Genomic DNA, 56,702 nt, shown 5'->3' on the forward strand with positions numbered 1-56,702 from the left:
CTCCCCCACAAGGGGGGAGATTGGCTGTCATCACCGCTTTCGCCAATCTCCGACGTAGATGCTGTACCTATAACCTCCCCGGTAATTGAAATGCATCTGCTGCCGGCCTAGTCATGCGCTCATGACAGCAACCCAGACTTCCGCCGGCAGCCTCATTCGCGAATGGCGCATGCGCCGGCGCATGAGCCAGCTCGATCTCGCCATGGAAGCCGAAATCTCGCAGCGGCATCTGAGTTTCGTGGAAAGCGGCCGCGCGGCACCCTCGCGCGACATGGTGCTGCATCTGGCCGAGCAGCTGTCGATCCCGCTGAGGCAGCGCAACCAGCTCCTGCTGGCCGCGGGCTTTGCCCCCAGCTTCAGCGAGCGTCCGCTCACCGATGCCTCGCTGGCGCCGGCAATGGCGGCGGTCGAGATCGTGCTCAAGGGGCACGAACCCTTCCCGGCGCTCGCTGTCGACCGGCACTGGAACCTGGTGTCGGCGAACGCCGCCATCGGCCCGCTCTTGGCCAACGTCGCCGAGCCTTCCTTGCTGAATCCGCCGGTCAACGTGCTGCGGCTCAGCCTGCACCCGGGTGGCGTGGCGCCGCGCATCGTCAACCTGACCGAATGGCGCGCGCATCTTCTCGACCGGCTGAAACGCCAGAACGACGCCACTGGCGACCCGGTTCTGGTCGAACTGGAGCGCGAGCTTCGGACCTATCCATCCGGCCTGAACGGCGCACGGCCGGTGCCGGTCGAGCCGAACGCGATCGTGCACCCGCTGCGGCTTGCGCATGGCGATGCTGTGCTGTCGTTCATCAGCACCATCACCGTGTTCGGCACGCCGCTCGACGTGACGCTGTCGGAACTGGCGATCGAATCCTTTTTCCCCGCAGATGAGCAGACAAGGACCGTGCTGGTGCGATTGGCGAACGAGCGGGCCGAGCCGTAATGATCACCCTTGCGGTGGGGTCGCCTGGCGGGTGCGGGCACGTTCGAGGCCAAGCTGGCGCTCGCGCCAGATGATGAAGATGCCCGCGGCAACGACGATCACGCCGCCGATGAGCATATGAACCGTCGGGACGTCGCCAAAGGCGAGATAGCCGACAACGATGCCAAGCAGCATCGACGTGTATTCGAAAGGCGCCACGACCGAGGCCTCGGCATGGCGATAGGCGGCCGTCATCAGAATCTGAGCGAGCCCGCCGCAAAAGCCTGCAGCAATGAGCAGGCCCGCCTGCGCCGGTGTCAGCGCCTGCCAGCCGAACGGCAGCGACAGCAACGCCAGGAGGCTCGCCGTCACCGAAAACCACAGCACGATGGTTGCCGTCGGTTCGCTCTGGACGAGGTTGCGCACCAGCAGCATGGCGACGGCAGAGATCGCTGCCGCGAGCAATGCGGCGATGACGCCGAGCACCTCCTGATCGCCGAGTGCTGCGCCAGAACCCAGCAGCGTCAGTTCCGGCCATGAGATGACCAACACCCCGACCAGTCCGACCGCAACCGCGCTCCAGCGATAGATGCGGATCGCTTCGCCGAGGAAGATCGAACTGAACACCACCACCAGCAGCGGCTGTGCGTAGTTCAGCGCGATCGCTTCCGGCAGCGGCAGCCGTATCAGCGCGAAGAAGCCGAGCCCCATAGCGCAGACGCCGACAACGCCGCGCGCAATGTGGTTGAGCGGGCGCTTGGTCGAAAACGCGGTGCCAAGTTTTCCCTGGAAGGCCAGGAAGACGACGATCGGGAAGATGGCAAAGAACGAGCGGAAGAAGACGATCTGGCCGGCCGGCACCGTGCCCGCCGCCTTGATGCAGGACGACATGGCGACGAACACCGCCACCGACACGATCTTGAGCATGATCCCGGTCAGCGTGTTGTGCCCGCCGGGATGGTCCGTCGGGTTCACTTGGCAGCTGCTTCCTGGATCGCCGCCCAAATGCGCGCCGGCGTTGCCGGCATATCGATGTGCCTGATGCCGTAGGCGCGATAGAGCGCATCCGTCACCGCGTTGAGCGCGGCCGGCGTCGCTCCGATCGTGCCCGCCTCGCCTGCCCCCTTGATGCCGAGCGCATTGGTGGTCGAGGGCACGTTGCGGGTCTCGAAATGGAAGAACGGCAAATCGTCGGCGCGCGGCATGGCATAGTCCATGAAGCTTGCCGTCAACAGCTGCCCGTCCTCGTCATAGACCGTGTTCTCGGTCAGCGCCTGGCCGATGCCCTGGACGACGCCGCCATGCACCTGGCCGGCCAGCAGGATAGGGTTCACGGTGACGCCGAAATCGTCGACGATCGTATAGCGGACAATCTCCGTCACGCCGGTGTCGGGATCGATCTCGACCTCGCAGATGTGGGTGCCGTTCGGATACGTGCATTCGTCCTGCACGAACTCACCAAAGCCCTTGAGATCGTCCGGGTTCTTGGCGGCCTTGGCGATGCTCGAAAAATCGATCGTGCGGTCGGTGCCGACGATGCGGGCAACGCCGTTGGACAATTCGATGTCGTCGGCCGAGGCTTCCAGCTCATCGGCGGCGATGCGCCTGATCTTGATGGCCAGATCCTCGCCGGCGCGAGAAGCTGATACACCGCCAAGCGGAATGGAGCGCGAGCCGCCGGTGCCGCCGCCGGCCTTCAGCTCGTCGGTGTCGCCCTGGCGGACATGAATCTTGCCGATGTCGAGATGAAGCTTTTCCGAGAGGAACTGCGCATAGGCGGTCGCATGCCCCTGCCCGTTGGTCTGGGTGCCGATCTTCAGCGTCACCGTGCCGTCGCCGTTCAATTCGACAAAGGCCGGTTCAGAGCCGGGAAAGGCACAGGCCTCGATATAGGTCGCCATGCCGATGCCGCGGATTTTGCCGGCCGCCTTCGACTGCGCCAGCCGCTCCGGAAACGCCTGCCACTCCGCTTGTTCGATGGCGCGGTCCATATGGCCTGCGAATTCGCCGGTATCATAGAGGCGGTCGGTCTGCGTGCGGTAAGGGAACTGCTCGGGCCTGATGAAATTGCGCCGGCGGATCTCTTCGACTGGCAAGCCCAGGTCGTGGGCGCAGGCGTCGACGAGCTTTTCCAGCAGGAATGCCGCTTCCGGACGGCCGGCGCCGCGGTAGGCATCGACCGGGCAAGTGTTGGTGTAGAGGCCGGTCACCGAAACGTCGAGCGCCTGGATGTCGTAGACGCCGGTCGACATGCTGACGCCGATATAGGGGATGAACGGGCCGTATTGCGAGATATAGGCGCCGATATTGGCGAGGAGATCGACCTTCATGCCGAGAAAGCGGCCGTCCTTGTCCATCGCCATCTCGGCGGTCACGACATTGTCGCGGCCTTGCGCATCGGTGAGGAAATGCTCGGTGCGGTCGCCGGCCCATTTCACCGGGCGGCCAAGGCGCCTGGCGGCCTCCAGCACCAGCGGATGCTCGCGATAGACGAAGCTTTTCGGCCCGAAGCCGCCGCCGACATCCGGCGTGATGACGCGCAGCTGGTTCTTCTTGATCTTGAATATGTCGGCCAGGATGTACTGCATCGAATGCACGCCCTGCGAGCCTGTGGTCAGCACGAAGCGGTTTTCTTGCGTGTTCCACTCGCCGATCGCAGAGCGCGGCTCCATGTAGTTGCAGACCAGCCGGTTGTTGATGAATTCGATGCGGGTGACATGCGCCGCCCTGGCGAATGCCGCCGCGGTCTTCGCCTTGTCGCCGATGTGGTAGCTGAAGGCGCGGTTGGAGCCGAGTTCCGGCCACACCAGCGGCGTGCCTTCGTCAAGCGCCGTGGCAGTGCCGGACGCGGCATCCTCGCCCTCATAATCGACCTCGATCAGTTCGGCCGCGTCCTGTGCCAGCGCGCGGTTGTCGGCTACGACGAAGGCGACGGCGTCGCCGACATAATTGACCCGGTCGTGGCAAAGGACCGGAATATCGCGGGTCGGCGCCTTGGTGCCGTCCGGCTGCCTCTGCATGACGCCGGATTTCAGCTTGCCGAGATGAGCAAGATCCGCACCGGTCAGCACCAGATGGACGCCAGATGCCGCCTTGGCCGCCTCGGTCGAACCGACGGTGAAGCTTGCTTTGGCCACCGGCGAGCGCAGGACATAGCCGTGCAGGAGGCCAGCCGGTTGGATGTCGTCCGTATAGCGACCGAGACCCTTGATGAAGGCCTGGTCCTCGCGACGCAGCACAGAGGCGCCCATGCCGAATTTCGGTGTGACGACTGTCATGGATACCTCGCGACGATGATTGGAAAACGAGTGCCTGAAATAGGCGCTGCGCCAGTTTTGTCGAGTGACGGTTTCGTGTAAAGAGCGCGTGCTTCACATTTCTTCGACCAGCGGACCCCACCTGCCGCTGCGGGAATCGACAGGAAAACCAACGGAATGCGCACGGACACCGGCCAGGTCTTCAAGCTCGAAGACTATCGCCCCACCGACTATCTCATTCCGGCAACCGGCCTGACTTTCCGCCTGTCGCCGGAAGCCACGCGCGTCACCGCCGTGCTGACGGTCGAGCGCCGCGACGGCATCGCGGCGTCAGTGCCGCTGGTGCTGGACGGCGATGGCCTGAAGCTTAGCCGCATCGCAATCGACGGCCAGACACTTGCGCCCACCGATTTTTTTGCCACGCCCGATCAGCTGACGATCACCACGCCGCCCGCAGCGGCCCGTTTCCAGCTCCTGATCGAAACCGAGCTGGCGCCGGCGCACAACGAAGCCCTGATGGGCCTCTATCGCTCCAGCAACGTCTATTGCACGCAATGCGAGGCCGAGGGCTTTCGGCGCATCACCTATTTTCTCGACCGTCCCGATATCCTGTCGGTCTATACGGTGCGCATCGAGGCGCCGCACCACGAGGCGCCACTGCTTCTTTCCAACGGCAACCCGGCTGGCAGCGGCGACCTTGCCGACGGCTGGCACTATGCAGTCTGGCACGACCCCTTCCCCAAGCCGTCCTATCTGTTCGCGCTGGTGGCGGGCGCTCTCGGCAAGGTCGCGGACAGCTTCGTCACTTTGTCCGGCCGCGAGGTCGAGCTCGGCATCTTTGTCGAGCCGGGCAAGGAGCGGCTCGCTGGCTACGCCATGGACGCCCTAAAACGGTCGATGAGATGGGACGAAGAGGCGTTCGGCCGCGAATACGACCTCGACGTCTTCAACATCGTCGCCGTGTCCGACTTCAACATGGGCGCGATGGAGAACAAGGGCCTCAACATCTTCAACGACAAGTATGTGCTGGCCGACCAGGAGACCGCAACGGACGCCGATTTCGCCAATATCGAGGCGATCATCGCGCATGAGTATTTCCACAATTGGACTGGCAACAGAATCACTTGCCGCGACTGGTTCCAGCTTTGCCTGAAGGAAGGGCTGACGGTTTTCCGCGATCACGAATTCTCCGCCGACCAGCGATCGCGAGCGGTGAAACGCATTGCCGAAGTGCGCACGCTCAAGGCACATCAGTTTCCCGAAGACCAGGGACCGCTGGCGCATCCGGTGCGACCGCGCCGCTACCGCGAGATCAACAATTTCTACACGGCGACAGTCTACGAAAAGGGCTCGGAAGTGGTGCGCATGATCCGCACCATTCTCGGCGCCGAGACATTCCGGGCCGGCATGGATCTCTATTTCGAGCGCCATGACGGCGAGGCTGCGACGATCGAGGACTTCATCAAGGTGTTCGAGGATGTGTCCGGGCGCGACCTCTCGCAATTTTCGCTGTGGTACCATCAGGCCGGCACGCCCAATCTGACCATCAGTTCGACGCACAACGCGGCGGCCCAGGAATTCACGCTCGAGATCGAGCAGTCGGTGCCGCCAACGCCGTCCGAAAGCCGCAAGCGGCTGATGCATATTCCGCTGGCCTTCAGCCTGGTCGGCACCGACGGCAAAGCGATAGAATATAGCGGCGTCGAGGGCGCCAGCGTCGAAGACGGCGTCATCCATATCCGCAAGCGCCGGCACATGGTGCGCTTCTCGGGCGTCGCCGAGCGCCCGGCGATGTCGCTCAACCGCGGCTTCTCGGCGCCGGTGACGCTTTCTGTCGAGCAGAGGGCCGACGATCAGTTCTTCCTTGCCGGCCATGACAACGATACCTTCTCGCGCTGGCAGGCGTTCAACACGCTTTTAAGCGAGGCGCTGATATCCGCCTTCCGCCAGGTCCTTGACGGCAAGCAGCCCGGTTTCGCATCGCGGTTGATCGAGCTTGCCGGCAAAATAGCCGGCGACGAGACACTCGAACCGGCCTATCGGGCGCTGGCTCTGGCGCTTCCGAGCGAAGCCGATATCGCCCGTGACATCGGCAAGAACATCGACCCCGATGCCGTTTTCTCGGCCCGCGAGGCGCTGACGGTCGCGATCGCCGAGTCGGATCGCGAGATATTCTCCGACCTCTACGGTCGACTGACCGACAAGGACGCTTTCAGGCCGGATGCGGCAAGCGCCGGTCGCCGGGCGTTGCGCAACACCTTGCTCGACTATCTTTCGCTGCTGCAGGGAGGTGCGGCGCTTGCGGCCCGGCATTTCCAGTCCGCGACCAACATGACCGACCGCGCCGCCGCACTGACCGTGCTTGCGCTCCGCCATGGCGGTTCGCCCGAGACGGTCAAGGCGCTGGCGGACTTCGAAGCGAAATATGCGACCGATCCGCTGGTGATGGACAAATGGTTCCATATCCAGGCCAGCGTGCCCGGCCCGCAAACCATTCATGCAGTGCGCGCCCTGACCGGCCACCCGGCCTTCTCGATGGCCAACCCGAACCGGGTGCGCTCGCTCGTCGGCACGTTTTCCAGCGCCAACCAGACCGGCTTCCATCGCGCCGACGGCGAAGGCTACCGATTTTTCGTCGAAACGGTCCTGCAGGTCGAAAAGCGCAACCCGCAGTTGGCCGCCAGGCTGGCGACGGCACTCAGATCATGGCGCTCACTCGAACCTGCCCGGCAGGGCAAGGCAAGGGAAGCGCTGCTTTCGATTGCCAATACCGAGAACCTGTCGGCCGATTTGCGGGACATCGTTGAGCGCACGCTGGCGTAAGGTGTGTTGATACTCAGGTGATGCCGGCCTGCGAACGGCGGTTTCCTGCGCTTCCGGTGCTCACGTACAAAAAAGTACGCTCCGCTCCGGTTCTCGGAATCCACCGTTCTCGGCGCGGCCTGACCTGAATCTCAACACACCTTAGAAGGTTGCCGCCCGGCATCATCGGGCGGAAAGCCATTATTTTAGTCGATTTTTAATCTTTTTTCGCTGCGCCTATGGACAAGCCGAATCACCTTTGATTCTTTAGCTGAAGATTCGGAAGTGCGGCGTCACCGGATCGTCAAGCAGATTTAAATCGGGGAGAGCCATTTATGGCGAAGGCGGACGCGTGGGGCGCGCCCGGAGGGACGGGTTTTGAGCGGCGTGAGGCGAGAAGCGACGGTCTTGCCGGCAATGCGCGGCTGATCGCCGAACCCGCCTACCGACGACTTTTGGCAGCCGAGCCATTGTTGCGCCGATCGATACCGGCCCTAATCATCATTTTCCTGCTTGTCATCGCGGCGCTGCGGTTCCTGTCGCTGATGCACGAGCGCGATGACGTGGAACGCGACGCCAAGGCGATCCTCTCGCTCGCGGCGGGCCAGCTGGCCAGTTCGATTAGCGTTGATGCGAGGATGGCTTCGACGCCTGGCGCGACGCAGGACCTGTTGGAGGGCATCAGCCGTCAGGGCGCAATGGGTCGAAGCCACGTGCTTGCGGTCACCGACAGCGCGTTCAAAATCGTTGCCGTGACACCGCAATCGACGGGCTGGGAAGGGCGGTCGCTCGACGCCATCGCCCAGGGCGGTCAACCGCTGTTCATGTTCGGCGACCGCGCCGGGGTGATGGAGGTCAGCATCGGCGGCCAGGACTGGTATGCCGCGGTGAGCCTGGCAAATGACAGGAATGGTGCTGCCGCAGCGCTCGTTCCGCAGGATGCGGTCTTCGACACGTGGCGCAAAACCGTTTCGCTCAACGTCACGCTGTTCGTGCTGACGGCCGGCGTGCTGATCATCGTCCTCTATGCCTATTTCGGCCAGGCGGCGCGCGCCCAGACCGCCGACCGCATCTATCTCGAAGCGCACCAGCGCATCGACATGGCGCTGGTGCGCGGCCGCTGCGGCCTGTGGGACTGGGACATGGTGCGCGGCAAGATGTACTGGTCGCGTTCGATGTACGACATGCTGGGCTATGAGCCCTGCGACACGATGCTGTCGTTCGGCGAGGTCGACGGGATCATCCATCCCGAGGACGGCGACCTGTTCCAGCTCGCCAACAGGATCGTCGCACGCGAGATCGACCACATCGACCAGGTGTTCCGGATGCGCCACGCCGACGGACAATGGGTGTGGATGCGCGCAAGGGCGCAGGTGATCGACCCGGAAGCGCCGGAGATCCAGTTGATCGGCATCGCCGTCGACGTCACCGAGCAGCGGCACCTGGCGCTGCGCTCCGAGGCCGCGGATCTGCGCCTGCGAACGGCCATCGAAAACATCAACGAATCCTTCGTGCTCTGGGATTCGGCCCAGCGCCTGATCATGTGCAATTCCAAGTACCAGCAGGACAACGGCCTGTCGGATCGCGACGTGATGCCGGGCGCCTCGCGCGCCGTTCTTGAAGATCGCATGCTTGCCTTCGCCTCGGAGCGCCGGCTTGCCAACACCAACGGGCAGCAAGGCGGCGTGACCTTCGAGCGGCAGCTTGCCGATGGCCGCTGGCTGCAGGTGAACGAGCTGCGGACCAGGGACGGCGGCACCGTCTCGGTCGGCTCCGACATCACCCAGATCAAGCTGCACCAGGAGAAGCTGGTCGACAGCGAGCGCCGGCTGATGGCGACGATCCATGACCTCAGCCTTGCCCGCCGGGCAGAGGAAGAACGGTCGCGCGAACTGGTCGAGCTCAATCACAAATACATGAAGGAAACCGAGCGCGCCGAGGCCGCGAACCGGGCCAAATCCGAGTTCCTGGCCAACATGTCGCATGAATTGCGCACGCCGCTCAACGCGATCATCGGCTTCTCCGAGCTGATGGAACGGGCGCTGTTCGGGCCCTTGGGTTCGCCGCGCTACGAGGAATATGCCACCGACATCAACGGCAGCGGCAAATATCTTTTGGGCGTCATCAACGACATCCTCGACATGTCGAAGATCGAGGCCGGCCAGTTCTCGATGGATCAGGAGGAAATCGACCTCTGCCCGCTGATGCGGGAAACGGTGCGCGTCATTTCGCTGCAGGCGGCGGAAAAGTCGATCACGGTCGAAACACGCATCCCCGATTCGCTGACGCTGTTCGCCGACCGCCGGGCGATCAAGCAGATCATCATCAACCTGCTGTCGAATGCGGTGAAATTCACCGGCCAGGGCGGTCGCATTGCGGTAAGGGCCCGCAACACGTCCAGTGCTCTGGTCCTGACGATCGAAGACAATGGCTGCGGCATCCCGAAGGAGGCGCTGAGCAAGCTCGGGCGGCCGTTCGAGCAGGTGCAGAACCAGTTTTCCAAGAGCCATGCCGGTTCCGGCCTTGGCCTTGCCATCTCACGCTCGTTGGCCGAGCTTCAGGGCGGCGCCTTGAAAATCCGCTCCACCGAAGGCACCGGCACGATCGTGTCGGTGCGCATTCCGACCAGGAAGCCGACGCAGCCGGTCAGGGCCGCCGCCTGACCCTCTGTTGTCGTGAAGCGGTTGCAACTTTCGGACACGCCCGAGGGACAGGACCCCGACGCTATTCGAAACTGCCGATCGGCGTTGCGCCGTCATGGTCGTTTCGCACGAAGCAAAAAGCCGAAATCCTTCCTGACCTGTTGCGACGTCTCCTTGAGGTGCGCTTCCAGCACGCCGAAATCCGGCAGGTCGGTGACCGCCAGAAGCAGATCCGAAAGCCCCGGCGGAACGTCGTCGCGTTCGAATACGCCGGTGAGACAGAGGCGCGTCATCTGGGTCAGCGCCAGATAGAGGGCATAGGCATCGCAAAGCTCCTGCCTGATCTGCGCCTCGGCGAAATCCGGCGTCAGCCTCGACAGCACGTCCGCTGTCCCGGTGGCCCGGCGGCCGGCTTCGACCTTTCCCGTGATCACCGCCACCTGCGCGATGAATTCGAGATCGATGAGACCACCCGGGATCAGCTTGATGTCCCAGAGATCGCGCGGCGGTTTTTCCTTCTCGATCATCGCGCGCATCTCGAATGCTTCGGCCATCACCTTGGCGCTGTCGCACGGCAAGGCAAGCACCGCCGACACCTCGGCTTCGACCTCGGTGCACAGTGCTTGATCGCCACCGATCGCGCGGGCCCTTGACAGCGCCATATGCTCCCATGTCCAGGCGTCCTTGCGCTGGTACTTCTTGAAGGCATCGACATGGGTGGCCACCGGCCCCTTGTTGCCGGACGGCCGCAAGCGAAGGTCGAGCTCGTAGAGAACGCCCTCGGCGGTCGGCGCGGACACCGCAGCGATCAGCCGCTGCGTCATCCTGGCGTAATAGTGAGACGGGGCGAGCGGCTTGTCGCCATGGGATTCTTCGGCATCGGCGTCGTGATCATAAAGCAGGATGAGGTCGACGTCCGAGCCGGCCGTCAATTCGCGGCTGCCGAGCTTGCCCATGCCGAGCAGCGCAACCGTGCCGCCGGCAATGCGACCGTGGCGTAGCGCGAACTCGGCGATGACCGCCCGCAGCGCCGCATCGATGGTGAGATCGGCCAGATCGGAAAAGGCACGGCCGGCGCGGGCCGGATCGATCGAGCCGGCAAGCAGCCTGACGCCAATCAGGAATTTTTGCTCGGACGCAAAGATGCGCAAGCGGTCGAGCACGTCCTCATAGGCCCTGTCGCCTTCGAGGAACGCGGCGAGACGGCCGGACAGATAGGCGCGGTCCGGCAGTTCGGTCAAAAGGGCCGGATCAAGCAGGCCGTCAAACACGTGCGGCCGACGCGTGATGATGGCGGCCAGCCGGGGCGCCGCGCCCATGATGGTCGCCAGCAACTTCAGCAGAGCTGGATTGGAGTGGAGCAGCGAGAAGAGCTGAATGCCGGCGGGCAGACCGGCAAGGAATTCGTCGAAGCGTATCAACGCCTCGTCCGCGCGGCGCGTCTGGCCGAAGGATTGCAGCAGCGCCGGCGTCAGTTCGGTCAACCGCTCGCGCGCCTCGGCCGACTGCGTGACGCGATAGCGGCCGAAATGCCAGCCGCGAATGACGCGGCAGATGTCGCTCGCCCGCTGGAATCCCAATCTCTGCAGGGTCTGCAATGTATCAGGGTCATCGACATCGCCGGTAAAGACCAGATTGCCGATGCCCGCCGAAAGCTCGGGCGCGGTCTCGAAAAGCGCTGCGTAGTGGCGTTCGACCTGATGGAGTGCGGCACGGAACGCCTCGGCAAAGGTCGCCGCATCGGCAAAACCGAGCAGGCGGGCAATGCGTTCGAGCCCTTCGTCATCGTCCGGCAGTATATGGAGCTGCTCGTCGGCGACCATCTGGACGGCGTGCTCGACGCGGCGCAGGAGCCAGTACTGCCTTGTGAGCGTATCGCGCGCATCGGCGGTGATCCAGCCGCGTGCCGCAAGCTGGCCAAGCATCGGCACCGTCTCGCGGCCGCGCAGTTCGGGGAAGCGGCCGCCGGCGATGAGCTGCTGGGTCTGAACGAAGAACTCGATCTCGCGGATGCCGCCGCGGCCGAGCTTGACGTTGTGGCCCTTCACCGCGATCTCGCCAAGACCCTTGTGGGCGTGGATCTGGCGCTTGATCGAATGAACGTCGGCGATCGCTGCATAGTCCATGTATTTGCGCCAGATGTAGGGCTGGAGGTCCTTCAGGAACGCAGTGCCGGCGGCGACATCGCCGGCCACCGGACGCGCCTTGATCATTGCGGCCCTCTCCCAGTTCTGGCCCCGCGCTTCGTAGTAGCGCAGCGCCGCCTCGACCGGGATCGCCAGCGGCGTCGAACCGGGGTCGGGACGAAGCCTGAGGTCGGTGCGGAAAACATAGCCGTGTTCGGTGCGGTCCTGGAGAATGCGGACCAGCCGGCGCGTCAGGCGCGAAAACAGCTCCGTCGCATCGAGCGGATCGACGACTGCTGGCGCTTGCGGGTCGAAGAAAACGACGAGGTCGATGTCGGAAGAGAAGTTCAGCTCATGCGCGCCAAGCTTGCCCATGCCGAGCAGGATCCAGCCCGACCGGCGCGCCGGATCCTCGAGGTCCGGCAGTTTGAGCTTGCCTTGTCCGTGCGCGTCGCGAAGCAGGAAGTCGACTGCAGCGCGGGTGCAGGCGTCGGCAAGATCGCTCAGCCGCCGTACTGTGACTGCTGTTTCGGCCTCGCCTGCAAGATCGGCCAGCGCGATCAGGACATGCGCTTCCGCTTTCCATTGCCGCAGCTCCATCATCAGGCTGTTTTCAGAGATGGCTTCCGCCCGCGCGGCCTTGTCGATGGCGGCGCCGATCGACGCCAGCCGCGCCTCGACGGTCTCATCGAAAAGCGCATCCAGGATCTGCGGGCGGCGGCGCACCGTGTCGCGCAGGAACGGCGACAGGTCTAGAACTGCCGCGAGGAACTCCTGGACGGCGTCCTTGCCGGCCAGGAATTTCGCCAACCCGGCAAGCCCCTCTTCCTGCGCAGCGGAAGCGATCTCCGACAATTCCCGCCGGGCTCGGTTCTGATCCAGAGGCACGAGCTTTGCCGCCGGCTTCAGAAGCCAGTTGGTGTGTTCCGCAGCCGCCTTCACCGCCATCAGCGATCCTTCCGTTCGGGAAAACTCATGACGACGGATAATCCAGGATTGCCGGCCAGGAGATCAAGCCGTCCGTTGTGGAATGTCATGATCGCCTTGGCGAGGCTTAGGCCGAGACCGGAACCCGGCTGCGAGCGGCTCTTCTCCAGCCGCACGAAGCGCTCGGTGGCCCTGGCGCGATCGGCATCGTCGGGAATGCCCTGGCCGTTGTCTGTGACGGAAAGCCTGATTTCGCTGCCGACGCGATCGAGCGCCACGCGAACAGTCGGCTTGGCTGTCGAGTCGGTTGAATATTTGATCGCGTTGTCGACGATGTTCGATAGCGCCTGGCCGATCAGCTCGCGATTGCCTTCAACGGCGAAGCCATCCTGCACCGAGGTCTCGAGTGTCACTCCCGCGTCCTCCGCCACCGGCTCGTAAAGCTCGACGACATCGCGCACGGAAGCAGCCAGATCGACCCGGCTGGTGCTTTCTGAGGAATAGCCCGCCTCCAGCCTGGAGATCATCAGGATGGCGTTGAAGGTCTTTATCAGCTGGTCGGACTCGGCGATGGTAGCTTCCAGCGCCTGCCGGTAGTCGGCGGGACTGTGCTTGCCGGAGAGCGTCGCCTCGGCGCGGTTGCGCAGCCGGGTCAGCGGTGTCTTCAGATCGTGGGCGATGTTGTCTGAGACCTGCTTCAGCCCTTCATTCAGCGTGGCGATCCTGGCCAGCATGGAATTGAGATTTTCGGAGAGCCGATCGAACTCGTCGCCGGCCCCGGTGACCGGCAGCCGGCCGGAAAGGTCGCCGCCCATGATGCGGCGGCTGGCCTGCGACACCGAGTCGATGCGCTTCAGCGCAGCGCGGCCGACGAAGAACCAGATCAAAATTCCACCAAGAGCCATCATGCCGAGCGCCAACGTCAAGGCGCGGCGGATGACGGCGCGGAACCGCTCAGGCTCGCCGAGATCGCGACCGACCAGCATGATCATCTGGTTCGGCAGGCGCAGCACCAAGGCAATGGCGTTGTGGCCCTTCTCGCCTTCGACCTGGACTTCGCTCTGGCTGGGTTCGTTCGGGGCGGCGATCGGGTTGCGTTGCCGCTCGAGTTCGCCCTCGCCAAAGCGCCGGTAGGAAAACGGCTCCGTCGTCCAGCCCTCGGCCTCGAGGACGCCGGGCTCCAGGCTCTGCACGTTGCCGGTCAGGATCTGGCCGTTGGCGTCGGCGATCAAATAGAGATTGGCGCCGGGCTGGCGGGAGCGCTGCTCGACCACGCGCACCAGCAGCGGCAAGCCGCCGCGCTGATAGACCCGGGCGAGGCCGAGCACCTCGTCGTTGATGGTCTCCTGCGTCTGGCCGGTCAGCATGCGCGCCGACAGCGAGGTCATGTAGAAGACGAGCAGCACCGCACAGATAGCGAACAGCAGGAGATAGAGCGCCGAAAGCCGCGCTGCCGTCGTCTTCATGATGGCCGGCATGGAAAGGGCCATGCTAGCCGCTCTTGAGCATATAGCCGGCGCCACGAACCGTGTGCAGGATCGGCTTGTCGAAGCCCTTCTCGATCTTGCCGCGCAGCCGCGAGACGTGAACGTCGATGACGTTGGTCTGCGGATCGAAATGATAGTCCCAGACATTTTCCAGCAGCATGGTGCGCGTCACCACCTGGCCGGCATGGCGCATCAGATATTCGAGCAGGCGGAATTCGCGCGGCTGCAGCGTAATCTCGCGGGCCGCGCGCCGCACCGAATGCGACAGCCTGTCGAGTTCGAGATCGCCGACCCGGTAGACGGTTTCGGCCTCCCTGGCGCTGGCGCGGCGGTTCAGCACCTCGACCCGGGCCAGAAGCTCGGAAAAGGCATAGGGCTTGGTCAGATAGTCGTCGCCGCCGGCGCGCAAGCCGGTGACCCGGTCGTCGACTTCGCCGAGCGCCGACAGGATCAGCACCGGCGTAGTCTTGCCTCGGGATCTCAGACCGGCGATGACCGACAGGCCGTCGCGGCGCGGCAACATGCGGTCGACGACCATCACGTCATAGTCGCCGGAGTCAGCGAGCGCGAAGCCGGTTTCGCCGTCGCCGGCGACATGGGCGGTATGTCCGGCCTCGGAAAAGGCTTTCTGGAGGTAATCGGCCGCTTCGCGATCGTCTTCTATGACGAGAATCTTCATGGGACCGTTATACTCGATTTCGCTGGAAGATTGAGTGGCCGGCATAGGCATCATGGCCTCGAAGTGCATCGCCAACAAAGTGATTCAAGAATGAGAAGTAAGTCTTTGTTTTGGAATGTTGTTGACCCCGAGCCGCGGCATCCTCGGATTTGGGCGAGATGCTTTATGTTTGAGCATATCGTCATGCTATGTTGGAGCGGCAGCGGGCGATGGGAGCCCGCTGCCGCTGGGGCGGAACACGATGACTGACTAACGTGTTCAAGCCCCCGTGCTTTCCCCATGCGACGGCTCGGGGTGTTTGAAACCGCCGCATCGGAAAAGTCTGGAACGTCAGCCCTTGGCGACAGGCAGCGCGACGAAGCGGTTGCTGTCGTCGCGGGTGATCTGCATCAGCACCGCCTTGCGGCCCGACTTCACCGCGTCGGCCATGGCCTTGGCGACGTCGTCGGTGCCATTGACCTCCGTCGAATTGACCGAGGTGATGACGTCGCCGGGCTGGATGCCGCGATCGGCAGCATCGCTGTCGGGATCGACATCGGTCACCACAAGCCCGTTGCCATCGTCGGACCTGGTGACGGTGAGACCGAGGTCGGCCAGCGTATCGGCCTTTGGCGGAGCGGAAGGCTGCTGGTCGGCCGAAGCCTGCTTGTCACTCGAAGGCAGCGTGCCGAGGTCGACCTTGACCGTTTCACTCTTGCCGTCACGCCACCGCGTGACGTCGACCGGCTTGCCGGGCGGGTAGGCGCCGACCAGACGGGCGAGTTCCTTCGGCGAAGCGACTTCCTTGCCGTCCACCTGAGTGATGACGTCACCAGCCGATATGCCGGCCTCCTTGCCGGGACCATCGTCCTGGGCGCTGGAAACGAGCGCGCCCTTGTCGGACTTCAACCCGAGCGATTCGGCGATTTCGGAGGTGACCGGCTGGATCTCGACGCCAAGCCAGCCGCGCTGGACGGTGCCGTCCTTCATCAGATCCTGCACGACCTGTTTGGCGGTCGAGGCGGGAATGTCGAAGGCAATGCCGACGCTGCCGCCGGACGGCGAGAAGATCGCGGTGTTGATGCCGACGACCTGGCCGTTGAGGTTGAAGGTCGGGCCGCCCGAATTGCCGCGGTTCACCGAGGCATCGATCTGGATGAAATCATCATAAGGACCGGCGCCGATGTCGCGACCACGGGCCGAGACAATGCCGGCGGTGACCGTGCCGCCGAGGCCGAACGGATTGCCGACGGCCACAACCCAGTCGCCGACGCGAACCTTTGAATCATCGGCGAAGTCGACATAGGTGAACTTGCCGTCGCCTTCGACCTTGAGCACTGCGAGATCGGTGCGCGGATCTGTGCCGACCAACTTGGCGTCGAGTTCCTTGCCGTCATGCATCACCACCGTGAAGGACGAGCCGTCTCCGACGACATGGTTGTTGGTGACGAGGTAGCCGTCCTCAGAGATGAAGAAGCCGGACCCTTGAGCGACCGGCCGCGGCTCGCGGTCACCGCGTCCGAAACGTCGCATTCCATCCCGGCCATCCTGATCGCCAAAGCCACGGAACTCCCTGAAGAAGCGGCGCAATTGCGGATCGTCGGGGAGATTGCCGAAGGCGTCGGGCAGGTCGGAGCCGTCGTCGGCGGTCGATTCTATCTTGGCTTTGACGCGGACACTGACAACCGCCGGCGAAACGCGCTCGACCACGTCGGCGAAGCTCGGGACTTGAGGCGCCTCGACACGCACGGCCTCGGCCAGGACGGGGGCTGTCCCGGTGGCAACCGCGCCGAAGCCGATCGCGCCGGCAATGGCCACTGATGCGGCGGCAGCCATCAGGCGCTTGCGAGTGCGGGAATGTGAATTGGGGGCAATATTCATGGGTCTCGTATCCTCTTTCAAGGGATGCGCTTCGGTCGGCATCCTCGGCCAAGAGAAATAGAGGCGCGCACATTACGGCGCCATTTCCAGTGCATGAAACTTTGGTAATGTTTGCGGACACAAACACTTTGGTTCATTCGTGACACGGCCGCGGTCTTGGCGACGGGGCGGCCGGGCCGGGTTAGTCACCCAGCACCTTGTCCAACGCTGCCTTCTCCTCGGCGGTGAGCATGGCCGCAGGCGTCGAACGGCGCGACCGGGCGGTCAGCACGATAAAAATCCCGCCGGCAAGCAGCAGAAGGACCGGCGTGCCCCACAACAGCGCATTGCGCAGGCTGAAGCGCGGCTTCAACAGCACGAACTCGCCATAGCGGGAAACGATGTAATCGATCACCTGCCGGTCGGTATCGCCGGCGACCAGGCGCTGGCGCACCAGCACGCGCAGGTCGCGGGCAAGGTCGGCATCGGATTCGTCGATCGACTGGTTCTGGCAAACCATGCAGCGCAGCTCTTCCGAAAGCGTCCGCGCCCGCGCCTCGAGCGCCGGGTCGGCCAGAATCTCGTCCGGCTTCACCGCAAGTGCGGCGCCGGCAAACAACAGCGTCAGCAGCAGGATCAGGGAGGCCAGTGAAAATCTTGTGGTCATGGCAGGCTCGCGGAAGGCACGGCGCCTGCCGACTTGCGGCGGCGCGACGGTGCGCCGACGCGCAGCCGCCGGTCCATCAGCGACATCGCAGCACCTGCCATCATGACAAGACCGCCGCCCCAGATCAGCGTCACCAGCGGCTTCCACCACAGCCGCACCACGACGGAGCCGTCGGTCGCCTCGTCGCCAAGCGAGAGGTAGAGCTGGCTGAACCCGATCGTCTTGATACCGGACTCGGTCGTCGTCATCTGCCGGACCGGATAGGAGCGCTTGGACGAGGTGATCTCGGCGGTGGTGCTTCCATCAGCGCCGAGCAGGGCGAAGCGGCCGCGATCCTCGCTGTAGTTAGGCCCCTGGGCCGGATAGAGCCCTTCGAAACGCAGCGTGTGGCCGGACAGTTGCACGGTCTCGCCCGCATGCATCGACAGTACCTTCTCGGTGCCGAAGCAAAGCGTGCCGACAATCCCCAGCGTCGTCAGCCCAAGACCGAGATGGGCGAGCGCGGTGCCGAAGACCGAACGCGGCAGGCCGGCGCAGCGCCTGAGCATGATGCCGGGCGCGACACTGCCAAGGCCGGACTTGACGGCAATATCGGTGAGCGCGCCGCAGATCAGCCAGAAGGCCAGGCCGACGCCAAGTGCTGCGAACACCGACGCGCCGTCGATGAACAAGGCCGTCACCAGCACGGCCAGAAGCGCTGCCGCGAAGGCCGCCATCAGCCGCTGGGCGACGGCGAAAATGTCGCCGCGCTTCCAGGCCAGAAGCGGCCCGAACGGAACCGCGACCAGGAGCGGCACCATCAGCGGGCCGAATGTCAGGTTGAAGAATGGCGCGCCGACCGAAATCTTGTCGGCTGAAACGGCCTCAACGACCAGCGGGTACAGCGTGCCGATCAGCACGGTGGCGGTGGCCGTGGTCAGGAACAGATTGTTGAGGACCAGCGCCCCTTCGCGCGAGATCGGATGAAACAGGCCGCCGGCCGTCAAGCTCGAGGCGCGAAAGGCGAACAACGCCAGTGATCCGCCGATGAACAGTGTCAGGATGCAGAGAATAAACACGCCGCGCGTCGGATCGGTGGCGAAGGCGTGGACGGAGGTGAGCACGCCGGAGCGCACCAGGAAGGTGCCGAGCAGCGACAGCGAGAAGGTGAGGATCGCCAGCAACAGCGTCCAGATCTTCAGGGCCGAGCGCTTTTCCATGACGATCGCCGAATGGAGCAGCGCCGTGCCGGCCAGCCAAGGCATGAACGAGGCGTTCTCGACCGGATCCCAGAACCAGAAACCGCCCCAGCCAAGTTCGTAGTAGGCCCAGTAGGAGCCCATGGCGATGCCGCCGGTCAGGAACATCCAGGCGACCAGCGTCCATGGCCGCACCCAGCGCGCCCAGGACGCGTCGATGCGGCCTTCGATGAGGGCGGCGACCGAGAAGGAAAAGCAGATCGAGAAACCGACATAGCCGAGATAGAGCAGCGGCGGATGGATGGCGAGGCCGAGATCCTGCAGGATCGGGTTGAGATCGCGGCCCTCGATCGGCGCCGGATTGAGCCTGGCGAACGGGTTGGACGTCGCCAGGATGAACAGCAAGAAGGTGGCGCCGATCGCGCCTTGCACGGCCAGCACGGTGGCTCGAAGGGTCGCTGGAAGATTGCTGCCGAAAGCAGCGACGAGCGCCCCGAAGAAGCTCAGGATCAGCACCCAGAGCAGCATCGAACCCTCGTGATTGCCCCAGGTGCCGGTGATCTTGTAGATCAGCGGCTGCAGCGAATGCGAGTTGTCCCAGACGTTGGCCACCGAAAAGTCGGACGTCGCATAGGCCGTCGCCAGCGCCGCGAAGGAGAGAGCGGTCAAGGCAAAGCCGGTCACCGCGACCGGACCGCCGACGGCCATCATCTTCTGGCTGTTGATACGCGCGCCGAACAGCGGCACCAGCGCCTGCACCAAAGACAGCGCGAACGCCAGGACCAGCGCGAAATGTCCGGTTTCAACCATTGTGGCCAAGCCCGCCAGGTTTTTGTTTTGCCGCAGGGTCTTGCCGCAAAACCGTGGAAACCCTCGGGTCAAGCCCGAGGGCAGGCTTTTGCGGAACCTGCCTAGTCACTTTTGCTCTCCTGCCACACGCCCTTGGACTTGAGGCCGTCGGCCACCTCCTTGGGCATGTAGTTCTCGTCGTGCTTGGCCAGCACGCTGTCGGCGACGAAGACGCCGTCCGGACGAAACGTGCCTTCAGTGATGACGCCCTGCTCCTCGCGGAAAAGGTCGGGAAGAATGCCGGTGTAGGTGACCTTGACCTGCTTCTGGTTGTCGGTCACCGAAAAAGCGACGGCGGTCCCCTGACCGCGCTCGATCGTGCCTTTTTCGACGAGGCCACCGAGTCTGATACGCTGCCCGGGCTGCAGGCTGGCGGTGGTCAGATCGGCGGGCATGTAGAAGTAGGAGGCCTTCTGGCCGAGCGCGTAGAAGGTCAGGCCGGTGGCGGCACCGAGGAAGGCCAACCCTCCGGCGATCACCGACAGTCGTTTCTGCTTGCGCGTCATTTTTTACTCCGTCGCCGTCAGGCCAAGCGACACGGCAAAGGCGGTGAATTTCTTCGCTTCGTCACTATCGGAGCCAAAAACGGCGATACCGCGATTGAGCGCGTCGCGCGCCTGATCGGCCTTGCCCAGCACGACATAGGAACGAATAAGCTGCATCCATCCTTCCGCATCGCGCGGGTTTTGCCGCAGTTTTTCATCAAGCCCCGCAACCATGGTGTTGATCATCGCTTCCCTATCCTGCGGCGACATCGACGAGGCGGCGTCGACATCCCCGGCGTTCGGGCCTTTTGCAGGCACTCCCGAAGCGACGCTGCGCCTGGCGGATTCGGCCAGCGCCTGCTCAACGGCGCCGCGCCAGGGCGAGTCCTGCGGCAAGGCCGCGAGCATTTTCTGCCAGCCGGCCGTCGCCTCCTCAATGCGGCCTTCCTGCGCCATGCCCATCGCCAGATAAAAGCTGGCCTTCGGATTTGCAGGATCGAGCTTCAGCGCCGCCTCGAAGGCGGCCTGAGCGTCGGCCGAGACAATGCCGCCCGCTGCGCTGGCGATCGCCTCGCCGAGGCCGGCCTGGCGGGCTGCGCTGTCGCCGTCGAGGCGAATGGCGTTGCGGTACGCCGTCACCGCGTCGGAGAACCGCTGCATGCGCAGATAGATTGGCGCCAGGACGTCCCAACCCCTGCCATCGGACGGGTTGGCGGCAAGGTGGGCCTCGGCGCGTGCCACCAGTTCGTCGACCGAACTGTCGGCGGGATTCTTGGCCAGTCGCTCGCTGAGCGGCTGCGACGGCAGATCGGGCGAGCCGAGTTGGCTGTACAAGCCCCAACTGACCAGCGGAACCGCCAGGACAGCGGCCGTCGCAACCAGCCTGGTCGCCATCGACGGCTGCCGCGCCGTTGCCTTGTCGGCGGCATTGTCCAGGCGAAGGATGCGGCGGGCGATCTCCGCACGCGCCTCTTCGGCCTCCGCCGGCTGGATCAGGCCACGCGCCACGTCGCGGTCAAGCTCGGACAGCTGGTCGCGATAGACTTCAAGGTCATGATCGCTGCTCGCCGAACCACCCTTCGGGCCGCCGGCCAGCGGCAGCAGAACCGCCAGGCTTGCACCCAGAGTGAGAATGGCAGCTATGACCCAGAACAGCATGCTTCTTCCAATAACGGCAGAGCCCTGCCCTGCCAACACAGGCTTCCTGCGACGCTTTGACGGCAGATACGTCGCATGTCCTTGATTGATGTCAACCGGACCTAAAGCGCGTCGCGTTCGACCGGCGTCATGCGACGCACTTTAGGTTGTTGTTTCATGCATGTCGTCATTGCAAACCGCTGCACACCCTCGGGTCAGGCCCTGGGTCAGGCCCGAGGGCATGCTTTTGCGCGAATTCTTGTTTTTATGCATGTCGTTATCGCAAAACCGCTGCACACTTTTGTCCGGCCGGTCGTTACGTCAGCGGCGTCCAGCTGCCATCGGCGTTGCGGCAAGCGGTTCCGCGCGCGGTGGCGCCGGCGGCGCCGGTAAACACCGTATGGGTGTATTGTCGGCAGTCCTGCGAGCCGACACGATAGGGCTGGGCGGGCACGACTTCACCATAATGCGCCGACCGATCGCTCTTCCACGTCACCTTCTGGCTGCTCGCCGTGTACTCGAGCGCCCTGTATTCCGCCTCCAGCGCCTTGCGCTTTTCGGGATCGCTCAAGCCGGTACCGATCGATCCGCTTACGAGGCCGCCGCCCATGGCGGAAATGACCGTCGTCGCGATCTTGCCGCCACTTGGCGGGGTTGCGGCCGGCTGCGGCGCCACCGTGGGGCCAGGGCTCCTGCCCAGCGTCGTGCAGCCGGAAACGGCCAGCAGTGCGGAGACGAGCGCGACGCGAATCTTCATGCCAAAAACCGGTCTCTTGAGTTAAAGCTGGGGGCCGCGCCATCGGGGGAAGTCGGCGTGGCCATAGTGTCAATGTTTGTCGGAAATTTGGCCGCGGCCGACGGCTCCGGGACCAGTCGACATGCCGCAATATCACGCACCGTCGATCAATGTCGACTGGCCCAGCAAAAAGCATAGGCCTAGTGAAGGCTCCGCAATCGAACCACCGCCTTCAACCCGCCCATGCTGGACCGTTCCAGAGCCAGAACGCCTCCGTATTCGTTGACGAGGTCGGCGACAATGGCAAGTCCAAGCCCGGTGCCCGGCTTTGTCTCGTCGAGACGCCGTCCGCGCTTCAGCGCCTCGCGTGCCTTGTCTTCTGGAATGCCCGGGCCGTCATCCTCGATGCTGATCTCGAACAGATTGACAGCACCCTCCTTGCCGGAGCCACTCTTATTGCCGGAGCCACTCTTCTTGCCGGAGATTGGCGCCACCGATACCGCGACCGCGTTCTTTGCCCATTTCATGGCGTTGTCGAGCAAATTGCCAAGCAATTCTTCCAGATCCTCGCGTTCGCCGGCAAAGACGATATCGACTGCGGGCAGCGAAAGCGAGAGAGCGGTCTGCGGGTTGAGTTTTTGCAGCACGCGCACCATGCGCTGGACCAGCGGCGTCACCGGCGTGCGGTAGACGACGCTGTCGCGTTGCGCCGCGACGCGGGCGCGCTGCAGATAATGGTCAACCTGCTTCTGCATCGAGGCGGCCTGTTCGGCTATGAGCTGGCCCTTGGCGCCACCGAGCGCCCGTCCCTCGTTGATCAGCACCGCCAGCGGCGTCTTCAGCGAATGGGCGAGGTTGCCGACCTGCGTTCGCGAGCGCTCGACGATGCGCTTGTTGTTTTCGATCAACGCGTTGGTCTCGTCGGCGAGCGGCTCGATCTCGGCAGGGAAGCGACCGTCGAGCTTTTGCGCGGTTCCTTCGCGCACCATGGCGAGAGCGTCCCTGACCCGGCGCAATGGCTGCAGGCCCAGCAGGATCGCGATGGCGTTGATGGCAATCATGCCAACGCCGAACAGGGAAAGATAGGTCAGCAGGCGACGCTGAAAGGCGCCTATCTCCTGCTCGAGCTCGGTCTTGTTGCCCATGACGCGGAAGCGCGCTGCGCGATTTTTCGCGTCGAGAACGAATTCGCTCTCGAACACTTCCAGTTCCTCGCCATCGATGCCTTCTGTCGTATAGCTGCGCTGGAAGCTGGCATTGAAGGGAACGTCGGCGACGCTTGGCGACAGGATCGCCTTCGTCATCGAGGAGGAGTGCAGCTCACCGCTCACGCCTTCCGATGCAGGCTCGACCGACCAGTACCAGCCGGAATTCGGCTCCGAGAACCGAAGGTCGCCCAGGTCGGGAGCGCCGGTCAGCGAACCGCCTTCGGACACGCCGACCGAGCCGATCAGATTGAACAGATGCGCCGACAACAGGCTGTCGAAACCGCGCTCGCTCGCCTGGCGATAAAGGGTGGTGATCAGCGTGAAGATGACAATCAGGGTGAGTATCGCCCAGACCGTGGAAAAGGCGATCACCCGGAACGCCAGCGAACGCGGCCCGAACCGCAGTGAAAGCGGCGTCCTTGCAGTCTGTTTGAGCGGTTCCGCCTTACGCCTCCGGCTCACGCATTCGATAGCCCATGCCGCGAACGGTTTCTATCATGTCGATGCCCATCTTCTTGCGAAGCCGCCCGACAAAGACCTCGATTGTGTTGGAATCGCGGTCGAAATCCTGATCGTAAAGGTGCTCGACCAACTCGGTTCGGGACACGACCTCGCCCATATGGTGCATCAGATAGGCAAGCAGGCGAAATTCGTGCGACGTCAGCTTCAACGGCACGCCGTCGACATCGGCCTTGGAGGCTTTGGTGTCGAGCCGCAGCGGCCCGCAGGTCAGCTCGGACGACGCATGGCCGGCCGCGCGCCGGATGAGCGCTCGGACCCTGGCCAGCACCTCTTCGATGTGGAACGGCTTGGTGACATAATCGTCGGCGCCGGCGTCGATGCCGGATACCTTGTCGCTCCAGCGATCGCGCGCCGTCAGAATCAGGACCGGCATCTTGCGGCCGCCGCGCCGCCAGCGTTCGACCACGCTGATGCCGTCCATCTGCGGCAAGCCGATGTCGAGCACCACGGCGTCATAGGGCTCGGTGTCGCCGAGAAAATGCCCTTCCTCACCGTCGAAAGCCCGGTCGACAACATAGCCGGCATCGACCAGCGCGTCCGATATCTGCCGGTTCAAATCCTTGTCATCTTCGACGACGAGCACGCGCATGCGGGGATCATACCTGTTGAAGAATTGGCCTGTTGAGGAATCAGCCTGTTGAGGAGCTGGACGTCAGATATAGGCCGATTCCAGCGCCTGGGATACGGCAGGCATCAGTTCAGCGGAACGACGATCTCCGTGCGGCGTGGACGCTGCCCATCCTTGCCCGGAACCAGCACGACGATGACGCAGACCGGCTGGCCACCGCGCGTCGACTGCGACGCCTTGGCCAGCGTGCCGCCATTCTGCTCGGCGACCTGCTGACCGATCGCGTAGCAGTCGGAGGCGGCCAGGACGATCGGCCGGTTGTGCTCGGGCACGACGACCGGCAGCGCCGTCGCCTGCGACGCAAACAGACCGGCAGCGCAGAGCGCAAGTGTCGCGGTTGGGAAGTGGGAGCGAAGCGTTTTCATGATCAGCGTCCTAACGCATCGGTGCTGAACGTGATATGAACATTGCCTGCAACACATGCCTGTCTCACCCCCTGAAATGCAAGACAACCGACCTTGTGATTTTCGCCGCCCCAATCCGGCAAATCCAAGCGCCAGTCTAGACTGTGTTGCAGCCATATTGAAAGCGCGTCAGGCGTTTTCTTCCGTCACGGCGCGAAAGCGCAGCAGCCCGTGACAGGCTGAAAGATCCTCGTCGTAACGGACCTCAGTGAATTCGAGCCTGAGATTGACGCGGTGATGCTCGTCGAGCGCCAGCGCCGCATCCTGAAGGCGGGCGCTGACCATGTCCATCACGTCGAGCATTTCTTTCCTGGCCTCGGATTTCGACCAGAAATGCAGAGTGAAAAGCTGCTCGGCGTCGTTCTCCCTTCCGGTTACCCAGTCATAGACGCTGGTCCGGCCGAACGTCACATAGGGAAACGGGATGTTTTCCGGGGCATGGTCGAATAGTTTTGCGCCGCCCAATGCCGCTGACAGGGAACCGTCAGCGTCCAGCGCTTGGAACAAGGCCTTCTGCAACGCGGCAGCCGGCGCGGTCATTGTTTTCTCCCTCGCCCGTCACGGCTAAACAGGCCTTTACGCCGTCAGCGATTCCTGCTTGCAGCGTAGCCGCGTTGACGTTCTGGCGCCAGATCACGGCATCTCCATGCCGCGGCCTCCTCGCGTCAGGAATGTCGGGTGGCCAACCCGCGCCTTCTCATTCGGCATGCAAGGCGTTTGAAAAACGGTGTTATGGAGGTGTTTGTTGCTCCGGACATTCGAGGTCGTTTCGTGCGCGAGCCATCGCTGCTGCCTGTCTTTGGAAAGCTCGGAATCAAGCCGCCAGTCGTAATTGCGGCGGCGCCGACCATGTCGAAGAGCATGGGGAGCATAGCGACCCGCATGCGGGAGGTTCTGTCTTCACACGGTGGCCTGGCCTTGAAGCTGTCCGTCGTTGTGTGGACGGTTGATATACTGGCGATGGTGCTCTTCATTACGCAGGCCTAACCAATCGACATTCGATCGGGGTGGAAACGAAAAGGATGCCGGCCTGCCTCAGGCGGCATTTGCGCCTAGGTTGGAATCTGGCGTATTGGCCCCGATAGCGCAGCCGCTCGGGATTTAGCGAAAATCGGCCGCGGTCAGCACATATATGCTCTTGCGAGTGCGGGCATAGGCATTTCTGGCGATTTCATGGATGGAACTGGAGGCGGTGTCGAACGCCGCCAGATAGGTGGCTTCAGCAGTTGGTGCCTCTGATGGTGCCTTCGAGATGGCATCAGTGGCGACAGAGAAGGAAATCTGGAACATGCCGTCATGGCCGACGAAGCGGATGCGTTTGCCCGCCTCGTCGTAGCTGCGGCTTCGATTGGGAAATGTCAGGCTCATGACTTGACCTCCGTTGATGCAACGTCTGCTTTCTTGACCGCCCGCGACGCCCGCTTTTTCTTGGGGGCGACGGGATTGAGGGCCTCCGCGGCGCGGTCGGCCTCTTCCTTGGCCAGCCGCAACGCCCGCAATCTTGCCGTCTTAATGGTCCTGGCCTTGGCCTCGGAAACATATTCGGCCGTTGCCTGGTTGCGTTCCGCGGTTTTCTTCTGCTTCTCCATGAAGCGCGCTTCAGCTTTTTCCATGATGTTCTGGCTAACTTCCGCCATCGATAAAATCTCCTTTTGACTGAGATTATGAAAGTGAATTTCCCATCTAAAATAGGAACTCGGAACAAAAAATTCAACTTCCAGATTATTTTGAATTGGTCGAAATTCTGAAAATGAAACAGCAAAAAAATACTATTCAATAGTTTCCGACAGGCATGAATATTTTTTGGCACTCCTATCAATCGAGTGCCAACGGGCCTATAGAAGGGAGCGGCCGCCTAAGCCGGCCCCAGAAAGAGTTCCCATGAAATTCCGGCCCCTCCACGATCGCGTCGTCATTCGGCGCGCCGAAAGCGACACCAAATCCAAGGGCGGCATCATCATTCCCGACAATGCCAAGGAAAAGCCGCAGGAAGGCGAAGTGATCGCCGTCGGGCCGGGCGCGCGTGACGAAAGCGGCGCGCTGATCGCGCTCGACGTCAAGGCCGGCGACCTCATCCTGTTTGGCAAATGGTCGGGAACCGAGGTCAAGATAGATGGCGAGGACCTTCTGATCATGAAGGAGGCCGACATCATGGGCATCATCGAGAAGACCATCGCTGCCAAGAAGGCCGCCTGATTGGAGCGCCGCGCGTCCTCTTGGACGCGCAAAGGACGCTCCAAGTTTTTGAATCTACGCATCGTGCTTTTCCGAAAATCGATTCCGATTTTCGAGCCGATGCTTCAGGCGGAATGCCGAAGTCTTTCTGGTTCCAAAGCGAACGGCTTACTCCACACACAAACGGGATGAAAAATCATGTCTGCCAAGGAAATCAAATTCTCCACCGATGCGCGTGACCGCATGCTGCGCGGTGTCGAAATCCTCAACAACGCCGTCAAGGTGACGCTCGGCCCCAAGGGCCGCAACGTCGTCATCGACAAGGCCTATGGCGCACCGCGCATCACCAAGGACGGGGTGGCGGTAGCCAAGGAAATCGAGCTTGCCGACAAGTTCGAGAACATGGGCGCGCAGATGGTGCGCGAAGTGGCGTCGAAGACCAACGACCTTGCCGGCGACGGTACCACCACCGCCACGGTGCTTGCCGCTTCCATCTTGCGCGAGGGCGCCAAATTCGTTGCCGCCGGCATGAACCCGATGGACCTCAAGCGCGGCATCGACCTTGCCGTTACCGCTGTCGTCAAGGAAATCCAGGCACGCGCCAAGAAGGTCAAATCTTCCGGTGAAATCGCGCAGGTCGGCACCATTGCCGCCAATGGCGACACCACCGTCGGCGCCATGATCGCCAAGGCGATGGACAAGGTCGGCAATGACGGCGTCATCACCGTCGAGGAAGCCAAGACCGCCGACACCGAACTCGACGTCGTCGAGGGCATGCAGTTCGACCGCGGCTATCTCTCGCCCTATTTCGTCACCAATGCCGAGAAGATGCGCGCCGAGCTGGAGGACCCTTACGTCCTCATCCATGAAAAGAAGCTCGGCAATCTGCAGGCGATGCTTCCGATCCTCGAAGCCGTGGTGCAAAGCGGCAAGCCGCTGCTGATCATCTCCGAGGACGTCGAAGGCGAAGCGCTGGCGACGCTGGTCGTCAACAAATTGCGCGGCGGCCTCAAGGTTGCGGCCGTCAAGGCGCCGGGCTTCGGTGACCGCCGCAAGGCGATGCTGGAAGACATCGCGGTGCTCACCGCCGGCCAGATGATTTCGGAGGACCTCGGCATCAAACTCGAAAACATCACCATCGACATGCTAGGCCGCGCCAAGCGCGTGCTGATCGAGAAGGACACGACGACGATCATCGACGGCGCCGGCGAGAAGGCCACGATCCAGGCGCGTGTCCAGCAGATCAAGGGGCAGATCGAGGAAACCACCTCCGACTACGACAAGGAGAAGCTGCAGGAGCGGCTGGCTAAGCTCGCCGGCGGCGTCGCGGTCATTCGCGTCGGCGGCGCGACCGAGTCCGAGGTCAAGGAAAAGAAGGACCGCATCGACGATGCGCTGAACGCCACGCGCGCGGCAGTGGAAGAAGGCATCGTTCCCGGCGGCGGTGTCGCGCTGCTGCGCGCCAAGGCCGTACTGAACGGGCTGACCGGAGCCAATGCCGATGTGACGGCGGGCATTTCGATCGTGTCGAGAGCGCTCGAAGCGCCGATCCGCCAGATCGCCGAGAACTCCGGCGTCGAAGGTTCGATCGTTGTCGGCAGGCTCACGGACAGCAAGGATCACAATCAGGGCTTCGACGCCCAGAACGAGACCTATGTCGACATGATCAAGGCCGGCATCGTCGATCCCGCAAAGGTGGTGCGGACCGCGTTGCAGGATGCCGGGTCGATCGCGGCGCTGCTGATCACCGCGGAAGCCATGATCACCGACATTCCAGCAAAAGACGCTGCGCCTTCGGCCGGCATGGGCGGCTACTGACCACCCGCTCCCGTAAATGGGCCCTGCAAGGCCTGGCCTCAGCAAGGCCGGGCGACCGATCCCAACATCAACCAGGAAGGAACTGTCCGTGGCCACACAAAGCAGCAAGCCATCTCTCGCGCGTCGATGGGAAGATTACCAGCCGGCCAAATCCACGCTTTTGTGGGCATGCGCTGCAACCTTCGTCGCCACGCTGATCATCGGTTTCAACTGGGGCGGCTGGGTGACCGGCGGCACCTCACGCGCGCTGGCGGCCACCGCCGGCGATACGGCGCGCAGCGAACTGGCCTCGGCGGTCTGCGTCGATCGCTTCAATACGGCGCCCGACGCGGCCGCCAAACTTGTCGAGTTCAAGGCCATAACCGACAGCTACAAGAAGTGGCAGTTCATCGAGACGGGCGGCTGGGCGACCATGCCCGGAAAAACCTCGCCCGACAGGCTGGGTGCGCAAAGCTGCGCGGTCGCTCTCGCCACCTAACATCTTCGACCTCTCGGAGAGAACGTGCTCTTGACGAGAGCCTGAAAGACAGCCGCCGGGGCATCCCTCGGCGCGCAGCCGTCGGCAAGGAGATCGATCCAATGATTGCATTCGTCCCGAAGCCAAATGCTGTAGTAAAGACCAAAGTGGCCGAGGAAAGCCGCTTCGATCGCATTCGCAGACTCGCCGCCGACAAGCACAGGAAAGCCGATGCCGGCACGATCCGCCGCGACCCGCAGAAGGCAGGCGACAAGCGCCCCATGTAACGCGCGCTCGCTGAACTACATCACGAAACCGGTGCTGCGCCACCCTCTTCCGTGCGCCGCGCAATGAATTCGTCGAGAACCCCTGATGTGGCAGCGGCGCAAGCCGGCGGCCGAAAATCGGCCAGCAGCCGTTTCCAGATGCCGGTGGCGCGCTCGGTGGCGGTTCTTGACCCAGCCTCAGTCCAGTTGCCGAAATTCGACCAATCGGCGACCAGCGGTTCGTAGAAAGCGGTGCGGTAGCGCGCCATTGTGTGTCCGGCCGAGAAGAAATGCCCGCCCGGCTGCACTTCGGCGATAGCCTCGAAGCCGATCGCGGCCTCGTCGCCGGGCGTCGCCGCGCAGAGTTCCGCGATGGTCTGCAGCGCCTCGATATCGGTGATCAGCTTCTCGAACGAGACGCTCAACCCGCCTTCGAGCCAGCCCGCAGCATGGATGCAGACCGTCGCGCCGGCGAGCACCGAACCCCACAGCGCGAACTGCGTTTCGTGGGCTGCCTGCGCGTCCGAAATGTTGGCAGCACTGCCACCGCCGGACCGCCAGGGAAGACCGGTGAAGCGTGCAAGCTGACCGGCGCCCAGCGTCGCCTTGACGTGCTCCGGCGTGCCGAAGGCCGGCGCCCCGGACTTCATGTCGACATTGGAGGAGAAGGAGCCATAGACGACCGGCGCGCCCGGCCGCACGATCTGGGCCAGCGTCAGCCCGGCCAGCGCTTCGGCGTGCTGCAGCGTCAGCGCGCCGGCCACGGTAATCGGCGCCATGGCGCCGGCCAGGCAGAAGGGCGTGATGACCAGCACCTGCCCCGCCTTGGCAAAGTCGATGATGCCTTGTGCCATCGGAACATCGAGCTGACGCGGCGAGTTGGTGTTGATGACGGTGTAGCAATGAGCGCCCGAACGGAATTCGTCCTCGGACAAGCCGCGCGCCAGCCGCAGCATCTCGAAGCCGTCCTCGACCTGCGGCGTGCCGCGCGCGAAGACGAACGGCAGCTTGTCCGACAGCGTCAACTGCGCGCGGTTGACGGCGTAATGGCGGAAGCGGTTGTCGATGTCCTGCGGCTCGATGCAAGGTCCCAGCATGTGCAGCACGTCGAAATGCTGCACCAGCCGGATGAGATCCTCGAAAGCGGCAAGCGTTCCCGGCCGCCGGCCGTGCTCTAGATCGGTGACGTTCGGCGCCCCGGATCCGGCCAGGAACGCCATCGAGCCGAGCTCGAGCGTCAGGTCGCGGGCACGGTCGCCGGCATGGACGCGGATCGATTTCGGCGCCGAGGCCAGCGCCGCCGCGACAATGTCGCGGCCGATGCGCACCATCTGGCTGTCCTCGTCGACCAAAGCGCCGGCACGGGCAAGAATGGCGCGCGCCTCTGGCAGCAGCACCTTGGCGCCGAGTTGCTCGAGCACGCGCAGCGCCGTGTCGTGGATCGCGGCGACCTGGTCGGCCGAAAAGATCGGCTGTGGCAGGAACGGGTTCTTCAGCGAACGATAGTCCGGCCGGCGGCTGGTCTCGCTGCCGGCCTCGCCGGTTCGTCCGCGCCTGCGTTCGCGCCTGAGGTTGCGTGCGGCGTCATCGACCATGGCGGATACTCCTCATTGCCGTATTGCCCTGCCCTGGGGATCGTAGGGAGAAGCCGCGATGACGCGCGTCGGCCGCTCGGCCTAGTTCGAGACAGGATACTTGCACTGGACACATGTGTCTAGTACGGTTGTATGCAGTTCGCCCTCATGCCTATTGTGCGGCCATGATCATGATTTCTCCGCAGGACGAGCCGGCGCCCGGCAACACCAAGGTGACGCGCCGGGACTGGATCAATCTTGCGCTCCAGACACTGATTTCAGACGGCATCGAAAGCGTGCGCGTGCTGCCGCTCGGCCAGAAGCTCGGCGTTTCGCGCTCAAGCTTCTACTGGTATTTCGAGAGCCGTCAGGACCTGCTCGACCAGTTGCTTGCCCATTGGCGGGACACCAACACCAAGTCGATCGTCGAACGCGCGCAGCGGCCGGCCGAAAGCATCATCATGGGGGTCATGAATGTGTTCGAATGCTGGGCCGACGAGCGCCTGTTCGATCCCAGGCTCGACTTCGCCATCCGGGAATGGGCGCGTCGCTCCGACGACGTGCGCCGGGCCATCGACCAGGCCGACAATGACCGACTGGGCGCGATCCGCGACATGTATCGCCGGCATGGCTACGCCGAAGAGGATGCCTTCATCCGCGCCCGTGTGCTCTACTACATGCAGATCGGCTATTATGTGCTCGACCTCAAGGAACCGGTCGAGGCGAGAGTCAGTCATCTCGCCGCCTATCTGCGCAGTTTCACCGGCCAGGAGCCAAGCGATGCCGACGTGGCGCATTTCATGCACTTTATCGCGGCGCAGTAAGCGGGCGCGAGGTGGCAGCCCTACCCTGGTATCAACAAACTGTACCGCGAAAGTCCCCTCGCCCTTGTGAGCGGGGCCAAAATGGACAAATAGTCTGGTAGGAGTGCCGCTTCTCAGTGGGAGGCGTAGCCGCAGCCGGATCTTGGAATGGCCAGTCCTTTGAAAATACGCAAGAGAAGGGGTCCGATTGCCGCAAGACTGCTGGCGGCGGATGCGTGGTTCGATTCCTCGCTCTACGAGACCGGCTTCAAGGCGCGCCGGTTCTGGGAAGCGGCCACCATTTTTTTCCGGCGCTTCCGCGTCTCCGGCTGGCGCCGCGGCATCATCGAACTGTTGAGTGAGGGCTTCACGCTCGGCGCCGGCGGCATCGTCGTCATGCTGGCGCTCGCCTTGCCGGCCTTCCAGGAAACCGCCGGCGACTGGCGCGCCCAGGGCGATTTCGCCATCACCTTCCTCGACCGCTACGGCAACGAGATCGGCCAGCGCGGCATCATCCAGCGCGATTCGGTGCCGGTCGACGAGATGCCCGACCAGGTCATCAAGGCGGTGCTGGCCACCGAGGATCGGCGTTTCTTCGATCACTACGGCATCGACGCGCTCGGCCTTTCGCGCGCGATCTTCGCGAATGTGCGGGCGAATTCCGTGGTTCAGGGCGGCTCGAGCATCACCCAGCAGCTGGCCAAGAACCTGTTCCTGACCAATGAACGGACGTTGGAACGGAAGGTCAAGGAAGCCTTCCTGGCGCTGTGGCTCGAGGCCAATCTGTCGAAGAAGGAGATCCTGCAGCTCTATCTCGACCGCGTCTATATGGGCGGCGGCACGTTCGGCATCGAAGCGGCCGCCGATTTCTATTTCGGCAAAAGCGTCAAGGATGTGAACCTCGCCGAAGCGGCGATGCTGGCCGGCCTGTTCAAGGCACCGACCAAATACGCGCCGCACATCAACCTGCCTGCTGCCAGGGCGCGGGCCAATGTAGTGCTGTCGAATCTCGTCGAAGGCGGCTTCATGAGCGAGGGTCAGGTGCTGCAGGCGCGGCTGCATCCGGCTGAAATCGTCGACCGCGGCGAGCAGAAGAGCCCGGATTACTACCTCGACTGGGCATTCGACGAGGTCAAGAAGATCGCCGCGAAGTCCGGCCAGCATTCGCTGGTCGCCCACACCACTTTCGACGCCAACATCCAGAAGGCGGCGGAAGAATCGATGGAATTCCATCTCCGCCAGTTCGGCAAGGAATACAACGTCACCGAAGGCGCCATGGTCGTCATCGAAACCAATGGCGCAGTCAGGGCGATCGTCGGCGGCCGCGACTACGGTGCCAGCCAGTTCAACCGCGCCACCAAGGCGCTGCGCCAGAGCGGCTCATCGTTTAAACCCTACGTATACGCAACGGCGATGGAGCACGGCTTCACGCCGGACTCCGTCGTTTCCGGCGCGCCGATCTCCTGGGGTGCCTGGTCGCCGCACAATTACAATGACGGACGGGCCGGCAAGGTCACGCTGATCGCGGCGATGGCCAAATCGGTCAACACCGTGCCGGTGCGGCTGGCCAAGAATCATCTCGGCATCAAGCCGATCAAGGCGATGGCGGAAGCCATGGGCGTCGAATCGCCGCTCGAATCGCACAAGACGATGGTGCTCGGCACATCGGGCATGACCGTGATGGACCAGGCGACAGGCTATAGCGTGTTCGCCCAGAATGGCTTTGTCGGCTCCCGGCATGGCATCACCCAACTCGTCACCCGTACCGGCGAGGTGGTTTACGATTTCGCCAAGGATGCGCCGCCGCCGCGCCGTGTGCTCTCGGAGCAGGCGCTGAAATCCATGAACACCATGCTGGCGGCGGTGCCGGTGATGGGCACGGCGCGGCGCGCTGCGCTTCCCAATATCGTTTCGGCCGGCAAGACCGGCACAACGCAGTCTTACCGCGACGCCTGGTATGTCGGCTTTACAGGCAACTACACGGCTGCCGTGTGGCTCGGCAATGACGACTTCACCCCGACCAACAACATGACCGGCGGCTCGCTGCCGGCGATGGTTTGGCAGCGGCTGATGGTCTATGCGCACCAGAATATCGACCTCAAGCCGATCCCCGGCCTCGATCATCCCTTCGTCGACGAAGGGATGATCGCCAAGGCCGAGGAAGCGGAAAAGAAGAATGCCGAGCAGGCAGCGGCCGACACCGCTGCCGAGCGGCCGCCGGTGCTGTCCAGCCAGACGACGCGGGCGCTCAGGGACATCACAAGGCTGTTCCAGTCGGCGCCCGTCCTCCAAGCGCCTGCGACACCGGAGACCCTGTCGGCGCTTTGATGCCGGCACGACGGGCCAGGCCATCCCCTCGCGCCGCAATTCCACCGAGGTCCGCTTGCCATGGCCCCCTGCCCCGCGATATCCCCGAGCGGCACTCCTCATGCCCGCGGCTCTTCATGTTCAAGAACGCATTCCTGACGCTCCTCGCGCTTGCCATAGCCATCGGCGGCGGCGGCGGCAGCGTCTGGTACGCTCTCAAGACGCAAGATGGCATTGGCGCGATCAGGATCGGGCAATGGACGGCGTTTCCCGATATCGGCACGCAGGCGGCGGATCCCTATTCGAAAGCCCGCGTGGCGCGCGAGGGTGTCCTTGCACTCGGGCAGGCAGAAGGCCTGTCATTTGTCGCCGAACGCGATTCCGATGGCGAACTATTGAGACGCCAATGCGCCTATGAAATCGAAGGCGGATTTCCCACGGCCCGGTTCTGGACCCTCTATGCCGCCGATCGGTCGCTCGGCGTGGTCGAGACCGGCAAGCCAAGGCTTGCGGCACTTCAGTCCTACCAAGTGCTGCGCCAGCCCGACAATTCCGTGCTTATTTCCGTCAGCAACCGCCCCGCGCCCGGCAACTGGCTGCTTTCCGACGGCGTCGGCCGGATGTATCTCGTGCTGACATTCTACGACACGCCGATCGCCAGCAGCACGGGCCTTTCGGATGTCACGCTGCCGCAGATCGTGAAGGTCGGCTGCAATGCGTAGGCTGCCGCACGCGATCCTGCTCGGCCTGCTTGGCGCCGGCATCGTACACATCATCGTGCTGCTGCTCGTCCCGGAATTTTCCGAACGCAATGCCTGGTCGCGGCTGGCCATGGCCTCCAACCTTTATCGGATGACCAGGCTGGACGCTGAGGCCGGCGGTACGTCAGTGGTGAAATCCGTCGATCCGCTGTTTTATGCTGCGGCTTGCCGCTTCGATCTGTCCGATGGGATGGTTCGGGTGAAGGCACCGGGAAACGTCCCGTTCTGGTCCGTATCGGTCTATGACCGCAGCGGCCATAACATCTACTCCTTCAACGACCACAGCGCGACCGGAAGGGTGCTGGACAGTATCGTGCTGACGCCGGCGCAGATGATCGAGATCCGCAAGGATGTCCCGGAGGAATTGCAAGGGGCAATCTTCGTCGAAGCGCCCATCGACGAAGGCATGTTCGTCATCCGCTCCTTCGTGCCCGACGACAGCTGGAAGCCGACCGTGTCGCGGTTTCTCGAGCAGAGTTCCTGCGAGCTGCAGGACTACTGACGTCAACCGAAATATGCCGCCGGCTCCGGCCCATGCCTTGCGAGCCGCCGCGGCGCTCGTTCAAGGGGATAGAGCATCCTTGCGCGCCCAATCAGCCGCGACGCGCTTTAATGATGCGGAACAGGCAACGTCCCCGACGTCCCCGGCATCGTCCTTGACGAACCCGGCTTGTCCGGACCGGCGCCTGGCCGCGTCTCGCCCGTCAGTGGCGGTTGCTCGTAGCGGACGCCGGGGAAAATGATCACCGCCGCCGGCGTTCCGGTGTTTCGGTCTGCTCGATTGGTTGCCGCCGTTCGCGGCACGAAAGACAGTACCATGCCCATGGTTCGTGCATTCCTCTCGGTTGCCCCGGAGCACAACGCAACGCCTCCAATCTGATTAAGGAGCCAGTAGGTTAACGGAACGCTAACGGATCGCCGATAATTTGATCTTTGTTCTGAGGTCAGGAAGTCCTGACCCGTGGCAAATGCGAAACCGACACAGTCCCGGTCGAGCATGGTCCAGATTGTGTCGAGTGTCAGGCGTATCCTTCGTGTCATCTGCGGATTTCAGGCAAATCGCTATACGGGCTGAATCGGGAAAGGCCGAAAGGCTGTTCCGCGCCACGGTGTCGGCGTTCTGTTCGCTCACCCGCCCTTCGCGCCGGGAGATCGCGCAACTTGAGGATCTTACGCTTCCGCTTTTCGCCGATGTGTCGGTCGAATCGCGCCGCTACGTCGCCGCCGCCCTTTCCGAATGCGAATATGCGCCCGCAGCGCTGGTCCGGCGGCTTTGCGAGGAGCCGGTCGACGTTGCCGCGCCGCTGCTCATCCGCTCGCGCGCGCTCAGCGATATCGACCTCATCGCACTGATCGGCCGCCATGGCCTGCCGCATGCGCGCGCCATTGCGCGCCGCAAGGATCTGAACCCGACCATCGCCCACCTGATCAGGGCACTTGAAAAGCCGACGCTGGTGAGCGTGCGGCAGCCTGAGGCGAACGCCAAGACGGTGCCCGAAAGCGCCGAAGTCGTCGCCGACAGCCAGCAGGTGCCCGGCGCCGCCGCCGAGAATGCACGGCGCCGACTGCGGTCGATGATGCGTGATGCCGAGAGCGGCGGCGTGACCATCAATCCGTTCGCCGGCGCGAACACCTATGTCAAACTGCGCGAGACGGCGCTGACCGGCAATGCCGCATTCTTCCAGACAGCACTGGCCGACGCGCTCGAGATCGATTTTTCAACGGCGCGGTCGCTCACGGCGCACCAGAACTATACGTCGCTGCTGGCCGCCCTGCGCGCGCTCGATCTCGGCGAAGAGAGGGCGTTCCTGATCACCGCCGCCGTCTATCCCACAGAGTTTTCGCATCCGCAGGCCATTCGCATCTTTCTCGACCGCTATCGGCTGCTGCATCGCAACGCCGCGCTGGACAGGCTACGCGGCTGGAAAGCCGAGACACTGTCGAAGGCCATTCGCAATGCCGGACCGATCGCGGCAAACGCCGACATCCGCAAAGCGGACAGCGACAATACCGCCGCCAGCCCTAAAGCGCGTCGCGTCTGACCCGCTTCATGCGACGCGCTTTAGGCTGTTGTTCTTACGCACGTCGTTATCGCAAAACCACTGCACAGTTTTGCGCGACATGCATTAGGCGCGTCGCGCCTGAAAAGAGATTCAAGCGAACGCTCTAAGCCTTTGTCTGTATTTCGCTATTGCGACTTGACGGAGAGAAGCTCCTCGACGGGAACAGAGCCGGCCTCGATCTCGACCACCCAGATGTCGGGATCGAATTTCTTCTCCTTTTCCAGTCGCGCGTCAAAGACGGCGGCATCGTCGCCGGCGCCGAGCAGACTGAAGAAACGGTCGTCGGGTTTGGCTGAATCGTAGCTCGTCTGCGGCGCCGGGCCAAACAAGGCAATCTCGCCCATGCGGCCTCGCGCCAGCACGAAGACGGCGCCGGCCTCGGTTGCGCCGCGCTTGACCACGGCGGCAAAGCCGCCGGCGCCGAAAACCCGACGCAACAGGGCCGACACCCACAGATCGGTGGTTACGCGCATGGCAGCATTCTGGACGACATCGGACGGTACTTAGAGCGCTTTGCGTTTGGGTGAAACCAAAACCGCCCGCCTCCGCCCATCAGTTGGTCAGGCCGATCTCGCGCATCTTGACGTAGACGACCTCGTCGGGCTCGCCGGTCTCAGGCAGCCCGAACAGCGACTGGAACTCCTTGATCGCTGCCTTGGTGCGGGCCCCGACCACGCCATCGAGCTGCATGTCGTCATTGCCGAATGCCTTCAACCCGGCCTGGATCTTGATGATGCGGGCGTCGGGTGCCTGCGCTGGCGCATCTGCCGGCGAAGCCGAGACGGGAATCGCGGCCGTGTCGTCCGGACGGGGTGCCGGATGCGGCACGACTGTCGAGGCGGTTGGCGTGGCGCCCAGTTGATCGAGCAGAACACTGTCGATCTCGCCGGAAGCGTTGAGCCCGACCTTCTGCTGATAGGCTTGTATGGCCTTACGCGTGTTGGGGCCGGAAATGCCGTCGACGGTGCCGGAATAGAAATCGAGATCCTTCAATATGCCCTGGACCTGCTCGACAACCGGATCGCTCTTGATCGGGGCCGGGTCCGGCCGCACGATGTTGATGGTGGTTTCAGGCTCGTCGGCGCCGGCTCGAGGAAAGCTCTGCATGCTCCTGGTCGCAAAAAACGCGCCGGCATGAGGAAAAGGCTGATACCACAAAGCGTTCGCCGAGACGTAGAACAGCGTCACCAGGAAGGCGGTCGAACCGCCAACCAGAACCGGATTGCGTGAAATCTGGCTGCCGAGGGCGACCGCGCTGCGTTGGAAGGCATTGCCGCGGCGCTTGACCGCCTTAGGCTGTTTTGCGGAGCGAGCCATGCCTGTCCCCTTTCGTCTCCGCCTTGGCCGCAGGCATCGGCAGTACGCCGGGCTTGTCATTCGAACGTCCTTTCGGTCCGTTCACCGGCAAGCCGATCGTGACCGTGGTGCCCTCCCCCGGCATGCTTTCGATCGACATCGTGCCCTCGTGCAGCGCCACCAGACCCTTCACCAGCGACAGGCCGAGCCCGGTGCCCTCGAAGCGGCGCGTATAGTCGTTCTGGATCTGCATGAACGGCTTGCCGAGATTGGCAAAGTCTTCCTCGGCGATGCCGATGCCGGTGTCCCTGACCCAGAAATGCAGTCGCGAGCCGATCCGCTTGGCGCCGACGACGACATCGCCGCCATCGGGCGTGAACTTGATGGCGTTGGAGACGAGGTTGATGAGTATCTGCTGCACGGCACGACGGTCGGCGTTTATCTCGCCTGCATCCGGTGCGATCTGGGCCTGTAGATCGATGTTCTTTGCCTCGGCCTGCAAGCGCATCATCGACTGGCACATTTCGACGGCTTCCACGAAACGGAATGGTTCCGGCTCGGTTGCATAGGCACCGGCTTCGATCCTCGATACGTCGAGTATCGAGGTGACGACGGCAAGCAGATGCTGGCCGGACTCCTTGACCAGGCCGACATATTCCTTCTGGCGCGGATCCTTGAAGGTGCCGAACATCTCATGCAGCAGCATGTCGGAAAAACCGATGATGGCGTTCAACGGCGTGCGCAGTTCGTGGCTGACGACCGCCAGAAACCGTCCCTTTGCCACTTCGGCAGACGCGGCCGCCTCTTTCGCAGTGGCAAGCTCTTCGCGCAAGCCAGCGAGTTCGTCGTTTTCGCGCAGGATGAACGTGAGGACGTCCTGCTGCTCTTCCCCGCGCGCCAATTCAAGCGAAAACGGCCGGTAATTGTCCGCCGTCGGGCCATTGCTGTTTTGCGGCAGCCGGACGCGAAGATCCAGCCGGCGCACCGGCGCGCCATCGCGCATGTCGGCCAGCGCGCTGAGGTATGCGACGCGATCGGATAGATGGATGCGGTCGAACAGGCCAGTACCGCACAGCAGTTCCGGCTGCAGCTTCAGGATCGTGCGCGCCTTTGCCGACGCATCCAGAACCTCGCCATGCCTGCCGGCCCGCAGGACAACGGCGTCGATGATGTTCTCGAGCCGGTCGTCGGTCGCCGAATCAAGCTGCGCGTCGGCCGGGCTGCCAAGCGCTGCGCCGCGGGGAACGAGGGTGAGCGCCCAAGCCAGCGGCAACAGCCAGTGCCAAGCGGCTGTTACCGCCGGGCCGAACGGAAAGACAGAACCGGCAAAAGCCTGCAGCAGGATAGCGACAAATGCGGATACGGCACCGCAGAGTGTAGCGCGACGAGACCCGCCGATCCACCAGGCTTCGAAAGGCAGCGCGACGACAAGCATGGCGACCGGCGAGGCCATCCCGCCCGCCGCAGCAATGACACCGGCAAGAGCAAGACTGCCCATCACCAGGGCGACCTGGCCGGCGAACGCCATCTTGCCCGATGCTGCCACCAGCAAGGCAGCAAACCAGCAGAGGCCGAACGTCGCAAAGATCGCAGCCATGGTCACGGCCACGCCCATGCCCGAGGTGACCAGCGTGACTGCTGCGCCTGCGGCAAAGAACGGAGCGGCCAGCATGACACCGACAAACCGCCTCTGGCACCGGCGGTCGTTCTGTCCGAGGATCGACGGATGAACCATACGTTCGCAACCGGCGGCCATCGCGCCGGGCAACTCAACGTATCTGGCCCTTATCGAACTCAACTCAACGCACTCGCACCTGGTCGTGAACAGCCCTGCTTCGCAGATTGCTTTTGTCGATCTGAAACTCGCATCCAGCGTTTAAGGAATGGATAAGGCAGGACCGATCAATGCCCGGCCCGAGGCAGATATTGGGAGGCCGGCACCGCCAAACCTTGGCAATTGCGGCCATAGTAAATGGAGCGTTATCCGGGCGAACCGCCCTTCTGCCTCTGACAATCGCCCCGATGCGCCGCACGTCTGGAAAATACATAATGAAAACAGACGGATAGATGGTTAAGCTTAAGTGAAGAAAATCGGCTGGATTTGAGACAAATCCATTGCAAAATGCTTCGTTTCGAATTTGCCTAAAATTTGAGGAAAATTTTCGCTGACCGGGCAAGCCGTCCTTTGCGCGTCCATGCCACTATCGTACCCATAAAGAGGTCATGTCGCACGAACACATGATCCGTCACGAATGAGGGCATACAGATGGGCTTTCTGATCAGAATGGCTTTCTGGTTTTCGCTGGTGCTTCTGGCGCTGCCGCTGAATGTCGGCTCCGACGAGACAGGCCACCAAAGCGTCGGGCCGATCCAGGCGTTGTTTGCGGCACGCGAAGCGGTCGGCGACATTGCCGGCATATGCGAGCGCAAGCCCGACGTCTGCGAGACCGGCAAGTCCGCAATGCACACGATCACCGCCCGGGCCAAGGAGACAGCCAAGATCGCGGCCGCCATGTTGGACGACAAGGCCGCCGAACCCGACACGGCGACAACGACCGGCAGCGTGCCCGAAGACTTCGTCTTGCCGGCGAAAGTCGAATTGCCGGCGAAGAACTGAGATATTTTTCAGCGCATCTGTCACAGCGCCGCAAGCCGTCCGGGCTAAAGCGCGTCGCATTTGACCGGCCTCACGCGACGCGCTTTTCCTCTTTTTCCGTGACGCGGCGTCGCCGGATGATTATATCCGGGGCTATGACCACGACGATCCAAACGATCCGCGACGACTTCTCCCTGCTTGACGAGTGGGAAGACCGCTATCGCTATGTGATCGAACTGGGCGAGGCCCTGCCGCCATTTCCCGATGAGGAACGCAACCCTGCCAACAAGGTGCCTGGCTGCGTCAGCCAGGTCTGGCTGACCACCGAGTATGGACCGGGGCCCGACCCAGTCGTCACCTTCGCCGGTGATTCGGACGCGCATATCGTGCGCGGCCTCGTCGCTATCATGCTGGCGCTGTTTTCCAGACGACCCGCCAGCGAGATCCAGAAAACCGACGCGGAAGCCACGCTGAAGGCACTTGGCCTCGACGAACACCTGTCGCCGCAACGCGCCAATGGTCTTCGTTCCATGGTCAAGCGCATCAAGCGCGACGCCGAGGCGGCCTTGAAGCAGACCGCCTGATCATATCGATTGCTCCAGCATCGCCCAAGATCAAAACGGCGCCCGGAGGCGCCGTTGATCATCTAACCCAGGTTGGGAAGAGAGCCGGTATCAGCGCCCCTTGCGCTTGCGGCCGAGACCCATCTTCTTGGCGAGCTGTGAGCGGGCGGCGGCATAGTTGGGAGCAACCATCGGGTAGCTTGCGTCCAGGCCCCATTTTTCACGATACTCGTCGGGCGTCAGACCGTAGTGGGTCATCAAATGACGCTTCAGCGACTTGAACTTCTTGCCGTCTTCAAGACAGACGATGTAGTCGTCATGGACGGAGCGTTTCGGGTTTACTGCCGGCTTCTGCTTGTCGGCAGGAGGCTGTTCACTGGCCCCGCCTACGCGCCCGAGGGCGGCATGGACATCGGCGATGAGGCTCGGCAGCTCGCCGACCGGCACCGGATTGTTGCTGACATAGGCGGCTACGACGTCGGCCGTCAATTCGATCAGCGCATCACTATTTCTGGAAGGTGCTTCGATAATATCCATGGCTTCCTGGCCCCAACGTGAGTTGTTTCTACCTGAGCCCTATTTTGATAGGTCGGGCATCGCGCGAAATTTTTGCAGGAAAGAGCCTCTGCGATTCGCGTCGCAGTATCCTAATGAGCCACTAAACCAAGTAAGTCAATTCGCTTCTTGCGCTGTATTCATCGATGGCAATAAAATATTCGACGATCAGCTTCAACCTTTCGTGCACTCTGTAATTTCGAGATATTTTTTGGCCCGACCAGCAACGGCTGACGCCATGTCGAGCTGCCGTTACATCCTCGATGGCCGGTAGAAGTTCCCAATGCTTGGCTATGCTTGGTTGTGTTGCAGGCTATCTGGTTGTTTTCGGAATCTACAAAACCATAGGTTGCGATTTGCTGTTGGAAGCAAGCCTGAAATCAGCCTGCGGACCGGCGCCGATCCATCAATGTGGGGTGATATATTTTCCGTAGACCCAGCCGGTGACGAAATTGCCGTTGTGTGCCGGATCGTGCCAGACTTCGCACCAGCGATAGCGGATCTTCTGTTCCTGCTTCCAGCGCATGACCCCGAAAATCGGAATCGATTTTCGGAAAGGATCATGCGCAGATTCAAAGATGCTACAGCGTCCTTTGCGCGTCCAGAGGACGCGCGGCGCTGTAGTGCGGCTGCTTGGCGATGTCGAGCAAGTTTATGCCGCCGGTGCATCTCCCGGTCATCTGCAAAACGGCACCGTTGGGATAGGCGGCCTGCTTCTGGGACGATCCCGCCGGATACTTGCGCGCATTGAGCGCGTCGCCAAATGGGACGTTGGTCACTTGCCAAGCTGCGAACACGGTTGCATGAGATTGACCGATAAAGGCCAAGGCTGTCGAAGCGACGGCGAAAGCCGCAGCAGCGTGAAAACGGAACTTCATTTTTCTCACTCCTCCGGCTCATCTCCTGGAGCCCGGCGCGAACATATACTCCGGCTCTTGAACCTGCGCTGATCGGCGTGTTCATTCTCCATACAAGTAACTTCCACAGCGAGACGCAATGACCCGAACCCCAGCATTTCCGACTGTCACACCGCCGCGACCAGAGAAGCGACCGGTCTTCGATGTGCATCATGGAGTAACCCGGACGGACGACTATGCCTGGCTGAGAGCCAACAATTGGCAAGAGATGTTCAGGGATCCGTCGCTGCTCGACGCCCAGATCCGCGCCCATCTCGAAGCCGAGAACGCCTATCAGGCAGCGCTCATGGCCGACACCGCCCAGGCGCGGAAGCAGCTTTTCAAGGAGATGAGGGGCCGTATCAAGGAGGACGATTCGTCTGTGCCGATGAAGGATGGGCCGTACGCCTATGGGTCATCTTTCAAGCTTGGCGGCGAGCAGCCGCGTTATTTCCGCACGCCGCGCGAGGGCGGCGACGAAGAGATCCTGCTCGACGGCGATCTCGAGGCCGAAGGAAAGGCCTATTTCCGCCTCGGCGGTGTCGACCATTCGACCGACCACCGCAAGCTTCTGTGGGCCTTCGACGACAAGGGTTCCGAATTCTACACGCTTCGCGTCCGCGATCTCGCCGACGGCAACGATCTGGCAGACAGGATTCCGGATACCGGTGGCGGCGGCGTGTGGGATGCCGGAAATGACGGATTTTTCTACACCCGCCTCGATCCCAACCACCGTCCTTCCAAGGTGCTGTTCCACGCCCTTGGCGACAGTCCTGAGAACGACCGGCTGATCTACGAAGAAACCGATCCAGGCTTCTTCATGAATGTCGGCGGCACACGCTCCAACGAGTGGATCATGGTTGGCATCAACGACCACGAGACCTCGGAATATCGCATCATGAGCGCCAGCGAGCCGTTCGCCGAACCGAAGCTGGTTGCTCCGCGCGAGACCGGCCTGCAATACGACCTCGAAGAAGGCGGCGATATCTTCTTCATTCTCACCAATGCCGACGGCGCCAAGGATTTCAAGATCATGACTGCGCCGGCGAGCGACCCGGTGCGCGCCAACTGGCAGGAGCTGGTGCCGCACGAAGCGGGCCGGCTGATCCTTTCGGTGATCGGTTTCAAGGACCACATGGTCAGGCTTGAACGCAAGGAAGGCCTGCCGCGCATCGTCGTGCATGACCGCCACAGCGGCGAGGAACACCTCATCTCCTTCGACGAGGAAGCCTTCTCGCTCGGCCTGTCGGGATCCTATGAATACGATACCGAGATCATGCGCTTTTCCTACTCGTCCATGACAACGCCGGCGCAGGTCTTCGACTACAACATGCGGACCCGCGAGCGCGTGCTGCTGAAGACCCAGGAAGTTCCGTCCGGCCACGACCCGGACCATTACGTGACGCGGCGGCTGATGGCGCCCGCAGCCGACGGCGAACTGGTGCCGATCTCGCTCATTCACCATCGCGACACGCCGCTCGACGGATCAGCGCCTTGCCTGCTTTACGGCTACGGCTCCTACGGCATCACGGTCCCGGCCGCCTTCAACACCAATTTGTTTTCGCTGGTCGACCGCGGCTTCGTCTACGCGATTGCCCACGTCCGCGGCGGCAAAGACAAGGGCTATGGCTGGTACGACGACGGCAAGCGGGCGCACAAGATGAACACGTTCACCGATTTCACCGCAGTCGCACACCACCTCGTCGCCGAGCGCTACACGGCTCATGATCGCATTGTCGCACAGGGCGGCTCGGCCGGCGGCATGCTGATGGGCGCGATCGCCAACATAGCGCCGGAATGCTTCGGCGGCATCGTCGCCGAGGTTCCGTTCGTCGACGTACTCACCACCATGCTCGACGCGACCTTGCCGCTGACGCCGCCGGAATGGCCGGAATGGGGCAACCCGATCGCCTCGGCGGAGGACTACCGAACGATCGCCGCCTACTCGCCCTATGACAATGTCGCCGCGCTCGACTATCCGCCGATCCTGGCACTTGCCGGCCTTACCGACCCGCGTGTCACCTATTGGGAGCCGGCCAAGTGGGTGGCGCGGTTGCGCGACCGCAAGATCGGCGACAATCCGGTGCTGTTCAAGATCAATATGGACTCCGGTCATGCCGGCGCTTCCGGCCGGTTTTCCAGGCTCGAGGAAATCGCCTTCACCTATGCGTTTGCGCTGAAGGTGGCGGGCAAGGACGACCTTGCCACCACAGCGCCGCCGACCCTGTTGGACGCACAAACGGCGCTGTAGGAGCTTGATCTTGCGCACCATCCCCACCAGGGGAAAATCGATTCCGGGTCAGGCCAGGTCGATTTTCCGCTCGCAATTGCAATAGCTGCGCGCTACCCACTGCGCGGCTTTTCGCAGCCGCGCCACCCAAAATCATCCAGTCACGCCAAGGGTCCGCCATGCTGCTCATCGACGTTTATCTCGACAAATCGCCAATCCAAGGCATCGGTGTCTTTGCCAAGAACCACATTCCCCGCGGCACACTGGTCTGGAAGCTCGATCCCAATTACGACCGGCGCATCCCTGTCGAGGTCTATGAGCGCGAAACCGGGCCGGTTAGAGCCTATCTCGATCGCTATTCCTATCCCGATCGGCGCGACCCGAACTTCGTCGTCTTCGAAGCCGACGACGCCCGCTACATGAACCATGCCGACGACCCGAATTGCGACGTCGCCTCGCCCGAGGAGACATATGCATTGCGTGACATCGCGCCCGGCGAGGAAATGACCTGCAACTACAATCATTTCTTCGAAACCGGCTTCGATTTCCTCGGCGACCGCTGACGCGCCGCCATCCCGTCCGGTCCGCGGAATCAGTTCGCTGGCTGCTTGCGCGCCGGATAGAAGCTGGGATGCGGCGGTATGGCCTTGAGATAGGCTGATATTGCCGCCCGGTCCTCGGGCGTCAACTCGGCCATGTTTCTCTGCACATCGACCATGGCGCCACCGACGGAATCGAAATCCGGGGTGAAGCCGGTCTCCAGAAAGTAGGCGATGTCGGCCTCCGACCAGTCACTGAGCCCGCCTTCGCCCGCGGTGATGTTCGGCACGATGCCGCTGCCTTCGGCAGCCGCGCCCCCCGCCAGCCACTCGCTCTTCCTGGTGCCGCCAGCAAAATCGCGCGGCGTGTGGCATTCGCCGCAATGGCCGGGCCCTTCGACCAGGTAACGGCCGGCCATCACCGGATCCGGCGTGCCATCGGGGAAGGAGACCACCGACTGGTCACTCAAATAGAGACGTTTCCACAGCCCGACGCCGCGACGGATGTTGAACGGGAATCCCAGCGAATTGGGCGGCGCCTTGCCGGCGACCGCCGGAAGCGTTTTCAGGAAGGCATGGAGATCGGCGATGTCGGCCGGCTTCATGCGTGCGTAGGATGCATAGGGAAACGCCGGATAGAAGTGCTCGCCGCTCGGCGACACGCCCTTCAGCATGGCGTTGGCGAGATCTTCGACCGACCAGGCGCCGATACCGTCCTTGGCATCCTGCGAGATGTTCGGTGGCACGAAGATACCGAACGGCGTCTTGAGTTCGAGACCGCCGGCCAGTTGAAGACGGGCATCGCCTTGCGAGCCTGGCTTCGCATGACAGGACGTGCAGCCGCCGGCATAAAAAATGCGCCTGCCCCTGGCGGCATCGCCGGGGCCGAGTTGCGCCAGGGTCTCGGTGTCGAGCCTGACCGGCGCCGACAGGAACCAGCCGGCAACCGCGCCGGCGGCGCCCAGAACGAGAGCGGCGCCGACGAGTTTTTTCAGCAGGCGCATCGCCCGCTATCAGCCCTTCTTTATCCTGTATGTCTGGTGGCAGGTGCCGCAGTCACCGCCTATGGTGTTGAACCCCGCCTTCAAGGCATCGACATCGGCAGGAGCGGTGGCCACCGCAGCCTTGACGTCGGCGAGATATTTTTCTTCCACCGCCTTGAAGCCGGCCATATCCTGCCAGATTTTTGGGGCAGCGGTGGTGTCGCCGGTGTCGCTGCCAGCCGGGAAAAGAGTGTCGACGTTCGCGTGGAACTTCTCGGCGTTGGCCTCCAGCGCCTTCAACGCCGCCAGCACGGCCGCTGCGTCGTAAGGGGTCTCGCCCTTGACGACTTTCGACAATTGGCCGGCGATCTTTCCACGTTCCTTCATAATGGCCTGCCGCTCCTGGATCGGATCGGCAAACGCCGCCGAACCGGCGAAGGCGAGCATCGAGATGGCGAGGATAAGCTTTCTCATTCAACTGGCTCCATGGTGAAGATGTTTCGGGTGAAGGTCCGACTGATCGATAACGGCAAAAATGGCTTGAAAATTCCGGGGTGGCTTGAAATTCCGGGAATTCGCCTCACGCTTGTGTGAATTTTCGCGACGGTCGTTTCTGTGCTGGAAAAGGGCCAATCCTTTGGCCCACACAGAAAAGCCCCGGTTTTTGCCGGGGCTTTTCTGCAGCTCAGTTAGGCCTACGCCTTTTCGTAGAGCTCGAGGACATGGTCCCAGTTGATGAGACTGTCGACGAAGGCCTCGAGATATTTCGGCCGGGCGTTGCGATAGTCGATGTAATAGGAGTGCTCCCAGACATCGACGCCCAGGATCGGGGTCGCGCCATGGACCAGCGGGTTCTCGCCGTTCGGGGTCTTCGAGATCGCCAGCTTGCCGTCCTTGACCGAAACCCAGGCCCAGCCCGAACCGAACTGGGTGGTTCCGGCGGCGATGAAATCGGCCTTGAACTTGTCGTAACCGCCAAGATCGCTGTCAAACGCCTTTTGCAGCGCGCCCGGCAATTTGTTGCCGCCGCCGCCCTTCTTCATCCACTGCCAGAAGTGGATATGATTGTAGTGCTGACCGGCATTGTTGAAGAGCCCGGGGTTCTTGCCGAAGGATTGTTTCACAACCTCCTCGACCGACAAATCGCCGAGCCCGGCTTCGGCAGCCAGCTTGTTGCCGTTGTCGACATAGGCCTTGTGGTGCTTGTCGTGGTGATACTCCAGCGTCTCCTTCGACATGTAAGGCTGCAAGGCCTCGTAGTCATAGGGCAAGGCAGGCAGTTCAAAAGCCATCGTCGTACTCCTCGTGGAAAAAATCCGGTGTCGATACCGGACTAACATAGGTCTGGATTGGTGTGGAACAACTCCGGAATGAAGTGCCGGTTCCCCTTTTAGCCAGTCAGCCGGCCGAATTCGAATGCGCCCACTCCCAGTAGAGTTCGCGCGCCTTTTTCGCTACCGGCCCGGGCTGAAGACTGCGATCCTCGATGCGGGTGACCGGCACGACTTTCGAATGGTTTCCGGTCGAGAATATCTCGTCCGCTTCGAGGAATTCGCGCACCGACAGCGCCTTTTCGATAGTCTTGAAGCCGTATTCGTCAAGCAGCGTCATCGTCCGCGAGCGGGTGATGCCGGACAGGAACGTGCCGTTCGGCGCCGGCGTCAGGACATGGCCATCCTTGACCAGGAAAATGTTCGAGGTTCCGGTCTCGGCGACATTGCCCAGCATGTCTAGCACCAGGGCGTTGTCGAAGCCGCGCATCTTGGCTTCGAGGATGGCACGACCATTGTTGGGATAAAGGCAGCCGGCCTTGGCGTCGGTCGGCATGGTTTCGATGGTCGGGCGCCGGAACGGCGAGACGGTGACAGAAAAGCCTGCCGGCGAGATCATCGGCGATTCGTAGAGGCAAAGGCAGAACCGGGTCGAGGCCGGATCTGCCGGCACGCCCATATAGCCACCATGCTCGGCCCAGTACATCGGCCTTATGTAGACCGCCGTCTTGCCGTCGAACTTCTTCAGCCCGTCCCAGGTCAGCCCGACGATCTTTTCGGCGCTCATGGATGGTCTGAGACCGAGCGCGATCGCCGAGGCGTTCACCCTCGCGGCGTGGCGGTCGAGGTCGGGGGCGACGCCCTCGAACCAGCGGGCGCCGTCGAACACGCTGGTGCCGAGCCACATGGCATGGCTGCGCGGCCCCAGAATGGCGACGTTGCCTTCATACCAGTCGCCATCCACGAAGGTCCATGTCGCGGATTGCGCCGCAGCCGCCAGTGTCATCGCTTGGTTCCGCGTTTCAGAGCTGTCCTGTCTCGCCATTGGAAGATGCTTTGGCGTCTGCCGTCAACTGATATGGCCGAGATTTGTTAAGGCCAGCGGCATGCGAAATTGCAATCCGTGCTTGCGCCTGGCCTTGCCTCGCCGCAAAACTGTTACCATGCACCATGCGGCTTACGTTTTCGACGCTTACGGAACGCTGTTCGACGTGCACGCAGCCGTACGCCGTCATGCCGACCAGATCGGACCGGACGGCCAGCTCCTGTCGGAGATCTGGCGCGCCAAACAATTGGAATATTCCTGGGTGAGGACGCTGATGGGCGCCTACGCCGATTTCTGGCAACTCACCGAACAGGCGCTGGATTTCGCCCTGCGCAAGGTTCCCTCCGCGGACAAGGGGCTGAGGGCCAAGCTGCTCGACGCCTATTGGCGGCTGGACTGCTATCCGGAGGTGCCGGCCGTGCTCAAGGCGCTCAAGGCGTCGGGCGCCAAGCTGGCGATCCTCTCCAACGGCTCGCCTGAAATGCTGGAAGCGGCGGTCAAATCGGCGGCGCTCGACCAGGTTCTGGACGACATCTATTCCGTCGAGGCCGTCAAGCGCTTCAAGGCCGATCCGTCGGTCTACGACATGGTCACGACAGGCTGGCGTCTCTATCCGGGTGCGGTGTCGTTTCAGTCATCCAACCGCTGGGATATCGCCGGCGCCACCAAATTCGGCTTCCGGACAGTCTGGATCAACCGCTCCGACCAGCCCGAGGAATACCGGGACTTTCCGCCGGCCCTGATACTGCCCTCGCTCGAAGGCCTGCTCGCCGCAGGCTGACGGATGACCTCAAATCGGAATCGATTCTTGGAAAGGATCATGCGCAAAATAAAAGTGCTACAGCGTCCTTTGCTGACGCGCGGCGCTGTGGCCTGTTGCCTCGGTGCAACAGGGGCTGAACCGTCACAGGTTTGCCTTTGTTTGTTCACCCTCAGGCCAGAATCGGAACCGCCTATCGCGCCAGGCATTGGTAGGGCTGGCGCGCCGTACTGATTGGCGTATTCATGTTCTGTTTCGCTATGAGACTTAAAAAAGGCAACGATGTTCACAACCGAAATCGACTCCTATCGCCTGAGCCGTCGCGGCTTTCTCAACGCCGCTGCGCTCGGCGCCGCCTCGATTGCGGTTTCCGCCTGCGCCACGACGGCAGGCCGGCCTGTCGAGCCGCCGCCGCCAGCCAATGTCGAGCCGCCGCTCATGGACTATGCAACAATGTACGGTCCGGTCAGCGACAGTGGGTTCGAGGTGCCGGGCATACCCTACGAGAAAATCGACGAGCAATTTCTGCGTCAGATCGTTCCCGATCCGACCGGCCAACGGCCCGGCACCATCGTCGTCGATACGGCCGGCCACCACCTCTATCTCGTGCGTCCAGGCGGACAAGCCATTCGTTATGGGGTCGGGCTGGGTCGCGCCGGTTTCGAATGGTCTGGTGATGCCGTCGTCCAGTGGAAGCAGAAGTGGCCGAAATGGACGCCGCCGGCCGAAATGATCGCGCGCCAGCCCGAGCACGCAAAATACAGCGCCGAGAATGGCGGCATGCCCGGCGGGCTCACCAATCCGCTCGGAGCGCGGGCGCTGTATCTCTTCGAGGGCAACGAGGACACGCTTTACCGCCTGCACGGCTCGCCGGAGTGGTTTTCCATAGGCAAATCGGTTTCATCTGGCTGCGTTCGCTTGATAAACCAGGACATTATCGACCTTTATGACCGTGTACCCAACAAGACGCCGGTGATCGTTACCTCCGGTGTCGGTCAGGAACTGGTTGCCACGGCAGACCGCAAAGCCATTCCAATCGATGGAGGCGTACCGGAAGGATCGATCCTGCTCGGCCCGGCAAGGGCGATCTCGGACTCGATCTTCTGAGCTGGTCGAAAGCGCTAGAGCGGTGGACTTTCGGCGCCGCCACTTTCGGTCCGATGCTCTTTTGCCTGAGCATCGGATTGCGGTAGAGGGTAGTCACCCAATTGCAAGCGGTTACAATTAGCGATCAGATCAGTTATCAACGGTTCCTGACCGAACGCAGGCGCTAGTGACCAACCGACTAAAAAAATTTCTGGCCCTGACGGCCGCAGAACGCAGGACAGTGCTCGCTGCAATGTTGCTGTTACCAATCACTGCAATGCTATTGCAGATGTTTGGTTTCCGACGTGCAAGAAACATACTGATCTGGATGTGCGATCTTCGAAGCGTGAAAGGGGTTGCAACCCCGTCACTCACGCTTCGTGAATCACCGCCGCCTTCAAACGTTTCGGTTGCGGTTTGCGACCCCGACCGGCTTCACGGTGGCGAGACCGATTTTTATGGACAGGCGCAAGAGACCGCTCGTCTGGTATCCATTGCCGCGTATCGTGGCTCATATTCCGGCAACTGCCTGAAGCGCTCCATGACGCTTTGGTTTTTGCTGCGCCGGCAAGGCATCGAAGGAGAACTGCGCATCGGCACGCGCAAGGCGGAGGGCAAATTCGAAGCCCATGCCTGGGTCGAATACCGGGGCAAGGTTCTTAACGATACGGTCGATGTTGGCGAACGATTTGCCGCATTCGAGCGCAATTTTGGTTGATGCCCTGGTGATGATATGAGCGGCATCGCCGGGATAATCCATTTCGACGGTAAGCCGGTGGAGCCCGGGTTAGTGGAAAAAATGACCACGGCCATGGCGCACCGAGGCCCGGATGGCATCCACCATTGGGTGAAGGGCTCCATCGGGCTCGGTCAATGCATGCTTCGCACCACGCCAGAGTCGCTGGAAGAAACCCAGCCGCTGACGAATGAGGATGCAAGCCTTGTCCTGGTCATGGACGGGCGGGTGGACAACTGGGAGGAACTGCGGGGGGAACTGCTGGGGCGCGGCGCCGTACTTCGAGATCGCTCGGATGCTGAACTGGTGCTCAGAGCCTACCAGATTTGGGAGCGGGAATGTTTGCCGCATATCGACGGCGATTTCGCACTGGTAATCTGGGATGCGCGGCGACAAGAGGCCTTTTGCGCCCGCGACCGCATGGGCAACAGGCCTTTCAATTACCATTGGGACGGCAAAACACTCGCCTTCGCCTCAGAGTTGCCAGCGATCCTTGCGCTGCCTTGGGTGAAGCAGGAACCCAATGAAGGCATGTTGGCCGAAATGCTGGCGTGGGATTGCTACTCCAGGGATGAGACTCTCTGGAACGGTATCATGCGTTTGATTGCAGCACATCGAATGGTAGCCGGGCACCAGGGGCCGCGACTCGAACAATACTGGCAACCGAATCTTTGGGCGACGTTGCCGTTTCGCAAGGACGAAGAATATATTGAGCATTATCGCGAATTACTGTTCGAGTGCGTCAGGCGTTCATCCCGGTCACATCGGCCGGTCGCCATTGAGGTGAGCGGCGGACTCGACTCCTCCGCCGTGTTTTGCGTGGCGGAACACCTGCGCCGCTCGAACAGACTGCTCACGCAGGGCATAAATGGCTACACGTTTGGCTTCACGGAGGAGGACGGCCGTGCCAGCGAACTTCCCTACGCACGAGCCGTGGGCGAGCATTTAGGGGTTCGGATTCATGAGATTCCCCCTTCCAGGATGCCGCTTTCATGGTTTACGGAACGCGCCCGGTCCGGCCGGCAGTTTCCGGGGTTTCCGAACACGTCAATGTATGCTGGCCTTTGGCAGCAAACCGTTGCGCATGGGAGCCGCGTTACTTTGAACGGTCAAGGAGGAGATCAATGGCTGGAAGGCTCCCGTGCGTATTACGCTGAGGCACTGGCGCAAGTGCATTTGCATAGGCTCTATGACTACCTCAAAACCGACGCGACGGCATTCGACGCGCGGCAGGCGGTGAATTGGCTCATACGGCAGGGGTTTTTCCCGCTTCTGCCAGTCGGTCTCCAGGAGGGTCTCCGCCGCCTGATTCGCCGGGTACGCGGGAGCGGGACCAGCAACGCCTGCTACTGGCTCTCGCCGCGGATGGAGGAAGTGATCCGGCTGCGTCGCGAGCGTATTCTCCCGCCACACCATCGGCGAGTGCGCAGCGTAGGCCAGAGGACGCTACTTGAGACTCTGAACGATGCTTTCGGCGCCCAGGTGGCGGAGGATCTTGAATGCTTGGGCGCCCATTGCGGGAGCGAAATGCGATACCCGCTCCACGACCCCAAACTCGTTCACTATGCGTTTTCGCTACCGGAAAGGATGCGGCTGCGTGGGGATAGAACCAAATACATCCATGTCCAGGCTTTGAAGAATGTGCTGCCGGAGATGATCCTCGAACGGAAAAGCAAGGCAGAATTTTCAATCGTGTTCCGTGAGCATCTGGACCGGATGCAAGCCATATTGACCGAGACGATTCCCCATGAGCGTAACGCCTGGGTTGATCGGGACGGGATGGCCCGGTTATTCCGGGCTTATCGAGACAATCCACAGGCCGGCTCGCCGTTATGGATTTTGTGGGGACTTTATGGATGCCATGTAACGTTTCGTTGATGCAATATAAGGTACTGTTAATGGATGCCATGTAACGTATCGTTAATGCCAAGCAGCCTACCGTAATGTATCTTGATTGTCACATCGGTTAAATTTTCGATGAATGCCGCGCGTCCGGGTTGCGCGCGTTTTCGCTTGGTGGCAAGGTGCCAAGCTCGTTCAAAAGTCACCGAGAACGTCCAGATAGTTCATCTGGCGGTTTCCTGAGAGATCTACCAAGCCAGCGTAAAGGGTTGAGTTAATGAAAAGCAATCTGAACGACCGGCGGACGCCATCCCACCTCACCGTTGAAAACAAAGCTGCTGAGGTAAACAAGGCGCCCTATTCGACTCCCACACTGCAGATCTACGGCTCCGTAAGCGCGATAACAAGAGGCGGTAGCGGAAGCGCGGTAGATGGGAGCATGGTCACTATGAATTGAACTACGGATGCTGAAGATACGCCTCCCCTCTATGCGCTGAGCCGTGCGGCGGAAAGTCGAGTTCCGTGCTGGAGGAACACTTAGGGTATGTCGGCGATTCGGTAAGGCTTGAACAGTTCAAGTCTGCTGTCGCCCAAGTCGTCAAACATGGGGATTGCATCACGGATCTCGGTTGTGGCACCGGGATTCTGGGACTGTTGTGCTTGCAGGCGGGCGCGTCCCGAGTGTACGCCATCGACGCAACCGCCATGATCGAGGTCGCGCGGGAATCCTTCGTTCGCGCGGGCTGGGGTGGCCAAGCGATTTTCATGGGGGACTACTCTCCGCGCGCCAACCTGCCCGAACGGGTTGATGTGGTGATCTGCGATCAGGTCGGCTACTTCGGCTTTGATGCCGGCATCATCGAATATTTGGCGGACGCCAGGCGGCGTTTCCTGAAGCCAGGGGGGGCATTGATCCCCGCCAGGCTCAGGCTTCAACTCGCCGCAGTTGAATCGGAAACCAGTTACGGCTTGGCCGACGGGTGGCGGCGTGAGGGCGTACCCAGCGAATTCCATTGGCTGCGCCAATACGCCGTCAACACCAAGCATGCGGTCAATCTTCAGCGGGAAGAATTGCTTGGCGCCCCCGCTGAACTGGGCAGCATCGATTTTCGTGAAGACAATCCGGACTTTTTCTCCTGGGATGCGGAGTTGCGCATAGAGCGCGATGGCGTCCTGCGCGGACTCGGCGGCTGGTTCGATTGTGAGTTGGCCGAAGGCGTGTGGTTGACGAACTCGCCGTTTGCCGATCGTCCAATCAAGCGCTCTCAGGCTTTCCTGCCCATCGGCGAAGCCGTCGAGGTAAAAGCCGGCGATGTGGTGAGGGCGAGGGTGATGGCGCGTCCGACGGATTCGGTTATCGCATGGGAAGTCGAAATCGCGTCCGGAGGGCGGAAATTCAGCCATTCGACCTGGCAGGGCGAGTTGCGCACCCCGGCCGAGATCATCAAACGGAATCCCGCGCATGTGCCCCGACCCAATTCCCGAGGGCAGGCAAGAATGATCGTGCTGGGGCTTTGCGACGGTCAAAGGACGGTCAGGCAGGTTGAAGAAGCCGTGCTGCGCGAACACCCCGGCTTGTTCCCTTCCGTGCAAGAAACAGCGCGGTTTGTCGCCCAGGTGCTGGGCAAGGATACGGAATGACGGTGGACTTTCAGGTGGCGGACGCCCGCCCGCAAATGCCGCTTGACGCCACCTTGTTTCACCAGTGGGTTTTCCCAGATGGGACTTTGTGGACGGATTTCTACCGCATCGGGGGGGCCTACCTGCTGCGTTTTCCCGAACTGGCGGATTTCCGGCTGAGCCAAGATGGCGGACAGATCCAGGCATGGCCGGTGCAGGGAGTCTCCGAAGCGACCATTCAGCATCTTTATCTGAATCAGGTTTTGCCCCTGGCGCTCAGCAGACAGGGGAAGCTGGTTTTGCACGGCAGCGCGGTCGAAATCAGCGGCGAGGGCATCGCATTTATCGGCGAGTCAGGCCGAGGCAAGTCCACGCTGGCGGCAAGCTTTGCAACCGACGGGTTCCGCTTCCTGACGGATGACGGGCTGCTGGTAGAGCCTTGCGACGGTGGGTTTCAGATTATGCCGAGCCATCCTTCGATCCGCTTATGGGAAGACAGTGAGGAAGCCTTGGTCGGCAAAGATAGTGTACGGAAAGCGCCCCCGGTGCAGTTCACATCTAAGGCGCGTTTTCTCGCGGGCGATGAGATCGTCTTCTGCGGGCAGCCCCGGCGCCTGCGGCGGGTGTATTTTCTGGGCGAGCGTGTCCAGCAGGAAGCCGTGTTCGAGGGTATGACTGGGCGCGAAGCTCTGATGGAACTGGTGAAGCATTCTTTCTTGCTCGAAATTGAAGCATCCGAACTGCTTGCCGCCCATTTCGATGAATTATCCTGCCTGGCTGGGCAACCAATTTTTTACCGCCTGGATTATCCCCGACGCTATGAAGACCTGTCGCGGGTCAGGCAGGCCATTGTGAAACACGCGTATAGGTGAACCAGCATGAATTTGACTGACAGAGTGGCGATTCCGGCGCAAGTGATGGCGCGACAGGTGGGCCAGGAGACGGTGATCCTGGACCTCGCCAGCGGAACGTATTTTGGGCTGGACCCGGTCGGGGCACGTATCTGGATACTGCTGTCCGAAGGAAAAACTGTCGGTGAAATCTGCGGAACCATGCTCGACGAGTACGAGGTCGAGCGTGCGCCCTTGGAGAAAGACGTATTCAGCTTGTTGCAAACGCTCGAACGCCAGGGGCTGGTCAAGATTGAAGAGGCATGAGCGTATGCAGCAACGTTTGAATTTTTGTTCGCTCGTATTGAATTTAAGCCAGCGTGCTCTTTTCCGCGCGTCTATGATCGCTACCGTTTCACGCGCTGCGAGGCGTAGATCGGCGCATCGGCCCAGGCGCGCGCGATAGTCTGATGCGAAGCACCGAGTGCAGTTGAGCCAGCCTGGGTGACGGTGCGGCTGGACTTACCCGGCGCTTGTCATAATGCCGTCGTCCAGCTTGAACACCCGATCAGCCAGCGCCAGGCTCGCAGGTCGGTGGGTTATCAAAAGCACCGTCCTCTGTCGCAGCACATCCACGCATCCCTGCAAAAACTCGCGCTCCCCCTCTGGATCGAACATAGCGGTCGCTTCATCGAGTATTAGAATCGGCGGATCTTTCAACAGCGCCCGAGCCAACGCCAACCGCTGCTGTTGCCCTCCGGACAGCCGCACGCCCCGATCGCCGATCGGCGTCTGGTAGCCTTGCGGCAATTGGATAATGAAATCATGCGCGCGGGCCGATCGCGCTGCTGCCTCGATCTCATCCTGTGTGGGCTCAGGCCGCCCATATGCGATGTTGTCACGGACGCTGGCGTTGAACAGCAACACGTGCTGAGGCACAACCCCTATCTGGCTGCGCAGGCTATGCAAGGAAACCGTGGCAATATCCACGCCGTCGATGAAGATGCTTCCCTTGGAAGGCTCATGCAATCGCATAAGCAAATGCGCCACCGTGCTCTTTCCTGCGCCGTTGGGACCTATGATGGCTATTGTCTCGCCCGCGGCGATGGACAGATCGAATACACATCTGACGCTCGAACCCCCCGAC

53 protein-coding genes are annotated in these 56,702 nt (G+C 62.2%); 25 read left to right on the forward strand and 28 right to left on the reverse strand.

Going from position 1 to position 56,702, the window contains the following annotated elements:
* Positions 1–121: 121 nt before the first annotated feature.
* Positions 122–931 (forward strand): helix-turn-helix domain-containing protein, encoded by an 810-nt coding sequence (locus BQ8794_RS28295; RefSeq protein ID WP_077381946.1) that lies wholly within the window; start codon positions 122–124, stop codon positions 929–931.
* A gap of 3 nt (positions 932–934) precedes the next feature.
* Here the strand turns inward: BQ8794_RS28295 and BQ8794_RS28300 are convergent, their stop codons facing one another.
* The gene (locus BQ8794_RS28300) at positions 935–1,837 is read right to left on the reverse strand and encodes a DMT family transporter (RefSeq protein ID WP_077382241.1); all 903 of its coding nucleotides are present in this window, start codon (positions 1,835–1,837) and stop codon (positions 935–937) included.
* 44 nt (positions 1,838–1,881) lie between these two features.
* Positions 1,882–4,188 (reverse strand): xanthine dehydrogenase family protein molybdopterin-binding subunit, encoded by a 2,307-nt coding sequence (locus BQ8794_RS28305; protein WP_077381948.1) that lies wholly within the window; start codon positions 4,186–4,188, stop codon positions 1,882–1,884.
* 156 nt (positions 4,189–4,344) lie between these two features.
* Here BQ8794_RS28305 and pepN point away from each other — a divergent pair, with 156 nt between their 5' ends.
* Positions 4,345–6,990, forward strand: coding sequence for an aminopeptidase N (gene pepN / locus BQ8794_RS28310; RefSeq protein WP_077381950.1), 2,646 nt, complete (start codon positions 4,345–4,347; stop codon positions 6,988–6,990).
* A gap of 314 nt (positions 6,991–7,304) precedes the next feature.
* A complete protein-coding gene (locus BQ8794_RS28315; protein ID WP_077381951.1) occupies positions 7,305–9,632 on the forward strand; it encodes a PAS domain-containing sensor histidine kinase in 2,328 nt (775 codons plus the stop codon).
* A 92-nt stretch (positions 9,633–9,724) separates the two neighbouring features.
* Here the strand turns inward: BQ8794_RS28315 and BQ8794_RS28320 are convergent, their stop codons facing one another.
* From BQ8794_RS28320 to BQ8794_RS28380, 13 genes are all read right to left on the reverse strand, one after another.
* Entirely contained in the window at positions 9,725–12,685 is a 2,961-nt protein-coding gene (locus tag BQ8794_RS28320; protein WP_077381953.1) for a bifunctional [glutamine synthetase] adenylyltransferase/[glutamine synthetase]-adenylyl-L-tyrosine phosphorylase, read from the reverse strand.
* Positions 12,685–14,154 carry a sensor histidine kinase gene (locus BQ8794_RS28325; protein WP_077381955.1) on the reverse strand — a complete coding sequence of 490 codons (1,470 nt, stop codon included), beginning with the start codon at positions 14,152–14,154 and terminating at the stop codon, positions 12,685–12,687. The genes BQ8794_RS28320 and BQ8794_RS28325 overlap by 1 nt, the downstream gene beginning before the upstream one ends.
* Position 14,155: 1 nt before the next feature.
* Positions 14,156–14,830: a response regulator transcription factor gene (locus BQ8794_RS28330; protein WP_167378867.1), complete on the reverse strand. Its 675-nt coding sequence runs from the start codon at positions 14,828–14,830 to the stop codon at positions 14,156–14,158.
* 330 nt (positions 14,831–15,160) lie between these two features.
* On the reverse strand, positions 15,161–16,690 hold the full coding sequence (locus BQ8794_RS28335) for a Do family serine endopeptidase (protein WP_077382247.1): 1,530 nt from the start codon (positions 16,688–16,690) through the stop codon (positions 15,161–15,163).
* 181 nt (positions 16,691–16,871) lie between these two features.
* Positions 16,872–17,336, reverse strand: coding sequence for a cytochrome c-type biogenesis protein (locus BQ8794_RS28340; RefSeq protein WP_077381957.1), 465 nt, complete (start codon positions 17,334–17,336; stop codon positions 16,872–16,874).
* Positions 17,333–19,324: a heme lyase CcmF/NrfE family subunit gene (locus tag BQ8794_RS28345; protein ID WP_077381959.1), complete on the reverse strand. Its 1,992-nt coding sequence runs from the start codon at positions 19,322–19,324 to the stop codon at positions 17,333–17,335. The genes BQ8794_RS28340 and BQ8794_RS28345 overlap by 4 nt, the downstream gene beginning before the upstream one ends.
* 101 nt (positions 19,325–19,425) lie before the next feature.
* Positions 19,426–19,869 carry a cytochrome c maturation protein CcmE gene (gene ccmE, locus BQ8794_RS28350; protein ID WP_077381961.1) on the reverse strand — a complete coding sequence of 148 codons (444 nt, stop codon included), beginning with the start codon at positions 19,867–19,869 and terminating at the stop codon, positions 19,426–19,428.
* A 3-nt stretch (positions 19,870–19,872) separates the two neighbouring features.
* Positions 19,873–21,006: a c-type cytochrome biogenesis protein CcmI gene (gene ccmI / locus BQ8794_RS28355; protein WP_077381963.1), complete on the reverse strand. Its 1,134-nt coding sequence runs from the start codon at positions 21,004–21,006 to the stop codon at positions 19,873–19,875.
* A gap of 295 nt (positions 21,007–21,301) precedes the next feature.
* Positions 21,302–21,742 carry a hypothetical protein gene (locus tag BQ8794_RS28360; protein WP_077381965.1) on the reverse strand — a complete coding sequence of 147 codons (441 nt, stop codon included), beginning with the start codon at positions 21,740–21,742 and terminating at the stop codon, positions 21,302–21,304.
* A 179-nt stretch (positions 21,743–21,921) separates the two neighbouring features.
* Positions 21,922–23,391, reverse strand: coding sequence for an ATP-binding protein (locus BQ8794_RS28365; protein WP_077381967.1), 1,470 nt, complete (start codon positions 23,389–23,391; stop codon positions 21,922–21,924).
* Complete coding sequence (locus BQ8794_RS28370; protein WP_023800820.1) at positions 23,375–24,040, reverse strand: response regulator transcription factor; 666 nt, start codon at positions 24,038–24,040, stop codon at positions 23,375–23,377. Before BQ8794_RS28370 ends, BQ8794_RS28365 begins: the two co-directional genes overlap by 17 nt.
* Positions 24,041–24,144: 104 nt before the next feature.
* Positions 24,145–24,444 (reverse strand): hypothetical protein, encoded by a 300-nt coding sequence (locus tag BQ8794_RS28375; protein ID WP_077381969.1) that lies wholly within the window; start codon positions 24,442–24,444, stop codon positions 24,145–24,147.
* 168 nt (positions 24,445–24,612) lie between these two features.
* Positions 24,613–25,023, reverse strand: a complete 411-nt coding sequence (locus BQ8794_RS28380) for a DUF3168 domain-containing protein (protein ID WP_077381971.1) — start codon at positions 25,021–25,023, stop codon at positions 24,613–24,615.
* A 138-nt stretch (positions 25,024–25,161) separates the two neighbouring features.
* Between BQ8794_RS28380 and BQ8794_RS28385 the strand changes: the two genes are divergently transcribed.
* On the forward strand, positions 25,162–25,470 hold the full coding sequence (locus BQ8794_RS28385; protein ID WP_244555130.1) for a hypothetical protein: 309 nt from the start codon (positions 25,162–25,164) through the stop codon (positions 25,468–25,470).
* A 114-nt stretch (positions 25,471–25,584) separates the two neighbouring features.
* Here the strand turns inward: BQ8794_RS28385 and BQ8794_RS28390 are convergent, their stop codons facing one another.
* Entirely contained in the window at positions 25,585–25,851 is a 267-nt protein-coding gene (locus tag BQ8794_RS28390; protein WP_077381973.1) for a DUF1488 family protein, read from the reverse strand.
* Positions 25,848–26,120 carry a hypothetical protein gene (locus BQ8794_RS28395; RefSeq protein ID WP_077381975.1) on the reverse strand — a complete coding sequence of 91 codons (273 nt, stop codon included), beginning with the start codon at positions 26,118–26,120 and terminating at the stop codon, positions 25,848–25,850. The genes BQ8794_RS28390 and BQ8794_RS28395 overlap by 4 nt, the downstream gene beginning before the upstream one ends.
* A 244-nt stretch (positions 26,121–26,364) precedes the next feature.
* On the opposite strand from BQ8794_RS28395, the gene BQ8794_RS28400 reads away from it, so the two are divergent.
* From BQ8794_RS28400 to BQ8794_RS35810, 4 genes are all read left to right on the forward strand, one after another.
* A complete protein-coding gene (locus BQ8794_RS28400; protein ID WP_077381977.1) occupies positions 26,365–26,679 on the forward strand; it encodes a co-chaperone GroES in 315 nt (104 codons plus the stop codon).
* A 177-nt stretch (positions 26,680–26,856) separates the two neighbouring features.
* The gene (gene groL / locus BQ8794_RS28405) at positions 26,857–28,476 is read left to right on the forward strand and encodes a chaperonin GroEL (RefSeq protein ID WP_077381979.1); all 1,620 of its coding nucleotides are present in this window, start codon (positions 26,857–26,859) and stop codon (positions 28,474–28,476) included.
* 88 nt (positions 28,477–28,564) lie between these two features.
* On the forward strand, positions 28,565–28,954 hold the full coding sequence (locus tag BQ8794_RS28410) for a hypothetical protein (protein WP_077381981.1): 390 nt from the start codon (positions 28,565–28,567) through the stop codon (positions 28,952–28,954).
* A gap of 101 nt (positions 28,955–29,055) precedes the next feature.
* The gene (locus BQ8794_RS35810; RefSeq protein WP_167366301.1) at positions 29,056–29,220 is read left to right on the forward strand and encodes a hypothetical protein; all 165 of its coding nucleotides are present in this window, start codon (positions 29,056–29,058) and stop codon (positions 29,218–29,220) included.
* 20 nt (positions 29,221–29,240) lie between these two features.
* Here BQ8794_RS35810 and BQ8794_RS28415 read toward each other — a convergent pair whose 3' ends face one another.
* Positions 29,241–30,794: a trimethylamine methyltransferase family protein gene (locus tag BQ8794_RS28415; protein WP_077381983.1), complete on the reverse strand. Its 1,554-nt coding sequence runs from the start codon at positions 30,792–30,794 to the stop codon at positions 29,241–29,243.
* 164 nt (positions 30,795–30,958) lie between these two features.
* Here BQ8794_RS28415 and BQ8794_RS28420 point away from each other — a divergent pair, with 164 nt between their 5' ends.
* The 5 genes from BQ8794_RS28420 to BQ8794_RS28445 all read left to right on the forward strand — a co-directional run bounded on the left by BQ8794_RS28420 (position 30,959) and on the right by BQ8794_RS28445 (position 36,686).
* On the forward strand, positions 30,959–31,597 hold the full coding sequence (locus tag BQ8794_RS28420) for a TetR/AcrR family transcriptional regulator (protein WP_077381985.1): 639 nt from the start codon (positions 30,959–30,961) through the stop codon (positions 31,595–31,597).
* 147 nt (positions 31,598–31,744) lie between these two features.
* Entirely contained in the window at positions 31,745–33,904 is a 2,160-nt protein-coding gene (locus tag BQ8794_RS28425; protein WP_077381987.1) for a transglycosylase domain-containing protein, read from the forward strand.
* Between the two features lie 116 nt (positions 33,905–34,020).
* Positions 34,021–34,605, forward strand: a complete 585-nt coding sequence (locus tag BQ8794_RS28430; protein WP_077381989.1) for a DUF1214 domain-containing protein — start codon at positions 34,021–34,023, stop codon at positions 34,603–34,605.
* Positions 34,598–35,146 carry a DUF1254 domain-containing protein gene (locus BQ8794_RS28435; protein WP_077381992.1) on the forward strand — a complete coding sequence of 183 codons (549 nt, stop codon included), beginning with the start codon at positions 34,598–34,600 and terminating at the stop codon, positions 35,144–35,146. The genes BQ8794_RS28430 and BQ8794_RS28435 overlap by 8 nt, the downstream gene beginning before the upstream one ends.
* 532 nt (positions 35,147–35,678) lie before the next feature.
* On the forward strand, positions 35,679–36,686 hold the full coding sequence (locus BQ8794_RS28445) for a DUF2336 domain-containing protein (RefSeq protein ID WP_077381996.1): 1,008 nt from the start codon (positions 35,679–35,681) through the stop codon (positions 36,684–36,686).
* A gap of 146 nt (positions 36,687–36,832) precedes the next feature.
* Here BQ8794_RS28445 and BQ8794_RS28450 read toward each other — a convergent pair whose 3' ends face one another.
* The 3 genes from BQ8794_RS28450 to BQ8794_RS28460 form a co-directional block, all read right to left on the reverse strand.
* Positions 36,833–37,180 carry a DUF1491 family protein gene (locus BQ8794_RS28450; protein WP_077381998.1) on the reverse strand — a complete coding sequence of 116 codons (348 nt, stop codon included), beginning with the start codon at positions 37,178–37,180 and terminating at the stop codon, positions 36,833–36,835.
* 79 nt (positions 37,181–37,259) lie between these two features.
* The gene (locus tag BQ8794_RS28455; RefSeq protein WP_077382000.1) at positions 37,260–38,024 is read right to left on the reverse strand and encodes a peptidoglycan-binding domain-containing protein; all 765 of its coding nucleotides are present in this window, start codon (positions 38,022–38,024) and stop codon (positions 37,260–37,262) included.
* The gene (locus BQ8794_RS28460) at positions 37,999–39,738 is read right to left on the reverse strand and encodes a sensor histidine kinase (RefSeq protein ID WP_077382002.1); all 1,740 of its coding nucleotides are present in this window, start codon (positions 39,736–39,738) and stop codon (positions 37,999–38,001) included. The genes BQ8794_RS28455 and BQ8794_RS28460 overlap by 26 nt, the downstream gene beginning before the upstream one ends.
* Before the next feature lie 531 nt (positions 39,739–40,269).
* Between BQ8794_RS28460 and BQ8794_RS28465 the strand changes: the two genes are divergently transcribed.
* Together BQ8794_RS28465 and BQ8794_RS28470 are read left to right on the forward strand one after the other, a co-directional pair.
* Positions 40,270–40,620 (forward strand): DUF5330 domain-containing protein, encoded by a 351-nt coding sequence (locus tag BQ8794_RS28465; RefSeq protein WP_077382004.1) that lies wholly within the window; start codon positions 40,270–40,272, stop codon positions 40,618–40,620.
* 134 nt (positions 40,621–40,754) lie between these two features.
* The gene (locus tag BQ8794_RS28470) at positions 40,755–41,183 is read left to right on the forward strand and encodes a SufE family protein (protein ID WP_023800835.1); all 429 of its coding nucleotides are present in this window, start codon (positions 40,755–40,757) and stop codon (positions 41,181–41,183) included.
* A 90-nt stretch (positions 41,184–41,273) separates the two neighbouring features.
* Here the strand turns inward: BQ8794_RS28470 and BQ8794_RS28475 are convergent, their stop codons facing one another.
* Together BQ8794_RS28475 and BQ8794_RS37225 are read right to left on the reverse strand one after the other, a co-directional pair.
* Positions 41,274–41,699: a Ros/MucR family transcriptional regulator gene (locus BQ8794_RS28475; protein ID WP_077382006.1), complete on the reverse strand. Its 426-nt coding sequence runs from the start codon at positions 41,697–41,699 to the stop codon at positions 41,274–41,276.
* Between the two features lie 599 nt (positions 41,700–42,298).
* A complete protein-coding gene (locus tag BQ8794_RS37225; protein ID WP_342188804.1) occupies positions 42,299–42,496 on the reverse strand; it encodes a hypothetical protein in 198 nt (65 codons plus the stop codon).
* 217 nt (positions 42,497–42,713) lie between these two features.
* Between BQ8794_RS37225 and BQ8794_RS28490 the strand changes: the two genes are divergently transcribed.
* Both BQ8794_RS28490 and BQ8794_RS28495 read left to right on the forward strand, forming a co-directional pair.
* Positions 42,714–44,864, forward strand: coding sequence for a S9 family peptidase (locus BQ8794_RS28490; RefSeq protein WP_077382008.1), 2,151 nt, complete (start codon positions 42,714–42,716; stop codon positions 44,862–44,864).
* Positions 44,865–45,022: 158 nt separating this feature from the next.
* On the forward strand, positions 45,023–45,406 hold the full coding sequence (locus BQ8794_RS28495; RefSeq protein ID WP_077382009.1) for an SET domain-containing protein: 384 nt from the start codon (positions 45,023–45,025) through the stop codon (positions 45,404–45,406).
* Positions 45,407–45,435: 29 nt separating this feature from the next.
* On the opposite strand, the gene BQ8794_RS28500 is transcribed toward BQ8794_RS28495, so the two are convergent.
* The 4 genes from BQ8794_RS28500 to BQ8794_RS28515 all read right to left on the reverse strand — a co-directional run bounded on the left by BQ8794_RS28500 (position 45,436) and on the right by BQ8794_RS28515 (position 48,642).
* Positions 45,436–46,386: a cytochrome c gene (locus BQ8794_RS28500; RefSeq protein ID WP_077382011.1), complete on the reverse strand. Its 951-nt coding sequence runs from the start codon at positions 46,384–46,386 to the stop codon at positions 45,436–45,438.
* A gap of 9 nt (positions 46,387–46,395) precedes the next feature.
* On the reverse strand, positions 46,396–46,839 hold the full coding sequence (locus BQ8794_RS28505) for a c-type cytochrome (RefSeq protein WP_077382013.1): 444 nt from the start codon (positions 46,837–46,839) through the stop codon (positions 46,396–46,398).
* Between the two features lie 221 nt (positions 46,840–47,060).
* Positions 47,061–47,657, reverse strand: coding sequence for a superoxide dismutase (locus tag BQ8794_RS28510; protein ID WP_077382015.1), 597 nt, complete (start codon positions 47,655–47,657; stop codon positions 47,061–47,063).
* 106 nt (positions 47,658–47,763) lie between these two features.
* Positions 47,764–48,642 (reverse strand): branched-chain amino acid aminotransferase, encoded by an 879-nt coding sequence (locus BQ8794_RS28515; RefSeq protein ID WP_077382017.1) that lies wholly within the window; start codon positions 48,640–48,642, stop codon positions 47,764–47,766.
* 157 nt (positions 48,643–48,799) lie between these two features.
* Here BQ8794_RS28515 and BQ8794_RS28520 point away from each other — a divergent pair, with 157 nt between their 5' ends.
* The 8 genes from BQ8794_RS28520 to BQ8794_RS28550 all read left to right on the forward strand — a co-directional run bounded on the left by BQ8794_RS28520 (position 48,800) and on the right by BQ8794_RS28550 (position 55,882).
* Positions 48,800–49,462 (forward strand): haloacid dehalogenase type II, encoded by a 663-nt coding sequence (locus tag BQ8794_RS28520; RefSeq protein ID WP_077382019.1) that lies wholly within the window; start codon positions 48,800–48,802, stop codon positions 49,460–49,462.
* 261 nt (positions 49,463–49,723) lie between these two features.
* Entirely contained in the window at positions 49,724–50,548 is an 825-nt protein-coding gene (locus tag BQ8794_RS28525) for a L,D-transpeptidase (RefSeq protein ID WP_077382021.1), read from the forward strand.
* 166 nt (positions 50,549–50,714) lie between these two features.
* Positions 50,715–51,245 carry a lasso peptide biosynthesis B2 protein gene (locus BQ8794_RS28530; RefSeq protein WP_210189872.1) on the forward strand — a complete coding sequence of 177 codons (531 nt, stop codon included), beginning with the start codon at positions 50,715–50,717 and terminating at the stop codon, positions 51,243–51,245.
* A gap of 15 nt (positions 51,246–51,260) precedes the next feature.
* On the forward strand, positions 51,261–53,141 hold the full coding sequence (locus tag BQ8794_RS28535; RefSeq protein ID WP_077382025.1) for an asparagine synthetase B family protein: 1,881 nt from the start codon (positions 51,261–51,263) through the stop codon (positions 53,139–53,141).
* 241 nt (positions 53,142–53,382) lie between these two features.
* The gene (locus BQ8794_RS37500; protein ID WP_143744735.1) at positions 53,383–53,562 is read left to right on the forward strand and encodes a lasso RiPP family leader peptide-containing protein; all 180 of its coding nucleotides are present in this window, start codon (positions 53,383–53,385) and stop codon (positions 53,560–53,562) included.
* 65 nt (positions 53,563–53,627) lie between these two features.
* On the forward strand, positions 53,628–54,746 hold the full coding sequence (locus BQ8794_RS28540) for a methyltransferase domain-containing protein (protein ID WP_077382027.1): 1,119 nt from the start codon (positions 53,628–53,630) through the stop codon (positions 54,744–54,746).
* Positions 54,743–55,597: a hypothetical protein gene (locus BQ8794_RS28545; RefSeq protein WP_077382029.1), complete on the forward strand. Its 855-nt coding sequence runs from the start codon at positions 54,743–54,745 to the stop codon at positions 55,595–55,597. Before BQ8794_RS28540 ends, BQ8794_RS28545 begins: the two co-directional genes overlap by 4 nt.
* A gap of 6 nt (positions 55,598–55,603) precedes the next feature.
* Positions 55,604–55,882 carry a PqqD family protein gene (locus tag BQ8794_RS28550; protein WP_143744736.1) on the forward strand — a complete coding sequence of 93 codons (279 nt, stop codon included), beginning with the start codon at positions 55,604–55,606 and terminating at the stop codon, positions 55,880–55,882.
* A 195-nt stretch (positions 55,883–56,077) separates the two neighbouring features.
* Here the strand turns inward: BQ8794_RS28550 and BQ8794_RS28555 are convergent.
* Positions 56,078–56,702 (reverse strand): ABC transporter ATP-binding protein (locus tag BQ8794_RS28555; RefSeq protein ID WP_167378878.1); only part of this gene is annotated, 625 nt, incomplete at its 5' end.

Origin of the sequence: Mesorhizobium prunaredense, from assembly GCF_900156895.1 — a bacterium.
Taxonomy (GTDB): domain Bacteria; phylum Pseudomonadota; class Alphaproteobacteria; order Rhizobiales; family Rhizobiaceae; genus Mesorhizobium; species Mesorhizobium prunaredense.

Coding starts and splice junctions, on each gene's coding strand:
- BQ8794_RS28435 (WP_077381992.1), top strand. CDS start 34,598: ATGCGTAGGCTGCCGCACGCGATCCTGCTCGGCCTGCTTGGCGCCGGC.
- BQ8794_RS28360 (WP_077381965.1), bottom strand. CDS start 21,742: ATGAAGATTCGCGTCGCGCTCGTCTCCGCACTGCTGGCCGTTTCCGGC.
- BQ8794_RS28415 (WP_077381983.1), bottom strand. CDS start 30,794: ATGGTCGATGACGCCGCACGCAACCTCAGGCGCGAACGCAGGCGCGGA.
- BQ8794_RS28420 (WP_077381985.1), top strand. CDS start 30,959: ATGATCATGATTTCTCCGCAGGACGAGCCGGCGCCCGGCAACACCAAG.
- BQ8794_RS28375 (WP_077381969.1), bottom strand. CDS start 24,444: ATGAAAACGCTTCGCTCCCACTTCCCAACCGCGACACTTGCGCTCTGC.
- BQ8794_RS28450 (WP_077381998.1), bottom strand. CDS start 37,180: ATGCGCGTAACCACCGATCTGTGGGTGTCGGCCCTGTTGCGTCGGGTT.
- ccmE (WP_077381961.1), bottom strand. CDS start 19,869: ATGACGCGCAAGCAGAAACGACTGTCGGTGATCGCCGGAGGGTTGGCC.
- BQ8794_RS28460 (WP_077382002.1), bottom strand. CDS start 39,738: ATGGTTCATCCGTCGATCCTCGGACAGAACGACCGCCGGTGCCAGAGG.
- BQ8794_RS28550 (WP_143744736.1), top strand. CDS start 55,604: ATGAATTTGACTGACAGAGTGGCGATTCCGGCGCAAGTGATGGCGCGA.
- BQ8794_RS28335 (WP_077382247.1), bottom strand. CDS start 16,690: ATGAATATTGCCCCCAATTCACATTCCCGCACTCGCAAGCGCCTGATG.
- BQ8794_RS28425 (WP_077381987.1), top strand. CDS start 31,745: ATGGCCAGTCCTTTGAAAATACGCAAGAGAAGGGGTCCGATTGCCGCA.
- BQ8794_RS28520 (WP_077382019.1), top strand. CDS start 48,800: ATGCACCATGCGGCTTACGTTTTCGACGCTTACGGAACGCTGTTCGAC.
- BQ8794_RS28495 (WP_077382009.1), top strand. CDS start 45,023: ATGCTGCTCATCGACGTTTATCTCGACAAATCGCCAATCCAAGGCATC.
- BQ8794_RS35810 (WP_167366301.1), top strand. CDS start 29,056: ATGATTGCATTCGTCCCGAAGCCAAATGCTGTAGTAAAGACCAAAGTG.
- ccmI (WP_077381963.1), bottom strand. CDS start 21,006: ATGCTGTTCTGGGTCATAGCTGCCATTCTCACTCTGGGTGCAAGCCTG.
- BQ8794_RS37500 (WP_143744735.1), top strand. CDS start 53,383: ATGAAAAGCAATCTGAACGACCGGCGGACGCCATCCCACCTCACCGTT.
- BQ8794_RS28510 (WP_077382015.1), bottom strand. CDS start 47,657: ATGGCTTTTGAACTGCCTGCCTTGCCCTATGACTACGAGGCCTTGCAG.
- BQ8794_RS28340 (WP_077381957.1), bottom strand. CDS start 17,336: ATGACCACAAGATTTTCACTGGCCTCCCTGATCCTGCTGCTGACGCTG.
- BQ8794_RS28430 (WP_077381989.1), top strand. CDS start 34,021: ATGTTCAAGAACGCATTCCTGACGCTCCTCGCGCTTGCCATAGCCATC.
- BQ8794_RS28330 (WP_167378867.1), bottom strand. CDS start 14,830: ATGAAGATTCTCGTCATAGAAGACGATCGCGAAGCGGCCGATTACCTC.
- BQ8794_RS28345 (WP_077381959.1), bottom strand. CDS start 19,324: ATGGTTGAAACCGGACATTTCGCGCTGGTCCTGGCGTTCGCGCTGTCT.
- BQ8794_RS28305 (WP_077381948.1), bottom strand. CDS start 4,188: ATGACAGTCGTCACACCGAAATTCGGCATGGGCGCCTCTGTGCTGCGT.
- BQ8794_RS28380 (WP_077381971.1), bottom strand. CDS start 25,023: ATGACCGCGCCGGCTGCCGCGTTGCAGAAGGCCTTGTTCCAAGCGCTG.
- BQ8794_RS28295 (WP_077381946.1), top strand. CDS start 122: ATGACAGCAACCCAGACTTCCGCCGGCAGCCTCATTCGCGAATGGCGC.
- groL (WP_077381979.1), top strand. CDS start 26,857: ATGTCTGCCAAGGAAATCAAATTCTCCACCGATGCGCGTGACCGCATG.
- BQ8794_RS28370 (WP_023800820.1), bottom strand. CDS start 24,040: ATGCGCGTGCTCGTCGTCGAAGATGACAAGGATTTGAACCGGCAGATA.
- BQ8794_RS28400 (WP_077381977.1), top strand. CDS start 26,365: ATGAAATTCCGGCCCCTCCACGATCGCGTCGTCATTCGGCGCGCCGAA.
- BQ8794_RS28475 (WP_077382006.1), bottom strand. CDS start 41,699: ATGGATATTATCGAAGCACCTTCCAGAAATAGTGATGCGCTGATCGAA.
- BQ8794_RS28470 (WP_023800835.1), top strand. CDS start 40,755: ATGACCACGACGATCCAAACGATCCGCGACGACTTCTCCCTGCTTGAC.
- BQ8794_RS28455 (WP_077382000.1), bottom strand. CDS start 38,024: ATGGCTCGCTCCGCAAAACAGCCTAAGGCGGTCAAGCGCCGCGGCAAT.
- BQ8794_RS28535 (WP_077382025.1), top strand. CDS start 51,261: ATGAGCGGCATCGCCGGGATAATCCATTTCGACGGTAAGCCGGTGGAG.
- BQ8794_RS28390 (WP_077381973.1), bottom strand. CDS start 25,851: ATGAGCCTGACATTTCCCAATCGAAGCCGCAGCTACGACGAGGCGGGC.
- BQ8794_RS28325 (WP_077381955.1), bottom strand. CDS start 14,154: ATGGCCCTTTCCATGCCGGCCATCATGAAGACGACGGCAGCGCGGCTT.
- BQ8794_RS28320 (WP_077381953.1), bottom strand. CDS start 12,685: ATGGCGGTGAAGGCGGCTGCGGAACACACCAACTGGCTTCTGAAGCCG.
- pepN (WP_077381950.1), top strand. CDS start 4,345: ATGCGCACGGACACCGGCCAGGTCTTCAAGCTCGAAGACTATCGCCCC.
- BQ8794_RS28500 (WP_077382011.1), bottom strand. CDS start 46,386: ATGCGCCTGCTGAAAAAACTCGTCGGCGCCGCTCTCGTTCTGGGCGCC.
- BQ8794_RS28505 (WP_077382013.1), bottom strand. CDS start 46,839: ATGAGAAAGCTTATCCTCGCCATCTCGATGCTCGCCTTCGCCGGTTCG.
- BQ8794_RS28525 (WP_077382021.1), top strand. CDS start 49,724: ATGTTCACAACCGAAATCGACTCCTATCGCCTGAGCCGTCGCGGCTTT.
- BQ8794_RS28490 (WP_077382008.1), top strand. CDS start 42,714: ATGACCCGAACCCCAGCATTTCCGACTGTCACACCGCCGCGACCAGAG.
- BQ8794_RS28465 (WP_077382004.1), top strand. CDS start 40,270: ATGGGCTTTCTGATCAGAATGGCTTTCTGGTTTTCGCTGGTGCTTCTG.
- BQ8794_RS28300 (WP_077382241.1), bottom strand. CDS start 1,837: ATGCTCAAGATCGTGTCGGTGGCGGTGTTCGTCGCCATGTCGTCCTGC.
- BQ8794_RS28395 (WP_077381975.1), bottom strand. CDS start 26,120: ATGGCGGAAGTTAGCCAGAACATCATGGAAAAAGCTGAAGCGCGCTTC.
- BQ8794_RS28315 (WP_077381951.1), top strand. CDS start 7,305: ATGGCGAAGGCGGACGCGTGGGGCGCGCCCGGAGGGACGGGTTTTGAG.
- BQ8794_RS28515 (WP_077382017.1), bottom strand. CDS start 48,642: ATGACACTGGCGGCTGCGGCGCAATCCGCGACATGGACCTTCGTGGAT.
- BQ8794_RS28545 (WP_077382029.1), top strand. CDS start 54,743: ATGACGGTGGACTTTCAGGTGGCGGACGCCCGCCCGCAAATGCCGCTT.